The organism is Streptomyces tibetensis (genome assembly GCF_040647715.1).
GTDB lineage: Bacteria > Actinomycetota > Actinomycetes > Streptomycetales > Streptomycetaceae > Streptomyces > Streptomyces tibetensis_A.
Window position 1 is genome coordinate 1 of the sequence record NZ_JBEZCR010000022.1, and the last position, 56,476, is coordinate 56,476.

Consider the following 56,476-nt stretch of genomic DNA (forward strand, 5'->3'; position numbering starts at 1 on the left):
AACGCCCGATGAGTTCCCTCGGCCTCGCGCTGCGCGACTCCTCCACCATGCTGCGCCGCAACCTCCTGCACGCCCGGCGCTACCCCTCCCTCACCTTGAACCTCCTGCTCACCCCGATCATGCTGTTGCTGCTCTTCGTGTACATCTTCGGCGACACCATGAGCGCCGGCATCGGCGGTGGGGGCGATCGGTCCGAGTACCTCGCGTATCTCGTCCCGGGCATCCTGATGCTGACCATCGGCGGTACCACGATCGGCAGCGCGGTGTCCGTTGCCATGGACATGAACGAGGGCATCATCGCCCGCTTCCGCACCATGGCGATCCACCGCGGGTCGGTGCTCGTCGGGCACGTCCTCGGCAGCGTGCTGCAGTGTGTGGCGAGTGCTGTGCTCGTCGGGGCCGTGGCGGTGGCGATCGGGTTCCGGACCACGGACGCCACCGTCCAGGAATGGATCCTGGCGGTCGGGCTCCTGATCCTGGTCTCCCTGGCGCTCACCTGGATCGCCGTCGGTATGGGTCTGGTCAGCCCGAACGCCGAGGCGGCCGGCAACAACGCGATGCCGCTGATGATCCTTCCGCTGCTGTCCAGCGCCTTCGTACCGGTCGACGCGATGCCGGGCTGGTTCCAGCCGATCGCCCGGTACCAGCCGTTCACCCCGGCCATCGAGACCCTGCGCGGCCTGCTGCTCGGCACCGACATCGGTCACAACGGATGGCTGGCGGTGGTCTGGTGCGTGGGGCTGGCCGTACTCGGCTACCTCTGGTCCACGTCTCTCTTCCATCGCGGCCCGAAGCAGGCACGGTGAGCCCCACTGCCAGGGCGGGCAGGATCAGCTGCTGCGGGTGAACACCTTGTTGCGGGTGGAGCCACCGGCGCACAGCGTCTTCTCGTCGGCCGTCATGGAGCGGGACTTGACCACGACCGCGCTGTGCTTGCCGTCCGTGCCGTTCGGAGCCGGGCCGGTGACGGTGTCGGGCACGAACCAGTAGTAGTGGCCCCACTCACCGAGATAGGCCTTGCCGAGTTGCGGGGCATTGAAGCTGCACTTGCCTTCTCCGGAAGCGCAGTCGGCCATGATCTGCTCCGCGGTGGGTTGTTCCCCGGCCGCGGCCGGCACGGCCGTCGTGATCAAGCCCAGTGCGGTCGCCGCCAACACGAGCGTGCGGCTGCCGTACCGCAGGGTGTGCTTCATCGTCATCGTTGTTGCCTCTCGGTGGTGCGTGGGGGGAAAGCGGCCACAATGACCCTTGTTCCGGCAGGGCTTGCGGTCACCCGTGATGCCCATGAGGCTCATGTAATCGACGGTCCGGCTACACCAAGGAATGGCAAAGTTGTAATTGATTTTCACAACTGATGAACAGCCAACTTGGTTTCGACGACGCGACGTTGATCACGACGTCGAGCGCGTTCACGCGAACGGCCGCTGGTGCCACGATCGGTTCGTGGCACCAGCGGCACGGAAAGACAGATCAGTTGAGGGGGTCGAGCGTGAGATAGGCCTGGCGGGGGTTGCCATCGTGGACGAGCGATTCATGGTGACCGACGTCGTCGAAGGCGAAGGCGTAAGCCTTTCCGTCCGCCATCTGGGCGTGGATCTTGCGCGCGTAGTGGTTGGTGACGTTGTCCTTGTAGAAGTCGGAGGCGCCGGCATCGGGCTGGTTGGGATTGACCAGCAGGGTGGAGCGGTTGAATCCGGCACACAGCGTGCGGGAGATCGGGCCGCGCACCTGGTCGTTCGGGGCGTCGAGCCGTCCGTGGCAGCCGAAGACGGAGGAGGCGTCCGGCTTCTGGAAACCGGTGACGACCGCTCCGGTGCTGTCGGTGAAGTTCATGACGCCGCCCGAGACCCGGCCGTAGAACTTGGTGCCTGGCCGATCGGCGAACGGGGTGACCGTCAGGGGCGTGGTGGCGTACCTCTGCCAGACGCGGTTGATGTAGTCGTCCATCACGGTGGCCGGCAGAGCGCCGGTCTCCAGACCGTACAGCGGCGACAGGGCACGCAGCACGGTGCCGTCCGGACGGGTCTGGATCAGGCCGGCCCAGCCTCCGGGCTGCCCCCTGAGGGCGTTGAAGAAGCCGTTGTAGCCGCCGGCCTTGAGCCGTCCGGTGCTCGCGGTGCTGCCGTCGGCTCGCTGCACTCCCACCGCGTAGGGAGCGGAGAACATGTCGACCTGTGTGCTGTTGATCCACAGGCCCGAGTCGTTGAGCGTGTACTCCGACCAGTTGAACAGGATGTTCCGGTTGGGGTCGGTCGGATTCTGCACGGCCGGCTGGACCAGGCCTCCGGTGGTGAGCTTGAAGACCAGTTTCTGGCCGTAGGAGAAGTACACGCGTCCGGAGAACTTCGGCATGCGGATCGTGGCCGACTGCCCTGCCGCCGGGCCAGGGATCGAGGCGTCGGGAGCGGGAGTCGGCGGGTTGCCGCCGGCCGGCCAAGGGTGGAAGGTGCCGCCTGCGTCGGCCCACCCCTGCCGTCCGGTCGAGAGGTCCGTGCCGAGGTTGTAGACGTACACCCGGTCGCCACGGGCCGAGTTGTTGGTGATCTTCAGAGGGATCGTCGCCGGAACGGCGGCATGGGCCGGCGCACCCGTTCCGGTCGCCAGCAGTGAGCCGGCGAGGACCGTGGCCAGGGACGCCCCCGCGGCTGTGGCCCGGCGCCTGAGAGTTCGCAACACGCTCTGCCTCCGTTCGACGGTCAATTGTTCTGAGAGCGCTCTCAGAGTTGCGCCTTGGTCCGTACCTGTCAACACATCGGGAGCACTCGATCAGCCCGGGCACCCGTCGCGCAGGGACCCCCGCAGGCAGGAGACGACGACCACGAAAGGCCAGACCGACTGGAGGGTCGTCACGGCGCGCTCGGCGACCCCGGCCACGCCGTGGAGGTGCAGCTCGATCAGGAACCAGGTCGCGCCGGCCGCCATGACGGCCGTCGCCCCCAGGGAGGGAAAGGGGCGCAGGGCCCACGGCACGGCGGCACCGGCCCGGGCGGCCAGCACGGGCCATGCCGCCAGGACGGCGAAGCCGACGGCCGCGTCCGAACCGTGGCTCAGCGAACCACCGCTGCTCGGCGCCGGGACGACGGCCACCGCGAGCGCCGACACACCTCCGGCGGCCAGGGCCATCCGTCCCGCCGTCGCCGCCGGGCGCAACCCCCAGGCCGTCAGCAGGTGACAGAACCCCAGGGCGACGAACGCCGCCGTCATCACCCAGGACCCCGAGTTTCCGGGAGCCGCCAGGACGCTGATCGTCTGGGCGGCGGGGTCGTACGGGGAGCCCTGCAACGCTGCCGCCAACACCCAGCCCATGATCAGGAAAACCGGGGCGAACCCCGATGACGCCAGCGCCCATGTAGGTACAGATCGCATCAAGACACCGTAAAGCTGGGCATCCCTGTCAGTGCGTTCCGTCCCGGGGGCCGCCTCACGTGGCGTAGTCGCACAGCCCGCTCCGCCCTGGAGGCGCACGATGGAACCGTGCGGCCGGGTGTCGAAAGGTGATCGGGCATGGAGCTCACTCTCGTGGTGCTGATCATCGTCGTGGGTCTGACGTTCGACTTCACCAACGGCTTCCACGACGCCGCGAACGCGATCGCCACCTCGATCTCCACCAGGGCCCTGACGCCCCGCCTGGCGCTGGCCATGGCCGCGGTGATGAACTTCTGCGGCGCCTTCCTGGGCACCGGGGTCGCCCAGACCGTCGGCAGCGGCATCATCGGGGCGCCCGAGGCGACCTCGGGGCTGCTGCTCGTCCTGTGTGCGCTCCTGGGCGCCATCGGCTGGAACGTCTTCACCTGGTGGCGGGGGCTGCCCACCTCGTCCTCGCACGCCCTGATCGGGGGGCTGGTCGGTGCCGCGCTCGCCGCGTCCGCCACGGTGCACTGGTCGGGGATCCTGGACAAGGTCGTCCTGCCGATGCTGCTGTCCCCGCTGGTCGGCGTGGTGCTGGGGTACCTCCTGCACACGGGCATCCTGTGGGTGTTCCGGCGTTCGGCACCTCGGCGCACCATGCGGCGCTTCCGTGCGGCGCAGAGTGTCTCGGCAGCCGCCATGGGTCTGGGGCACGGGTTGCAGGACGCGCAGAAAACCATGGGGGTCATCGTGCTGGCGCTGGTCACGGCCGGCTGGCAGGAGGACTTCTCGGTGCCGGTGTGGGTCATCGCCGCCGTGGCGATCGCCATGGCGGCCGGTACGTACACCGGGGGGCGTCGCATCATCACCACCCTCGGGCGGCGCATCGTGCACCTCGATCCGCCGCGCGGGTTCGCCGCCGAGACCGCGGCCGCGGCGGTGCTCTACACGACCGCGTTCCTGGTGAAGGCGCCGATCTCCACCACCCAGACGATCACCGCGGCCATTCTCGGTGCCGGCGCCACCCGGCGCTTCTCCGCCGTACGCTGGCAGGTGGCCCGTTCGATCGGTACCGCCTGGATCCTCACGTTTCCCGGCGCGGGGATCCCGGCAGCGGCGCTCTATCTGCTGCTGCACGCCGTCACCGGTCTGTGATCACATCCGGAGGCCGTCCATGACCGCTCTTCCCGGCCGCCGGAGGTCCGCGCAGTCGCCCGCCGGGGCACCGGACGGCCTCCCGTCACCCGGGCGCTTCGCCCATCTGCACCCGGAGGACGGCGCCTGTCTGATGGAGGCCGCAGCGCTGCTGTCCTCCGGCCGGTTCACCGACAGCCCGGCCGGGGCGCATCCGGCGCTCGCGGCCCTGGCGCGCGTCGTCAACGACAGCGTCGGTGACGGTGCCCGGCACGCCTTGTGGCCACTGGCCGCGGACCTCGCGGACGCCCACCCCTCGGGCCGTGCCTTCGCACCGGTGCTGGTCGGCACGGTGGTCGACGCGGCGCGCCTGGTGCGCCCCTCGTCCCGGCCGCTGGCGCGGTACGGCCGTGCGTGCCGCCGGAGGGCGGACAGAGTCACCCGGGCGTCAGTGGGAGGTGCGGCAGCCCGGATCTGCGATCTGCTGTGGTGGCGCGGGCCGGGGCGTCGGCACCTGGAACACGCTCTCCGGGTGCTGTGCGCCGCCCCGGACGCCGAGCAGCGGCTGTCCGGGGTGTTGCGGCAGGCCGTGGCCCAGGCACGGGAGCACCCGGACGAATGGGCTCCGGGCAGGGAGGTTTCCCGCAACCGTCAGGCCCGAGGGGAGCGGTGGGGCGGTCGCAGGGATGCCGGGGCCTCACCGGAGGGGAGCTGAGAGCTCCCGGGAGCCCTGAAGTCGTCGCGGCGACGTTCGCCTGAGTATCATCCTATGGACGCAAATAGGGTGATTTGCCTTCTCGGGTCGTCCCCTACCGTGGCCACCCCCGCCGGAGTGAACCATGTCCCGCACCGGCACGACGGACGACGGCGACGAGCTGCTGACCAGGCTCGGGGCACTGACGGCTCAGGCGCGTGCGCAGGCCGAGATGCAGAGGTCCCGGGTCGAGCTGGCGATCGCACTGCAGCGCGGCATGTTGCCGCGCGACCTGCCCACGGCCCGCCGGCTGCATCTGGCCGTGCGGTACGCGCCCGCGTACCGGGGCCTCAACGTGGGCGGCGACTGGTACGACGCCTTCACCCTGGGCGACGGCCGGATCGGTCTGTCCATCGGCGACGTCCAGGGCCACAACATCGAGGCCGCCGCCTTCATGGGGCAGGTGCGGGCCGGGCTGCGGGCCCTGGCGTCGGTCACCAGCGATCCGGGCGAGGTGCTGGCGCGGACCAACGATCTGCTGGTGTCCCTGGGCTCCGACCTCTTCGCCACCTGCACGTTCATGCGGCTCGACCCGTGTGCCGGGGTGCTGGAGAGCGCCCGGGCCGGGCATCTGCCCTGCGTCTGGGCGACAGCGGACGGGAAGTCCGGGCTCACCGAGGACGAGGGCGGGCCGCCCCTCGGAGTGCAGGCCGGGACGCGCTACCCGGTCACCCGGTACGAGCTCACCACGGGCGGGGTGTTCGTCCTGCTGACGGACGGTGTCGTGGAGGGGCCGTCCATGCGGCTGGAGGAGGGCCTCGACCAGGTGACCCGCCTCGCGGGCATCGCCGCCGTGGCGGGCATGGACGTGGACGCTCTCGCGGCCGCCGTGATCAAGGGCGCCGAGCGCGTGGGGCACGACGACGACGCCGCCGTCCTGGTGGTCGGTCTCGACGGGCCGGACGCTCAGCCATAGGGCGGCACGACGGCCGCTCCCGCCTCGCCGAGGCCTCGGCTCCGGTGTCTCATGGCTGCTGTGGTGGGTAGCCAGGATCTGCGTACGCCGGTCGTCGTCGCTCTGCAGACGCTGGCCGTCGCCGCCTGCTACTACGTTTCCGCGCAACTGGGGCTGCTGCGGGAACTCGTCGTCGAGGGCGCGGTCGTCACGCCCATCTGGCCCCCCACCGGCGTCTCCGTGGCTTGCCTGCTGCTGCTCGGACTGCGCTGCTGGCCCGGGATCGCCCTGGGCGCCTTCTTCGTCATCCTGTCCCTCACCTCCCTGACACCGTCGTCCCTCTGCGTCCTGGCGGGCAACACGGCCGCCCCCGTGGCCGGGTACCTGCTGCTCCGGCGGGCCGGCTTCCGCACCGATCTCGCGCGGCTGCGGGACGGTCTCGCCCTGGTCTTCCTGGGTGCCTTCACCGCCATGCTGATCAGCTCGACCACGGGCGCCGGCATCCTGATCGCCACGGACCGGATCGAGTGGCCCGGCTTCTGGGCGGTGTGGCTCGCCTGGTGGGTCGGTGACGCGATGGGCGTGCTCATCGTCACGCCGGTGCTGCTCCTGCTGTCCCGCGTGCGCTTTCCGTTACCCCTGTCGCGCTGGAAGGAGGCCGCGGGGCTCGCGGTCATCGCCTGCTACCTCGTGCCGGTGGCCGCGCACAGCTCGATCAGTCTGCTGTTCCTCGTCTACCCCCTGCTGATCTGGGCGGCTCTGCGCTTCCAGCTGGCGGGCAGCCTGCTGTGCGCGCTGTTCGCCTCGGTCATGACCACGGTGGCGGCGACCGACCGGGTCGGACCGTTCGCGCGGCTCAGCCGGGTCGAGGTGATGATGAAGCTGCAGGCCTTCAACGGGGCGATGGCGCTCACGGCCCTGATCCTCTCGGCGGTGATCACCGAGCAGATCTACACACGACGCTCCGTGGAGCGCGCCTGCCAGGAGCTCGTCGAGGTACTGGAGCACCTCACCGCGGGCGAGACGGCGGACAGCCGGACACCCCTGGAGGACGGCGGGCTCGCGCGACAGCAGGAGGAGTGATTGCCGGCCCGCTGATCCCGGGGACCTCGGGTGTCCGCAAGGTCCCGCCCGCCCCCCGACGCCGGGCACGTCCTAGGCTGGGCGGCATGACCCAGGTCGAGGTGCTGCAGCTGCTGGTCTCGCCCGCGCACCGGCTGGCCGGTCGGCCGTCCGACGGCCCCTCACCCGGCCCGTCCGACGAGCGCGTCACGCGGGTGGAGGTACGTCGTGGGCTGGGGCTGGTCGGCGACCGCTACTACGCCCGGCCCGCCCACCGCAACGCGGCGGTGACCATCATGGCCTCCGAGGGACTCCCGGCCGACGCCGATCTACGGCACACCCGGCGGAACATCCTGCTCGGCGGCGTCGACATCGACTCCTGCGTCGGTTCCACGATCGCACTCGACTGCGGTACCGGGCCGGTGCTGTTCGCCGTGAAGCGTCCCGCGCGACCCTGCGCCTGGATGGACGTGACCATCGGCCCGGGCGCGCAGCGCGCCCTGCGCGGCCATGGCGGTGTGCGGTGCACGCCGCTGAGCGACGGGGTGCTCGTGCTCGGCCCGGCCACGTTCGGGGTCGTGGCCGGGGCCGACGCGGAGTCCTGAGGCGCCCTGGGGCGGTCAGCCGCCCGACGGTGGCGTGCGGATGGCAGCGATGTCGAGCTGCAGGCGCACCTTCTCGCTCACCATCGCGCCGCCCTCGGCCAGCCTGCTGTTGTAGGTCAGGCCCCAGTCCGAGCGGTTGATCGTGGTCGTGCCGTCGAAGCCGACCCGGTCGTAGCCGAAGGGGTCGGTGACATTTCCGATGTACGTCATGTCGAGTACCACCGGGCGCGAGACGCCTTTGATGGTCAAATCGCCGGACATGCTGAACAGGTCGGGGCCCGCCCGCTCCACTGCCGTGCTGGTGAAGCGCATCCGCGGATAGGTCGCGGCGTCGAGGAAGTCACGGCCGACCAGATGCGCATCCCGCTGTTCCACGCCGGTGTCGACGCTGGAGGTGAACAGAGTGATGTCGGCCCGTGACCGTGCGGGGTCGTGCGCGTCGAAGTAGAGGCGACTTTCGTACTCCAGGAAACAACCGCGCACGGTGGTCACCATGGCATGCCGGACGGAGAAGCCGATCCTGCTGTGCGCGGGGTCGACGACCCATTCACCGGACAGATCCGCCAGGTGAGGGTCCGGCAGCACGGCAGTGGAGGATGCCGGTGCGCCGGTGGGGCGCTGTGGGGGGAGCGGCGTCTGCCGACGGGACGGCACAACGCGGTTGAACAGGTTCATGGTTCATCTAGGTACTTGAGTTTGCTTATAGCCGCAAGTCCCCTTCCGTTTTGCGACTGTTGAGAACGAGCCCCTGCCCCCTTTTGCCGTTGCTTCGCACAAAATCCACACACGTCTGTCGCGGCGCATCACCGAAACGGCCATCCGAAACTCCAGGAATTTTCATTTCGGGCATTTCGGCGAATCGGTCTTACGTCACCTCTATCGCGAGGTCGTTGTCGACGGTGTAGTAAGGGCGGAGGCTGTGGCCGTCCGCCTCGATCGGCGGGTAGACGTACACGTGCTTGCGGTCCGCCACGTCGTCGAGCAGCCGGCCGACCCTGACGGGCCGTGCCTCGGCGGTGGGACGGACGAAGACGTCCCAGATCCCGGTCGTTCCTGCGCCCTCTCCGGTCAGGTCCCCGGGACCGGCGGTGAAGGAGAAGCCCCTGCCGTCGCCGTCGAACCGGGGGACGAGGGTGCGTACGGTGTCGGTGCCCCGCAGGCGCAGACGAACGGTGGCGTCCTCGTGCAGCTCGGCACCGTGCAGGCGGGCCGTGACCGTCATGGTCCGGTCCGTGAAGTCGATGCCGCGGGCCTCCGCGTGGGCGGTGCGCCGCCATGTCCGGAGGGCGAGGAAGCCGTCCTTCGTGGCGTACGGGATCCGGACCGCGACCGGCGAGGGGCGCTCTCGCAGGTGACCGTCGACGAGGGTGCGCAGGTCGCGCAGGCCGGGGCGCAGCCGTCGGCGCTCGGCACCGGTTTCCGGCAGCAGGTAGACGTCCCAGCGGCCCTCGTCGAGGACCGGGCGTGGTTCCAGTACGGCGTGCCGGTGGCCGTCGGCCCGGTCGGTCTCCAGATCGAGGACGTGGACGGTCGTCTCGGGCAGGCCCTTCTTGGGCCGCAGCCGCAGGAGCAGCCGGGGGTGTGCGGCGGAGGTCGGCGGCAGCCGGAAGGTGATCCGGCCGTCGGCGTCGATCGTGCAGTGAGCCCGCGGGTGGGTGTCGTGCGGCGCGCTCGGCATCGCGCTCCCCCCGGCGCCCTCGTGCGGCGCGCTCGGCATCGCGCTCCCCGGCGCGCCCGCGTGCGGCGCGGCCGGCATATCGCCCCCGTGCGGCGCGCTCGGCGGCGTGCCCTCGTGGGTGGGGGTCGGCTTGTCCTCCGGGGTGCTCATCGGCGTCCCTTCCGTATCGAGCGCAGTACGCCGGTGGCGGCGGCATGGGCGGCGTCCCGGGCCGCGTGACCCCGGCCGACCAGGGGGCTGCGGGTGCGATGGTTCTGCGGGGTGGCCGAGGCGCCGGTGCTCTTGGCCGCGGCTGCGGTCTCCAGCAGGCCTTCGGCCTGTGCGACGACGGGGCCGGGCGCGAAGCGGCGCGCGTTGTCCAGAGCGGCCCGGCTCATGCGGCGACGGCGCTCGTCGTCGCCGACGAGTTCCAGCAGGGCAGCGGCGAGCGCGTCACGGTCCCCGACCGGGACGAGCCGGCCGTCGGTCCCGTCCTCGATGATCTCGCCGGGACCGTAGGGGCAGTCCGTGCTGACGACGGGCAGCCCGCAGCGCATGGCCTCGACGATGGTCATGCCGAACGGCTCGAAGTTGGAGGCGGCCGCGCCGATCGATCCCTTGGCCCACTCGGCCTCCATGGGGGTGGCGGCCCCCATCAGGAACACGTTGTTCCACAACCCGAGCCGCTCGATGAGCCGGCGCAGGTTGGCCTGCTCCTCGCCTTTGCCGTAGATGCGCAGCTGCCAGTCCGGGTACGCCGCGGCTACCTTGGCGAACGCCTCGATGAGGAGGTCGTAGCGCTTGACCGGCACCAGGCGGCCCGCTGCGATCACCACCTTGGCCGTGCTGTCCGCGGGCGGCAGTCCGGGGTCAGGGACGCTGTTGGGGAGGGCCTCGACGTGGACGCCGGGCAGCCACATCTTGCGCCGGTAGGCGGCCGCGTCCGCTTCCGTGACCGTGGTGATCACGTCGAGCCGGCGATAGGCGCGTCGCAGGGCGGTGCGCAGCCGCGGCGAGTGGTTGTCCAGCGTGAGGTGCTCCTGGCCGACCCGCAGGACGTGCTGCGGGGCCTGGCGGGCGATGTGCACGTTCAGGCCCGGGCGGGTGCCGATGACGACATCGGCGTCGAGCCGTTCGAGGCACTCGCCGATGCGCCGGTCGGTCAGCTCGCTGTACTGGTGGTGACGGTACTCGGCGGGCGGGAACACCTTCGCCGGTCTTTGGTGCAGCGGGTCGTCCGCCTCCTTGCGCAGGTCCACCAGCGCCCGCAGCCGCACTCGCGGGTCCAGGACGAGGTGGGGGCGTTCCCGGTGGCGTAAAGCGGAGACGATCTCCACGTCGTGCCGCTCGGCCAGGGCCCCGGCCAGGTTGAACGTGGTGGTGATCGTGCCTCCGATTCCGTAGGCGTTGTGGATCAGGAAAGAGATCTTCATGGTGGCCTAGACCGTGCCGACGCCCCGTTCGTTGTTCGCCGTTATCACTCTGTGGCCGGGCCGGGCGGGAGGGCCGTATTCGCCGATTCGGAATGATCTCGGACATAAGTGGTCTGGGCCATATCGGTTTGCCCCTGATGTGTGGATAGCTTGATGTGTTTGCCCGCGCATCGTCGCGTCCTCGGGTGCACCCTCGTATCGATCTTCAGGAGACCCATGCGCCCCCGCACACCACTTGTCCCGCGCATCACCTCCCTCCCGCCCGTCGCCCTGGCCGGCGGCGCGCTGGCCGTCGGGGTCGGCGGTCTGTATCTCGCCGGGCTGGTCCTCACGGGCGGCCACATCGACTCCGGCACGACCGTGCGCGGGGTGGACATCGGCGGGCTGAGCCGCGCTGAGGCGGTGGCGAAGCTGGAACGGGAGCTGGGTCCGGCAGGTACCCGGGAGCTGTCCGTGAAGGTCGGTGAGCGCACCGGCAGGGTCGTGCCGGAGCGTGCGGGCCTGTCCTACGACGTCCAGGAGACCGTCGACCGGGCAGCGCGCACCGGCGCCGATCCGTTCAGCGTGTTCGGCGGGTTCTTCCGCTCGGGTGGGGACATCGAACCGGTCGTACACCTCGACGAGGGCAAGGCCCGGGCGGCACTCGGGCAGCTGGCGAAGGGGCTCGACCAGAAGGTCAGGGACGGTGCCGTGGACTTCGACGCGGGGCGCGTGAGGACCGTCGCACCGCGGACGGGCTACGCGCTGGACGTGAACGCCGCGGTCGAGCCGCTGCGCGAGGCCTTCCTGCGGGGCGGCACCGGTACGGCCACTCCCCTGCCCGCCCGCGAGACCCGGCCGAAGGTCACGGCCGACGAGGTACGGCGGGCGGTGCGCACCTTCGCGGAACCGGCCATGTCGGGCCCCGTCACGCTCACCGCGGCCGGCAGGCGGTTCGCCGTCGGCCCGGACACCCTGGGCGAGCATCTGACCATGCGGCCGGACGGCAGCGGCAGGCTCGGACCGCAACTCGACGCGAAGGGCCTGCGCGCCGAGCCCGCCGTGGCCGGCCCACTGGACGACATCACCACGACCGCCGAGAACGCGAAGCTACGGGCGGAGGGCGACAAGGCAGTGGTGGTCCAGGACGCCACGGTGGGTCGGTCGGTCGGCGACAAGGCGCTGGGCAAGGCCGTACTGCCCCTGCTCACCGGATCGGGCGCCGACCGCAGTGGTGAGGTGGAGGTACGCCGGACCCAGCCGGAGGTGACACGCGAGAACGCCGCGCGGCTGGGGCTGACGGAGACGATGTCCTCCTTCACCGTCCACTTCGAACCGGCCGAGTACCGCACGAAGAACATAGGCCGGGCCGTGCAGCTCATCAACGGCTCCGTGGTCCAGCCGGACGAGACCTGGAGCTTCAACCGGACCGTCGGTGAGCGCACCAAGGCCAACGGCTTCATGGACGGCATCATCATCCTCGACGACAAGTTCACCAAGGCCGCCGGCGGCGGGGTCTCGTCCGTGGCGACGACCGTGTACAACGCGCTGTTCTTCGCCGGGGTCAAGCCCGTGGAGCACGGAGCGCACTCGTTCTACATCGAGCGCTACCCGGAGGGCCGCGAGGCGACGGTCGCCTGGGGCAGCCTGGATCTGCGGTTCACCAACGACTCCGGCAAGGCCGTCTACATCCAGGCCGAGTCCACCGACACCTCCGTCACCGTCTCCTTCCTCGGCACCCGCACGTACGACGAGATCAAGTCCGTCACGGGTCCGCGCACCGAGGTGAAGCAGCCGGAGAAGAAGGTGAGTCACGACAAGGAGTGCGTGCCACAGACACCGCTCGAAGGCTTCGACGTCACCGTGGAGCGGGTCTTCTACGACGACGGCCGGGAAGTGAAGCGGGAGCCGTACCGCACCCACTACACCCCGCGTGACGAGATCGTCTGCGAGTGACCCACTCCCCCCTCGCCCTGCTGCGCAACTCTCCCCTCCGAACCAAGCGTTGACCCCGCCCCGGAGCGCCAGCACAATGAGCGGCCATTGGGTGAGAGCGCTCTCAAGGGAGATTCATGACTGGCAGACAAGGCCCGGCTCTCAGTCGGCGTTCGCTGATCGGTGCCGGACTCGGCGTCAGTGCCGCAGGGCTCACCGCCGCCTCGGATCAGGCTTTCGCGGCCGGCTCCACCGGGTCCCGCCCCGCATCGGCCCCGGCCCGGGGGCGCGCCTTTCTCGCCGCCGCCATGGACGCCTACCAAGAGCACGGCGACCTGCGCCTGACGCAGAGCTACACCGACCAAGCCGGACTGTTCAGCACCGCGTTCACCTACGACAACGCCCTCGCGCTCCTGGCCCACCTCGCGGCCCGGACCCCGGCCGGCCTGACCAGGGCCCAGGCGCTGGGCGACGCCCTGCTCCACGCCCAGCGTCACGACCCGACGTACGACGACGGCAGGCTCCGGCAGGCCTACAACGTCGGGCCGTACACCTTCTACGACGGCTCACCCCAACCCGACGGCTTCGTACGGGCCGACGGCACCGCCAATGTCGGGACGCAGTTCGGCTTCACCGGAACGGCCGTGGGCGACATGGCCTGGGCGGGCATCGCACTCGGCGCCCTGGCCCGCCGCACCGGGGCGCGGCGCTTCCTCGACGGTGCGGTGCGGATCGGCGAGTGGATCGAGCGGACCGGCCGGACCGACGAACCCCTCGGCGGCTACAAGTTCGGGGTGGACGGGGCGAATCAGAAGCTGCCGTTCACCTCGACCGAGCACAACACCGACCTGGTCTGCCTGTTCGGCCGCCTCGCCCGGCTGACCGGCGACCGGGTGTGGCTCGAGCGGCGCGGCCGGGCCGAGGCGTTCGTGCGCCGGATGTGGGAGCCCTCCGGGGGTTTCTTCTACACCGGCACGAACGACGGTGTGACGGTCAACAAGTCCCCGGTTCCGGAGGACACCCAGACCTGGACCCACCTCGCACTGGACTCCCGCCGCCACTCCCGGTCGCTGGACTGGGCCGTGGCCGAGCTGGCCGTCCTGGACCACTCCGGGCGCACGAACAGCACGGTGCCCGCCGGGCAGTCGTACGAGGGGGTCACCTTCAGTTCGGCGAGTCTCCTGGCGAACGAGGACGCCCCGATCGCCGACGGCCAGCCGCGGCCCGACCGCAACGGCGTGTGGTTCGAGGGAACGGCGCACCTCGCGCTCTCCCTGCGCGATCGTGGGGCGCGTGGCGACGAGGCGCGTGCCGGGCGTCTGCTCGCCTCGATCGAGCGGGCGCAGGATCTCCTGGGCGACGGACAGACCGTCGGGGGGAAGGCCCTGCCCGGGCGCAGCGGGGTCGTGTCCGCCAGCAGCCCGCTGGATACGGGCTTCGGTTTCGGTTACTACCCGTACCGGCACACCGGGGCGACGGCCTGGTACCTGATGGCCGCGGCCCGTTTCAATCCGCTCCGGGTGTGACGGAACAGCCCGGTCCGCCGTGGTGAGCGGCGGACCGGGCCGGCTGTGCCTCAGGCGAGGCGGTGGACGACCTGGGTCGTGAGTTCGTAGCGGGCGCCGACGATGGCCAGCTTGCCGGTGCCGATCCTGGCTGCGAGTTCGGGTTCCGCGGCCAGCCGGGAGCGCACGAGCCGGACGTTGGCACTCACCGTCGCGTCGATCCGGGCGTCCCCTTCCTGGCCATGGTCTATGGCGGGGCCTATCTGGTCGACGAGGTACTGCATGTGGGCGGGCAGTCGCTCTCCCGACTGCTCAGCCGACACCGCGGCGCGCACGGCGCCGCACGACTGGTGGCCGAGGACGACGACCAGCGGTATCCCTAGCTCCAGGACCCCGTAGGCGACGCTGCCGAGCACGGCCTCGTCGAGGACCTCGCCGGCGGTGCGCACGGTCATCAGGTCGCCCAGACCCTGGTCGAAGACCAGTTCCGGGGGCACGCGCGAGTCGATGCAGCCGAGCACGACCGCGAAGGGGTGCTGTGCGGTGGCCAACGTCCGCCGTATGGCCGGGTTCTCGTGCGGATGGCGTTCGCGGAAGGCCTGCCAGCGGCGGTTGCCCGCGGTCAGTTCCCTCAGCGCCTCGTCCGGGGTGCCGGGGCGGGGCTCAGCGGGTCGGGAGCCGGCGGGCGCGGCGGTGGCCGGGCGGGCTGCACCGACGCCCGCACCCAGGGCCGCGGCCCCGGTCAGCGCGGTGCGCAGCAGGGTCCGGCGGACGGTACCGCCGGCGGAGGGCTGTGAACCGGCGAAGGGGTGCGGTTCAGGGCCGGTGCCTCTGTGGGAGGTGGCATGTGAGTTCACGCGCCAGAACGTATGCCCGAATGCGCGGACGGCCGCCGTCCTTGCCGTTTCATGGTGAGAGTTGGGTAAGTGATGTTCTTACCTTGAACGCCTTTTGACGGTCGCTCAGGCAACCGGCGGGACGCCCGGGCCGGCAGGCCCTGGCGTCCCGTCATACGGGGATGATCAGACCAGGTCGAACCGGTCCAGGTTCATGACCTTGACCCAGGCCGCGACGAAGTCGTTGACGAACTTCTCCTTCGCGTCGTCGCTCGCGTAGACCTCGGCCAGCGCCCGCAGCTCGGAGTTCGAGCCGAAGACCAGGTCGGCGCGGGAGCCGGCCCACTTGACCTCGCCCGTGGCGGCGTCGCGGCCCTCGAACGTGGTCTGGTCCTCGGACGTGGACTTCCAGGAGATGCCCAGGTCGAGCAGGTTGACGAAGAAGTCGTTCGTCAGCGAGCCGGGCGTCTTGGTGAAGACGCCGAGCTGGGACTGCTGGTAGTTCGCGCCCAGCACCCGCAGGCCACCGACCAGGACGGTCATCTCGGGGGCGCTCAGCGTCAGCAGGTTGGCGCGGTCGAGCAGCAGGAACTCGGCCGGGAGGCGGTTGCCCTTGCCGTGGTAGTTGCGGAACCCGTCGGCGGTGGGCTCGAGCGCCTCGAAGGACTCGGCGTCGGTGTGCTCCTCCGTCGCGTCCACACGGCCCGCGGTGAAGGGCACTTGCACCTGGTAGCCGGCTTCCTTGGCGGCCTTCTCGACCGCGGCGGTGCCGCCGAGGACGATGAGGTCGGCCAGGGAGACCTTCTTGGCTCCGGCGCCGGCGTTGAAGTCCTGCTGGATGCCTTCCAGGACCCGCAGGACCTGCGCCAGCTCGTCGGGCTCGTTGACCTCCCAGCCGCGCTGCGGCTCCAGGCGGATGCGGGCGCCGTTGGCGCCGCCGCGCTTGTCGCTGCCGCGGAACGTGGACGCCGAGGCCCACGCGGTGGAGACCAGCTGCGAGACGGACAGGCCCGACTCGAGGAGCTTGGTCTTGAGGGTCTCGACGTCGGCGGCGTCGATGGTCTCGCCCTCGGCCTCGGGCAGCGGGTCCTGCCAGATGAGGGTCTCCTGCGGGACCTCCGGGCCGAGGTACAGGGACTTCGGGCCCATGTCGCGGTGGGTCAGCTTGAACCAGGCGCGGGCGAAGGCGTCCGCGAACTCCTGCGGGTTCTCGTAGAACCGGCGGGAGATGGGCTCGTAGATCGGGTCGAAGCGCAGCGACAGGTCCGTGGTGAGCATCTTCGGACGGTGCTTCTTCGAGGAGTCGTGGGCGTCCGGGACGATCTCCGGGGCGTCCTTGGCCACCCACTGGTTGGCGCCGGCCGGGCTCTGCTCGAGCTCGTACTCGAACTCGAAGAGGTTCTTGAAGAAGCCGTTGCTCCACTGGGTCGGCGTGGTGGTCCAGGTGACCTCCAGGCCGGAGGTGATGGCGTCGCCGCCCTTGCCGGTGCCGTAGGTGCTGCGCCAGCCCAGGCCCTGCTCCTCCATGGAGGCGGCCTCGGGGTCGGCGCCGACGTTGTCGGCCGGGCCGGCACCGTGGGTCTTGCCGAAGGTGTGGCCGCCGGCGATCAGGGCGACGGTCTCCTCGTCGTTCATCGCCATGCGGCGGAACGTCTCACGGATGTCGCGGGCCGCGGCGATCGGGTCCGGGTTGCCGTTCGGGCCCTCGGGGTTGACGTAGATGAGGCCCATCTGGACGGCGCCGAGCGGGTTCTCCAGCTCGCGGTCGCCGGTGTAGCGCTTGTCGTCGAGCCAGGTGGTCTCGGGGCCCCAGTAGACGTCCTCCTCGGCCTCCCAGACGTCGGCACGGCCGCCGGCGAAGCCGAAGGTCTCGAAGCCCATCTGCTCCAGGGCGACGTTGCCGGTGAGGATCAGGAGGTCGGCCCAGGAGATGGACTGGCCGTACTTCTTCTTGACCGGCCACAGCAGACGGCGGGCCTTGTCGAGGTTGCCGTTGTCCGGCCAGCTGTTGAGCGGGGCGAAGCGCTGCTGACCGGCGCCCGCACCGCCGCGGCCGTCGCTGATGCGGTAGGTGCCGGCGCTGTGCCAGGCCATCCGGATCATCAGCGGGCCGTAGTTGCCGAAGTCGGCGGGCCACCAGTCCTGCGACGTGGTCAGCACCTCGGCGATGTCCTGCTTGACGGCTTCGAGGTCGAGGTTCTTGAAGGCCTCGGCGTAGTCGAAGTCCCCGCCCAGGGGGTTGGCGACCTCGGGGTTCTTGGCGAGGATCTTCAGGTTGAGCCGCTCGGGCCACCACTGGCGGTTGCCACCGCCCTGGGTCGGGTGCAGGGCGCGGCCGTGCGCCACGGGGCAGCCGCCTCCCGTCTCCTCCGACTTCGAGTCGGTGACGATCGCGTCGTGGTTCTCAGTCATGGAAATCCTTCCGGACGGGGTGGATCACGGTGCTCGGGTGGATCACGTGCTCGGAACGCTTGGGTGGATCAGGTACTCGTGAACGCTCGGGGGATCACGTACTCAGGTAACGCGGGCGGTGGAGCAGGCGGGGCACAGGCCCCAGTAGATGACCTCGGCCTCGTCGACGGCGAAGCCACGGTCGTCGGACGCGGTCAGGCAGGGGGCGTGGCCGACCGCGCAGTCGACGTCGGCGACGGCTCCGCACGAGCGGCACACGAGGTGGTGGTGGTTGTCGCCGACCCGCCCCTCGTAGAGCGCCGGGCTGCCGGGTGGGTCGAGACGGCGTATGAGCCCTGCCGCGGTGAGGGCGTGCAGGCCCTCGTAGACGGCCTGGACGGAGATGTGGCCCACACGGCCCCGCACCTCGGAGGCGATCGCCTCGGCGCCGAGGTGGTCACCGTCCCGCACGGCCTCGAGCAGTGCGACACGGGCGGCCGTCACCCTCAGGCCTGCACCTCGCAGCTCTTCGGCGGTGGTCGGGTTCCCGGTTGCGGTCATGGGATCAACCTAGCCACACAAACACGATTGATTCAAGAAAACGAACGGTTCAATTTTGGTGTCGGGAGGGTGAGGGCTTGTGGGACGGCCTACTTGAGGCGTGTGAGCTCAGTCACAGCACATGATCGCCCTCTCGCGGGCGTCGGGTGCCACGCCCCGCCGTGCCGCCTCGCGGGGCACGCATCCGGCGAGGTCACGCGCCTGGCGAGATCGCACGTCGGGCGAGGTCGCGCGTCGGACGGTCACGCGCCTGACGAGGTCACCCGTCGGATGGCCGGACGTCCGGTGAGGCCAGGCGTTCGAGCCGGTCGGCGGCTGTCGCGGCTTTGCGGCCTGCCTCGCGGGCCCGGCGGGCGGAAGTGCGCGCCCGTTCCCGGGCGGCCCGTTCGGCGAAGCGGGCCTGCTGGTGGTCGTTCCTGGCGCGTTCCAGTTCGCCGGTGAGTTCGTCCACCCGCCGCTGCGCGCCGTCGACCTGCTGTTTCGCCTCCGCCGCCGCCCGGTCCGCCGTCTCCGCCTCGTCCTGCAGCTCCCGCAGCTCGCGCTCGGCGGCTTCGGCATCCTTGCGGGCCCGGTCCAGCCGGCGTCGCTGCTGCTCGCTCGCCTTCCCGCCCGGGCGGGAGGGCGCCGGCGCGGGTGCGGGGCGCTGCGGCCTGGCTCCCTCGGCGACGGCGGGGAAGCCGACCGTCGCGCTCAGCGGCTTGGTCAGGCGACCGCCGGCCCAGGCCCGGGCGGCCTCGGGGTCGGCCAGCACGGCGTGCAGGGTGTTCTCGACCTCACGCTGCACGCTCTCGCCGATCGGATGCCCGGCCTCCTGCGCGAGCTGCCGCGCCTGCAGGGACAGGGCCCGGATGAGCGCATGCTGCCGGCGGCTCAGCTCGCGCAGTTGTGCGCCGTCCAGGTCCTGGTGGGCCTGACGCAGCCCCTCCCCCAGGCGCAGCAGGGGCTCGACCTCTCCTGGGCTGCTGCGGACCAGGAGGTTGCTGACCCAGGCGGCGAGGCTGGGCCTGCGCAACGCGTGGATCCGCGCGGCGAGTTCCCGGTCGCCGGCGGTGCGGGCGGCGGCCACGGCTGAGGCGCGGGCGGCGGTGAACTCCTGCGGGCGCAGGGCGTACAGCTCGTCGGCCACTGAGTCGTAGTCCATGGCCAGCCCTTTCGCAGTTCAGGGCCACCCCACTCGCACCATTCGCGTGGAAGACCCACCGATGACCTGTTCTCGATCGTCTCAGGCGCTGCCCTTCGGGGCGCGCGGAGCGCCCGCTGAACGCGACCGGGGCACCCCGTTCACCCCCCGGAAGGCGGACGGTTTAACATATGAGCGCCGCCTAGCTCGAAAGATGGATTCGTGACTGTCAACGACGACTCGTTCACCAACTGGAAGATCCGCGAGGAGATCGCGGAGTCGATGATCCCGATCATCGGGAAGCTGCACCGGGAGCGGGACGTGACGGTCCTGCTGCACAGCCGCTCCCTGGTGAACAAGTCCGTGGTGAGCATCCTCAAGACCCACCGGTTCGCCCGGCAGATCGCCGGCGTGGAGCTGTCGGTCACCGACACCCTGCCGTTCCTGCAGACCCTCACCACGCTCGACCTCGGCCCCTCCCAGATCGACATCGGCCTGCTCGCCGAGGCCTACCAGGCCGACGACCGGGGCCTGTCGATCGCGGAGTTCACCGCCGAGGCCGTCGCCGGTGCCACGGGCGCCGAGAAGATCGAGCGCCGTGAGGGCCGAGACGTCGTTCTGTACGGTTTCGGCCGTATCGGCCGGCTCGTGGCCCGGCTGCTCATCGAGAAGTCCGGCTCGGGCAACGGTCTGCGGCTGCGGGCCATCGTGGTGCGCGGGGGCGGCGAGCAGGACATCGTCAAGCGCGCTTCGCTGCTGCGCCGCGACTCCATCCACGGCCAGTTCCAGGGCACGATCACCGTCGACGAGGCGAGCAGCACGATCGTCGCCAACGGCAACGCGATCAAGGTGATCTACGCGAACGACCCGTCCGAGGTCGACTACACGGCGTACGGCATCAAGGACGCCATCCTCATCGACAACACCGGCAAGTGGCGCGACCGCGCGGGTCTGTCCGAGCACCTGCGCCCCGGTATCGACAAGGTCGTGCTGACCGCTCCCGGCAAGGGCGACGTCCCCAACATCGTGCACGGCGTCAACCACGACACGATCAAGCCGGACGAGCAGATCCTGTCCTGCGCGTCCTGCACCACGAACGCGATCGTGCCGCCGCTGAAGGCGATGGACGACGAGTTCGGGGTGCTGCGCGGTCACGTCGAGACGGTCCACTCGTTCACCAACGACCAGAACCTGCTGGACAACTACCACAAGGCCGACCGTCGCGGCCGGTCCGCGCCGCTCAACATGGTCATCACCGAGACCGGTGCCGCCTCCGCCGTCGCCAAGGCGCTTCCCGACCTCAAGGCGCCGATCACCGGCAGCTCGATCCGTGTCCCGGTCCCGGACGTCTCGATCGCGATCCTCAGCCTGCGGCTCGGCCGTGAGACGACCCGCGAGGAGGTCCTCGACCACCTCCGCGACGTCTCCCTGACCTCGCCGCTCAAGCGTCAGATCGACTTCACCACGGCTCCCGACGCGGTCTCCAGCGACTTCATCGGCTCGCGCCACGCCTCGATCGTCGACGCCGGCGCCACCAAGGTCGACGGCGACAACGCGATCCTCTACCTGTGGTACGACAACGAGTTCGGCTACTCGTGCCAGGTCATCCGCGTCGTGCAGCACGTGTCCGGCGTGGAGTACCCGACGTACCCGGCCCCGGCGGTCTGAGCGGGTCTGAGCAGGTCTGATACCGGAAGACGAAAGCGCGGGGCGTGCGGGCCCCGCGCTTTCGTGCGTCACCGCCGGGTCAGCTCGATCCGGTACTCACGCTCCTGTGAGCCGTCTTCACTGGTCACGGACACGATGTGGGCCTTCTGGCCCCCGCCTGTGTCCCGCCGGACCGTCACGTTCGCGTAGGGGTCACGCGCCGTGGCGGTGATCTCGGCGCGGTCCGGACGGTCGACCGGCACCCGGTAGTGCGTCAGGTCCGGATCGAAGCCGCTCAGGGACCTGCCGTCCACCGCGATCGACGCGGCCGCGGCGTCGGCGGACGCGCCCGGCACCTTCGCGTAGACCTCGATCTCGCCGAGGGTGATGTAGCCGCCCGGCCGGGCCGTCATCACGACTCGCACGCCCGTCGACGGGCCGGTCGCCCGCACCGGAACGTCGGCCACGGGCGTTCCCTCGGCGCCGACGGCGACCTGGTCGCTCGCGTCGGACCAGGTGCCGTCGGCACCCCGCACCTGCACCTTGAGGGACTCCGCGAAGCTGACGTTGGCGCCGTCACGGTGGAAGTGGGTCACGACCCGGGTCAGATCGTGTGCCTTGGGCAGGGTGAAGGTGATGGTGTCGGACGGGTTCTTCGCGCCGGACCTCCAGTTCGACCAGGCCTTCTCGGACGTGGTGCCGTTGCGCAGGCCCTCGGTGGAGTAGCCGCTCTCGGTATAGGTGGCGCCGACCGTGACGCCCTCGTCGCGCGCCGAGTTGCTCTCCTTCGGCTGGGTGACCTGGACGCGTACGGTCGCCGCTGCCGTTTCCCCGCCGGGTACCCGGGCCGTGCCGCGCAGGGTCACCACACCGGTGTCGTCGAACGCTCCTTCCGGCGCGGGGTTCCACGTGACCGGCAGGTCGGCGGTTCCGCCGTGCCGTCCCACGCCGGTGACGGTGGCGGGCAGGTCGGGCCGGCCGGCGGTGTAGGTCTTGGCGCGGGCCGGCAGGGTGGCGGCGATGGTGTCCACGGTGACGACCGCCTCGGCCCGGACGGTCCGGCCGAGGGCATCGGTGGCCCGGCCCTTCACGCGTACCGTCCCGGGTCTGCTCCAGCGTGAGTCGGAGGGCATCGTCCACTCGACGGGGAGCGCGCCGCGGGCGCCGTCCGGGAACACGGGCTTCACGGTCCCGGGCAGTTCGGGGGCGCGCCCGGGGACGGTGAAGGCCTTGGCTGGCTCCGTGCCGAGCACCGTCTCATCGGTGACGCCCCAGCGCTGGTTGGCGTTGGAGGTCGGGAGGTGGGCCGAGACCCGGGCGCCGTCAGCCGTCGACTGGCCGACGACGTCGAGGAGACGGCCCGTCGCGGCGTTCACGAAGGTCCAACTCCCGTCCCCGGTGGTGGACATGATCCAGCGTCCGGCCGGTGTGTCCCCGTCTTCGAGTACGGCCTCGTCGTCACGCACGGCCAGGTGCCTGCCGTCTGCGGCGTTGACGAGGGCGTAGCGTTCGCGGTTGCCGTTGCCGCGCGTCAGCTTCTCGACGGACCAGAGTTGCGACGCGGCGGCCGGGTCGGCCGTGCGCACGACGACGCCGTCGCCCTCGGCGGACGGTGCCAGGGACTTGCCGCTCTGGGTGCCCTGGAGACGGTAGACGTGGCCGGCCTTGACCAGCGCGGCGTCCTTCGCGGTGCCGGACACGCCGTCGACGACGAGGGTGGTCACCGACTTGGCGGGGACCGTCACGGTGGCGGAGTCGTTCTCGACCTTCACGGGTGTCCCTCGGACGAGGGCTCCGTCGTGACTGGTCACCACGGGCGTCACGGTGGCGCCCGGGGCGACCCGCCGGAACTTCGTCAGGTCCAGGGTCACCGCTCGTGGGGCGGTGTCGTTGTTGACGTGCACCACCGTCGCTCCGCGGCCTGACCTGCGTACGGCGGCGACGCTGGAGGGATCGTCGACCTTGACGAAGTGGTCGCCGGGGCGGATGTGATGGGTGAAGTTGCGCAGGGTGTGGAACTTCGTGTTGGCCTTGATCGGGCAGCTCTCCAAGGTGTCCTCGGAGGTGCAGTTGAACGGGATGTGGATGCTGCCCCAGTTCTTGCCGGCCTGCGCCTGGGGGATGGAGTCCTCTACCGGCTGCCACAACACCCAGGCGGACGGTTCCAGTTCACGGATGTCCTCGACGATCCGGGTGGCGATGCCGAGCCCGGGTTCCATGCCGGTGAAGTCGGTGCCGGTCCCCCAGGTGCCCTCGACCTCGCTCATCCAGAACGGCTTGCCGGCGGCCTTGGCGCTGTCGCGGGCGCTGGTGCGCATGCCGGTGCCGTAGGTGTGCACGTTGAGCTGGTCGACGGCGGCCCGTGCCGTGCTGTCGTAGGCGTTCCAGTTGCGGACGAAGGTGGTGGGGTTGGTCTCGTCCATCGCGGAGATCGTGGCGTGCGTGCTCGCCTTCTCCAGGGCGCGTCGCAGAGCCAGGACGACCTTCTGCTGCAGTTCCGGACCGGCGTGCGCGCCTTCCTGGCGCCCGCCGGTGGGCTGTCCGTCGGCGCCGATCTGGGTGCCCCAGTAGTTGGTGTTGGGCTCGTTCAGCGGGGCGATGGTGTCGAACGAGATGCGGTGCTTCTTCTCCAGCTGGTCGGTCACCTTCACCAGGTAGGTGGCGAAGTCGTCGACGCGGTCCGCCCGTATCTGGTCGGTGTTCGCGTCGAAGCCGCCCGAGACGTAGCCGCTCACCGTCTGGAACCAGGGCGGCGAATTGCTGAACGCCTCCCAGCGGGTCACCTCGCTCTTGACGCGATCCACCCACCAGCGCTGGCCCGCGTCGGCGGACCAGTCCCAGTGCCCGGGGTCGTCCGGGTTCCACCAGTCGGTGTCCTCCCTGGTGGTGCCCTCGGGAGCCTTCCAGAAGCCGTCCATCGTCGCGCCGGTCTTCATGTAGTCCTTGCGGACGTCGGGGGCGTTGCCGCCGCCGATGTTGTAACGCGCGATGTTGAGGCGGAGTCCGTCCTCACCGAACAGCATGTCGGCGAGCTTCTGCCGGATGGGTTCCGGGTAGCGGCCGGTGATGTTGGCGAACCAGACGAGGCTCGTGCCCCACCCTTCGAACTCCTGCTGCTGGTAGGACGGGTCGATCCGTACCGTGACCGCGCCGGCCGGCGGATCCGCGGCGGCAGCGGCGGCAGCGGTGGCAGGAGGCACGGCGACGAGGCCCAAGCCGAGTGCCAGGGGGACGGTGATCGCGAGTGCCGTCCGGGCGAGGCGATGTCTGCTGGACATGGATTCCCTTCGGGAGCGAACAGAACCGCGCAGAGTCGATCGAGCTTCCCGAATGTTTTAGGACGGTAATCAACACGTCAAGAGGTGGGGCGAGTTGGGAACCCGCAACTGCCGTGCCCCACGCGATGAGAGACGCCGCTCGCGGCGTCGGTGCACAGGGCCGGGAGATCTTTCCGTCGACCGCTGACCAGCATGCGCGAGTGCCGCGTCCCGCTTCGGGACGCGGCACTGCGAAGTGACCTCAGTGCTTGTGACCTCAGTGCTTGAAGACGTCCTTGGTCTTCTCCTTGGCCTGGCGGGCGTCACCCTTCGACTGCTCGGCCTTGCCCTCAGCCGTCAGGCGCTCGTTGCCCACCGCACGGCCGACCGTCTCCTTGGCCTTGCCCTTGGCCTGCTCGGCCTTGGCCTTGCCCTTCTGTTCTCCAGCCACGGTTGTTCACTCCAGTCGTGTCCGGCTACGGGGTCACCGCACCGAGTGACCCGGAAAGCGGCAGCTCAAACGTGCCACGCGGTCGTTCGGGCCCGCGAGGCCCTGGCCCTGGCCCTGGCCCTGGCCACGATCAAGAGAGGCACATGGTGGAGCCTCGCGCCGCGGGCCACGTCAGTGACAGCACCCTTCGGCCGGCCGGGGACCCTGGGTGGTGCCGAGGCGGCAGAAGCAGGACGCCTGGATGGGAACGTCCGCCAGCGCGGTCGCGAGCTTCAGCTGGTGGGCCACGAGGGCCGCCTCACCGGTCTTGCCGCCGCGCAGCAGGCACTCGTGGAAGCCGTGCAGGGCCCAGACGTTGCCGGGGTGCTGGAGGGGGCGGGGCAGGGTGTCGTCGAGGCCGAGGTCGGCACGGTAGACGGCCTCCGCCTCCGCCACGCGGCCCTGCTCCAGCAGGAGCGCACCATAGGCGTGGCGGGTGGGCTGCATCCACCCCCAGGGTTCGTCGTAGGGCAGGTCGTCGTCCAGCCGGATGGAGCGCTCCAGGGCTGCGAAGGCGAGGTCGTACTCGCCCTGGCGATATGCGAGTTCACCGTCCAGCATCGCGGAGGCGATGGCGAGGATGTCGTGGCAGGTGTTGTTGAACAGCATCCGGGTCCCGGGCACCCGGCCGACCGCCTCGCGGAAGAGCTCGCGTTCGGTCACCGCCCGGTCTACCTCACCGGTGGCGGAGAGGGCGACGCCCCGGGCGTAGTGCCGCATGGCGACGGTCGTCGCGTAGAGATCGGGGTCGGCGGGGGCGGGCAGTTCCATGATCTCGCTCCAGCGGCCGAAGCGGATCAGCACGTGGACGCGCATGGCCAGGAACGCCTCCAGCCAGTCGGCCATCGGCGGGCTCTGGACACGGAGCAGGTCTTCGGGGATGGCGGCTTCCAGCTGGGCGGCGGTGTCGAGGGCGACCTGCGCCTGGCCGAGGAACATCGCGCCGTAGATCTTGAAGTGGTGGTTGTGCGCCCGGTAGAGGGTGTAGAAGTTCATCGCGCCGGCCTGCCGGTGGTACTTCTCGTCGGCGGCGATCGCGTCACTGTTGGCGGAGACGACCTGGCGGTAGTCGCCGCACAGGACGTCCAGGTGTGAGGGCATGTGGAGCAGGTGCCCGGCGTCGGGCACGAGGCCGCGCAGGCGGTCGGCGACGGTGAGGGCCTGCTCCGGTGTCGGGGACATCTCCATCAGGTGGATGTACAGGTGGAGGATGCCGGGATGCCGGAAGCCGGCCTCGGTGGCGAGGGCGTCTTCCAGCACGGCCCTGGCCTCGGTGGTCCGTGCGCCCTCGGCCGGCCGGCCGGTCCTGAGGTCCCACAGCTGCCAGGGGGTGAGGTTCATCGCCGCGTCGGCGTGCAGGGTGGCGATGTCCGGGTCGGAAGGCGCCAGTTCGTACACGACGCGCATGGCGTCCGCGTAGGGCTCGTTCCACACCGAGCAGTCCTCGACGGCCTGGGACTGCGGGTAGCGCGCCCGCAGCGCCCCGATGAGGGCCTGCTCGACCCGGGTGGCGCCGGCGGCCTTCTCATGGGCCCTTTCCACGGCGGTGTGCGTGCGCTCGACGGTCCGCGTGAGTTCTTCGCCGTCGAAGAATTCCCAGGGCTTGTTGTAGTTCGGTCCGAGCGCGTAGGCGATACCCCAATAGGCCATGGCGCAGTCCGGGTCGGCTTCGGCCGCCTTTTCGAAGCAGGCGACGGCTTCCTCGTGGTTGAACGCGTACGTCCACATGAGACCGCGGTCGAACCACAGTTGGGCATCGGGAGAGGACGTGGTGACGGGACGGCGGTGCGCGCCGAGGTCGTAGTAGTCGCCCATGGGCTTCTCCTGGGAAGGCGGCCGGGGCCGTGAGAATAGCGGTCGCAGCACGCCTTCAGACTTTCGATAAATTATCGTATGTCCAGATTAGCGGTTCTCATTACGGCTGCCCGCGGCTCCGGGCATGGTGGAACCCATGACTGACTTTCCGAGTTTTCCGCCCGGCTTCGTGTTCGGTGCCGCGACCGCCTCGTACCAGATCGAGGGGGCGGTGCGGGAGGACGGGCGCGGACCGTCCATCTGGGACACCTACAGCCACACCCCGGGGCTGGTGGCGAACGGGGACACCGGTGATGTCGCCTGTGATCATTACCACCGGTATCCGGAGGACGTGGCCCTGCTGCGTGAGCTGGGCGTGGATTCGTACCGTTTCTCGATCGCCTGGCCGCGGATCGTGCCGGACGGTTCCGGCCCGGTGAACGTCAAGGGGCTGGACTTCTACTCGCGGCTGGTCGACGAGCTCCTGGACGCGGGGATCGAGCCCGCCGTCACCCTGTACCACTGGGACCTTCCGCAGGCGCTGGAGGACAGCGGTGGCTGGCGGGTGCGGGAGACCGCCCAGAGGTTCGGTGAGTACGCCGCCGTCGTCGCGGAGCACCTGGGCGACCGGGTACCGCGCTGGATCACCCTGAACGAGCCGTGGTGCAGTGCCTTCCTCGGGTACTCCGTCGGGCGGCACGCCCCGGGCGCCCGCGAGGGCCGTGGCGCGCTGGCCGCCGCCCACCACCTGCTGGTAGGGCACGGCCTGGCCGTGCAGGCGCTCCGGGCGGCCGGGGTCCACGAGGTGGGCATCACCCTCAACCTCGACCACCACCTGCCCGCGACCGGCTCCCCCGCCGACCGGGCCGCCGTCACCCGTGCGGACACCCTGCACAACCTGGTGTGGACCGAGCCGCTTCTCGCGGGCCGTTACCCGGCGACCGAGGAGGAGACGTGGGGTGAGCTCATCAGCGGTCAGGACTTCCGGCGGGACGGCGACCTCGAGCTGGTCTCCCGTCCACTGGACTTCCTCGGCATCAACTACTACCGGCCGATCGTCGTGGCCGACGCCCCCTACCGGGAGAGCGACCCGTCGCGGCGCGTCGCGACCGACAACCGGTACGCGGAGGTGCCCATGCCCGGCGTGCGGCGCACCGCCATGGGCTGGGCGGTCGCGCCCCACACGTTGACCGATCTGCTCGTGGGGCTCGGGGAGCGGTACGGCCAGGCGCTGCCGCCCGTCCTCATCACCGAGAACGGCTCCGCCGAGGACGACGAGGCCGGCCCGGACGGTGCCGTCCACGACCGGGACCGTGTCGCCTACCTGCGCGACCATCTCACCGCGCTGCGGGCCGCGATGGACGCCGGGGTGGAGGTGCGCGGCTACTACGTGTGGTCGCTTCTGGACAACTTCGAATGGGCCTTCGGTTACGGCAAACGCTTCGGGATCGTTCGCGTCGACTACGCCACCCAGCGGCGGACACCGAAGGACAGCTACCACTGGTACCGGTCCCTGATCGCCGCGCAGGGGCGGTGACGGGCCCGGTCAGACGCCGGACAGGAGCTGCGGCGCCAGGATCTTGACCATGGTGTGGGTCCAGCGCAGCTGCCGGAGCGTCTGCGGGTGGCAGTCGCCGACCAGCGTCAGGAGCTGCTCGTCCCGGGTGGCCCGTGCCACCTGGGCGAGCATCTCCCAGTGGAGCGAGTTGCGCGCTGCGGGCGGGTGCAGGTCGTAGAGGTCTTTGGGCCCCAGTCGCCCGCGGTTCACCCGGTCCGCGGCCCGGCCCCGGACGCCCACGATGCGGCCCTCGCGCACCGCGATGTCCATGGCGTCGCCGTTGGAGTGCAGCAGCGAGGCGGCCTGCACCCACCGCTCCACGTCCTGCTCGCCCCGCCTCCTGCGGATGACAGCACTGTGGTCCGACGGGTACCCGTCCGAGCACCTGTGACACAAAACGCACAGAAGGACACATAGAGCACATGCCACAGGGAGGCGCCGATCATCTTGTCGTTCGATCGGGGGCACCTCGGCCAGTGGGGTGGCCCGCCCAACTCCCGCTCCCTAGGATGTACTTCCTGTCCAGCCAGTCCGTTGGCGCGGCACCTTGCAGGGGGAACGATGCACTCCGAGAAGCTCTCCACCGAGATCGACGCGAACGTGCCTACGGCAGCGCGCATGTACGACCACTACCTGGGGGGCAAGGACAACTACGCGGCAGACCGCGCGGCATGCGAGGAACTCGACAAGGTCGTGCCCAGCACGCGCCGCCTGGCCCTGAACAACCGGCGCTTCCTCCAGCGGGCCGTGAAGACCCTTTCCGAGGAGTACGGCATCCGCCAGTACCTGGACCACGGGTCAGGCCTGCCGACGCAGGACAACGTCCACCAGGTCGCCCAGCGCATCGACCCCACGACCCACGTGGTCTACGTCGACAACGACCCGATGGTGCTGGTCCACGGCCGTGCGCTGCTGGAGCAGGACGAGCGCACGACCGTCATCCACGCGGACATGCGCGACACCGACCTGATCTTCGGCCACGCCGACACCAAGCGGCTCATCGATTTCGACGAGCCGGTGTGCGTGCTGTTCAACTCGGTGTTCCACTGCATCCCGGACAGCGACACCGACGGACCGCTCGCCGTTGCCCGGCGCGTCCGGGAGCGGCTCGCGCCCGGGAGCTTCGTGCTGATGTGCCAGCTGGTCAGCGAGGACCCGGAGGTCCGCGCCTTCGTCACCGACTTCATGGACCAGGCGACCCAGGGCAACTGGGGCCGCGTGCGGGAACCGAAGGACGTGGAGACGTACTTCGAGGGCCTGGAGATTCTCGAGCCCGGGCTCGTGGAGGTGTCGACCTGGCGCCCCGACACCGAGGTGGCGCCCCGTCAGCTCACGCACGAGTGGATCGAGTTCGGCGGAGTCGGGCGGATTCCCCTGGACAAGTGACCGTAGGCCCAGTGCGCGACGGCCGTCGTCACGCACCGGGCATTCGCGCGTCAGGGGTAGCGCTGCTCCATCGTCTGCCGCAGCAGCTCCAGCGAGTCACGGGGCTTGAGTGCCTCGTCCGCGAGGCGGTCCAGGGCGATCCGGTACTCCTCGGTCTCGTCGCGGTCCTCGAGGAAGTTCGCGCTCTTGATGTGCTCCAGGTAGACCACGTCGGGCAGATCGAGGCCACCGAAGCGCAGATAGGTGATCGGAATGGCCGGGGCCGAGGCGTTGGTGACGGTCAACGGCACGATCTGCAGCGTCACATTGGGGCGTTGGGCCATCTCCACGAGGTGCGCCAGCTGCTCCCGCATCACCTCCGCACTGCCCAGGACGCGCAGCAGCACGGACTCGTCGATGATCGCCCACAGCTGCGGGGCGTCGGCCCGTGACACCAACCGGGCGCGGTGCCTGCGCAGTTCGACGCGGCGCTCCACCTCACCGGCCGGCGCGTTCGGCAGGCCGCGCTCCACCACGGCCCTGGTGTAGGCGGGAGTCTGCAACAGGCCGGGCACGTACTGGATCTCGAAGGTACGGATGGTGGCGGCGGCCTCCTGCAGTCCGACCAGCCGGTCGAACCACTCGGGCATCAGCCGCTTGTCGTACCGCTGCCACCAGCCCGGCTCACCCGCCCGCTGCAGCAGCTTGAGCAGCACCGAGACCTCGTAGTCGTCGGTGCCGTACAGCTCGAGCAGGGTGCGGACGTCGTTCTCCGTCGGTGGGCGGCGGCCCTTGCCCGACTCGATTCGGGACAGCTTCGCGGCGCTGAACCCGGCAGCGCGCGCCGCCTGGTCCTGGGCGAGCCCGGCGTCCTCCCGGAAGCCGGCGAGTTGCACACCGACCAGCATCTTCAGCAGAGTCGGCGCCGGCTCGGGCCTGTCCAGGTAGGGTTCCAGACGGGAGATGCGATGCGACGCGGCGGACATCCTGACTCCCAGCAGACCGGCACAAGGGCGATTTACACTATCGCACTTCACCAGGTCTTCACGCATCCACCAAGCAGCCCGTTAGAAGTAGGGAGTTGGGCTCCGCTTCTCCCCCAAGGGCGTGACACCGCACGCGAGACGGCACCGTCTCGCGGAGCAGGTCTTCGAACTAGAGCAGGTGGTCGAACTCGCCGTCCTTCGCACCGGCCAGGAACGCCGCCACCTCCGCCGACGTGTAGACCAGGGCGGGGCCATCGGGGTCACGGGAGTTGCGCACGGCGATCCCGCCGTCCACGAGGGGGGCGACTTCGACGCAGTTGCCCTCGGCGTTGCTGTGCCGGCTCTTGATCCAGCAGGCGTCCAACGAGCTGGCCTGCACTCCGTTCTGCACTGGTGGCACCGCAGTCTCCTTGCTGTTCTCGTTCCCCGCCGCGCACGGTGTGCCCGGCCGTTCGCCCGAGGGCGGCCGCGTCCTTCGACCGCACTCGTTCCGGCTTGCGTACCCACGACGGCTGGATTTTCACGCAATTTCTCGTGCAATTGCACACGAGCACCTTCAGCGTGGATAATAGCTGCGGCGTCAACCCCCGGGCAGGCGCCATGTCCTGACGTCGCATCGGGGAGATGCCGTGTCATCACCTGCGCAGCACGTGCTCCGGCCGCCGAGTGGGGCTGCGGCACACGCAGGCGCACCCGGGGCGAGTCATCCCGCGCCGGCCGGCCCGCACTCGGCCATGCCGTACGGGATCCCGCCCTCGGTGCCGAAGACACTGCCGCAGTTCTCAGGCGCCCTGTCCGCCTCGGCCACTCTGCGGATCGAGTGCAGCCGGGGGGGTTTCGCCCGAGTCCGGTCCTTCACTCGCGACACGCTACGCGGCTGGTCACTCGACCACCGCTGTGACGACGCGACCCTCGTCATCACCGAGCTCGCCGCCAACGCCGCGACACACGCGGCGCCGAGAACCCCCGATGTGCCGGAGATCCGGCTCGGGTTCCTCCTGGATCCCGGCCACCTGCTGGTCACCGTCTCCGACCTCGACGACCACCCGCCCGTGTTCGCGCCCACCGGCGTCGCCCTGGAGGAGCACGGCCGGGGGTTGTGCATCGTCGACGCCCTGTCCGAGGAGTGGGGCTGGTCCCCCGGCACCCCGGCGGGCAAGACGGTCTGGGCCCGGTTGTCGACCCGGCCGGCCGCACCCTGTCCACCCATCTGACACGACTGCCGCGGAAAGGCCCCTCGCCATGCGCAGCGCTTCGACGGAACACCCGAGCAGCGAGCGCCCCAAGCGCCCCGACGCCCCCACCGGGACGGCCCGGAAGCCGCCGCTCACGGCACTGGACCGCGTGCCGTGGGGCGACATCCAGGACTCCACCGGCTCGGCGGCGGCCATTCCCCTCCTGCTCCACGGCATCGCCGCGGGTGATGCCGACACCGCCCGCTCCGCCCTCGACGACCTGCGGAAACGGATCTGCCAGTTCGGTTTCGTCGTGGAGCAGGCGACGGCGGCCACTGTTCCGTTCCTGTGGGAGCTGGCCAAGCTTCCGCAGGTGACCTGCCGGGCCCAGATCATCCGGCTGCTCAAGAGCATCGCCGAGGCCCGGCAGTGGGAGAGCACCGCCGCCGTCTATCCGAAGCTGCTGAACCATCGGGAGAACCCGGTGGTGTGGGAGCGTGCGGCCCGCCAGGCCGTACGGGCCCGGCGCGGCGAGCTCGGCCGGCTGCTGGCGGACGAGGACCGTGAGATCGCCCGTGCCACGAACGAGCTGGCCCGCTCGCTGGGCGCCTGAAACCGTCGTACGTTGTGCGGTGGGCAGGGAGCCCGTGCAGGTCCTGGACGTGATGAAACGGTGAGAACCCCCTGTCACCATGGGTGATGCCCCTCGCCTCCCGGAGCCCGGCAGTGTAGACATGGCACATGGTCCGACTCTTGGGTCGATCCGGGACTCGATCGCCCCTGCGGCCCGGCGCTGCGCCGTCGGCACGGCAGCGGTGGGAGGCGGGTCGGTCGCGGTGGCAACCGGTGGCGGGGCTGCGGTCGGTACTGGGCGGACGCAGCGTCGCCGGACAGGTGTTCCTGCTCGTCGTGGTGATCGTGCTGCTGCTGGTCGTGGCGGCCGTCGTGGCGCTGGTGCTGCAGGTGCGGCACGACACGACGCAGGAGGCCCGCAACCGTTCGCTCGCCGTCGCGGAGACCTTCGCCAACGCACCGGGCACCGTCGAGGCGCTGCAGAGCCCTGATCCCACCGCCGTGCTCCAGCCCCGTGCCGAAGCCGCCCGCGAGGGGTCGAAGGTCGACTTCATCGTCGTCATGAACACCGACGGGGTCCGCTACACCCACCCCAAGCCGGACCGGATCGGCAAGAAGTTCGTCGGGACGATCGCGCCGGCCCTGGCCGGGAAGTCGTTCACCGAGGAGATCGACGGCACCATCGGCCAGCTCGTCCAGGCGGTCGTACCGGTGAAGGACCAGGGCGGCCGGGTGGTGGGCCTGGTCTCGGCGGGGATCACGACCAAGAACGTGGGCGGGACCGCCGACCGCCAGCTGCCGCTCGTGCTCGCGGCCGCCGCCGCGGCGCTCGCCCTGGCGACGGCGGGTGCCGCGCTGGTGAGCCGGCGGCTGCTGCGCCAGACCCACGGGCTCGGGCCGCACGAGATGACCCGGATGTACGAACACCACGACGCCGTGCTGCACGCCGTGCGCGAGGGCGTGCTCATCGTCGACGACGGGGGCACCCTGCTGCTCGCCAACGACGAAGCGCACCGTCTGCTCGGGCTGCCCGCCGACGCCGAGGGCCGGCACGTCCTCGGTCTGGGTCTGGACCCGGGCATCGCCGACCTGTTGGCCTCGGGCCGGGTCGCCACGGACGAGGTGCACCTGGTCGGGGACCGGCTCCTCGCCGTCAACCAGCGGACCACGGACCGTGCGGGGGTCCCACCCGGCAGCGTCGCCACCCTGCGCGACTCCACGGAGCTGCGGGCCCTGTCCGGGAGGGCCGAGACCGCGCGCGAGCGGCTCAACATGCTGTACGACGCCGGGGTGGGCATCGGGACCAGCCTGGACGTGACCCGCACCGCGGAGGAACTCACCGAGCTGGCCGTGCCCCGGTTCGCCGACTTCGTCACCGTGGACCTGTTCGACGCGGTGCTGGGCGGCGGGCAGCCGACCGCGGCGGCCGCGCTCAGCCGGACCGCGGTGAGCGGAATCCGCAAGGACGCGCCGCTCTACCCCGCCGGGGAGCGGATCAGGTTCGTCGAGACCTCCCCGCAGGGCCGCAGCCTCGCCACGGGCAGCCCCGTCCTGGAGCCCCGGCTGGGCGAGGCCCCGGGCTGGCAGGCGCAGGACCTGGAGCGCTCCGCGCAGATCGTCGCGTACGGCATCCACTCGCTGATCACCGTGCCGCTGCGGGCCGGCGCCCTGATACTCGGCGTGGTGAGTTTCTGGCGCTCCGAGAAACAGGAGCCCTTCGACACGGACGAGCTGGCGCTGGCGGAGGAGCTCGTCGCGCGGGCCGCCGTCTCCATCGACAACGCCCGCCGCTACACCCGCGAGCACAGCATGGCGGTGACGCTCCAGCGCAGCCTGCTCCCCCGCAACCTGCCCGAGCAGGACGCCCTGGAGATCGCCTACCGCTATCTGCCGGCGCAGGCCGGTGTGGGCGGCGACTGGTTCGACGTGCTTCCCCTGTCGGGGGCCAGGGTCGCGCTCGTGGTCGGGGACGTCGTCGGCCACGGGCTGCACGCCGCGGCCACGATGGGGCGGCTGCGCACGGCGGTGCACAACTTCTCCGCGCTCGATCTGCCGCCCGAGGAACTCGTCGCCCTGCTGGACGAGTTGGTCGGCCGGATCGACCAGGACGAGACGGAGGAGGACGGCAGCGCCCCGGTCACCGGCGCGACCTGTCTGTACGCCGTCTACGACCCGGTCTCGCGGCGCTGCACCATCGCCCGGGCCGGCCACCCGCCGCCGGCGCTGATCCACCCCGACGGCAGTGTGGAGTTCGCCGCCGTGCCCGCCGGGCCCCCGTTGGGACTCGGTGGCCTGCCGTTCGAGACGGCGGAGCTGGAACTGGCGGAGGGCAGCCGGCTCGTCCTCTACACCGACGGCCTGGTCGAGGACCGGGAGCGGGACATCGACGTCGGGCTGGAGATGCTGCGGGAGGCGCTGGGCCGGGCCGGGCAGTCGCCGGAGGACACCTGCCGGGTCGTGCTCGACTCGCAGCTCACGACCCGCTCCAGCGACGACGTCGCGCTGATCGTGGCCCGTACCCGGGCGCTGACCGCCGAGCAGGTCGCGGAGTGGCCGGTGCGGGCCGATCCGGCGGCCGTGGGCGAGGTGCGGGCGGCGGTCAGCCGGCAGCTGGCCGAGTGGGGCCTTGAGGAGCTGACGTTCAGCACGGAGCTGATCCTGAGCGAGCTGGTCACCAACGCGTTGCGGTACGGCGGCGGCCCCATGCGTGTGCGGGTGCTGCGGGACCGCAACCTGATCTGCGAGGTGTTCGACAGCAGCAGCACCTCACCGCACCTGCGGTACGCGACCATGACGGACGAGGGCGGGCGGGGCCTGTTCCTCGTGGCGCAGCTCGCGGAGCGCTGGGGCACGCGCTATCTGCCCGCGGGAAAGGTGATCTGGGCGGAGCAGTCCCTGCCCTGAGCACGGGGGCAGGGACCACGGTGGGGAGCACCGCGGGAGCACGACCATAAGCGCCACCAGGGAGTTCCCATAAAGTGGGCTTATGAGCTCATAGACCGGACCCTCGTACCGGGTTAGGTATGCCTTAGTTTAAGCTTCCCGTTGAGATCGCTTGTCGCCGCTCGAAGGGAACCTGACCATGCCCCGCCCCCTGCGGGTCGCCATCGTCGGATCCGGCCCCGCCGGGATCTACGCCGCCGACGCCCTGCTCAAGTCCGAGGTGGCCGCCGAGCCCGGTGTGTCCATAGACATCTTCGAGCGCATGCCGGCCCCGTTCGGCCTGATCCGCTACGGCGTCGCCCCCGACCACCCGCGGATCAAGGGCATCATCACCGCCCTGCACCAGGTGCTCGACAAACCGCAGATCCGGCTCTTCGGCAACGTCGACTACGGCACGGACATCGGCCTGGACGATCTGCGCGCGTTCTACGACGGCGTGATCTTCGCCACCGGCGCCACGGCCGACCGGGCGCTCTCGCTGCCGGGTATCGACCTCGACGGCTCCTACGGCGCCGCGGACTTCGTGTCCTGGTACGACGGCCACCCGGATGTCCCGCGCACCTGGCCGCTGGAGGCGGAGAAGGTCGCCGTGCTCGGCGTCGGCAACGTCGCGCTGGACGTGGCGCGCATCCTCGCCAAGACGGCGGACGAGCTGCTTCCGACCGAGATCCCGGCCAACGTCCACGAGGGTCTGAAGGCCAACCGGGCCAAGGAGATCCACGTGTTCGGCCGACGTGGCCCGGCGCAGGCCAAGTTCAGCCCGATGGAGCTGCGGGAGCTGGACCACTCCCCCAACATCGAGGTCATCGTCGACCCCGAGGACATCGACTACGACGAGGGCTCGATCGCCACGCGACGTGGCAACAAGCAGGCCGACATGGTGGCCAAGACCCTGGAGAACTGGGCGATCCGCGACGTCGGCGACCGGCCGCACAAGCTCTTCCTGCACTTCTTCGAGTCGCCGGTCGAGGTCCTCGGCGAGGACGGCAAGGTCGTCGGTCTGCGCACCGAGCGCACCGAACTCGACGGCACCGGCAACGTCAAGGGCACCGGCACCTTCAACACCTGGGACGTCGGCGCGGTCTACCGCGCGGTCGGCTACCTGTCCGACAAGCTCCCCAAGCTGCCCTGGGACATCGACTCGGGCACCGTTCCGGACGAGGGCGGCCGGGTCGTCCAGGAGACGGGCGAGCACCTGCAGTCGACGTACGTCACCGGCTGGATCCGGCGTGGCCCCATCGGCCTCATCGGGCACACCAAGGGCGACGCCAACGAGACGGTGGCGAACCTGCTGGCCGACTACGCCGCCGGCCGGCTGCTCACCCCCGCCACCCCCGAGCCCGAGGCCGTGGACGCGTTCCTCGCCGAGCGCGACATCCGCTTCACCACCTGGGACGGCTGGTACAAGCTGGACGCGGCGGAGAAGGCTCTGGGCGAGCCCGAGGGCCGCGAGCGGGTGAAGATCGTCGAGCGCGAGGACATGCTGCGGGCGAGCGGCGCCTGACGCTGCGCACCTGACGTCTCACATCCCGCGGGGCGGGTTCGGTGGCAATGTCACCGGACCCGCCCTGCTGCGTACTTGAAGCGTGTACGATCCGGATGCTTCACCGAACCATCACATTGCCTTCACCCGAAGGCCATGCAGGGGGGACGAACGTCCATGCGCATACGCCTTGCCGCCACCACGGCCGTCGCCGCCGGGGCCCTCACCGCCCTTACGGCGGTTCCGGCCCAGGCCGCCGAGTACGACTCCGCGCTGAAGATCCGGGGCATCCAGTACGACGCTCCCGGCAGCGACTCGAACCGGTGCTCGGGCGGGAACACCGCCGCGGAGTACCTGACCATCAAGAACTACTCGCGCTCCACGACCGTGAACCTCAAGGGGTACGTCGTGCGGGACGACGCGGGCAACAGGTTCACCTTCACCGCGAGCCACACCCTTCAGCCGGGTGACTACGTGAAGCTGCGCGGCGGCAACGGGGCCGACTCCGACGCCAAGAACGTCGTCTACCGCGACAACTGCAACTTCATGTGGAACAACGACGAGGACACCATCTACGTGTACAAGCCGTCCGGCAGCCGTGCCGACGTGCACTCGTACACCCAGCGCGGCTCCGACGCGGACGGCAACGGGTACATCACCTACCACGGCTGAGCCTTTTGCCGATCCGGCAAAAGGCTTGGTGTGCGGCGCGGCGGGCGCTGGATGATCGATGGACCGAACGCCCTCGGATCGTGGGAGGATCCATGCCGCAGACGTCCGCCGCCGACCGCACACATCGCCTGGTGCCCACCCCGGCCGGCCGCACCCACCTCGTGGAGCAGGGCGCCGGCCCCCTCGTCCTCCTGCTGCACGGGTTCCCCGAGTCCTGGTACGCCTGGCGCCACCAGCTGCCGGCTCTGGCAGCGGCCGGCTACCGCGCAGTCGCCGTGGACGTACGCGGCTACGGACGCTCGTCCCGGCCCCCGGAGACGGACGCGTACCGGATGCTCGAGCTCGTGGAGGACAACGTCGCCGTGGTGGAGGCGCTGGGCGAGCCGTCCGCCGTGCTCGTCGGGCACGACTGGGGCGCGACCATCGCGGCGACCTCCGCTCTGGTCCGGCCGGATATCTTCCGCGCGGTGGGGCTGCTGAGCGTGCCCTACACCCCGCCCGGCGGGCCGCGACCGAGTGAGGTTTTCGCGCGGATGGGCGGTGACGAGGAGTTCTACGTCTCCTACTTCCAGGAGCCGGGCCGGGCCGAGGCGGAGATCGAGCCCGACGTGCGCGGCTGGCTCGCGGGCTTCTACGCGGCCCTGTCGGCGGACACGCTGCCCGAGGCGGACCCCCATTTCGTGGCCCGCGGTGGTCGGTTGCGCGACCGGTTCCCCACCGGCCGGCTGCCGCAGTGGCTGGGTGAGGCCGACCTCGACGTCTACGCCGCGGAGTTCGAGCGCACCGGTCTGACGGGGGCGCTGAACCGGTACCGGAACATGGACCGTGACTGGCGGGACCTGGCGGACTTCGCCGGTGCGCCCGTCACCCAGCCGTCGCTGTTCATCGGAGGCGCCCTGGACGCGTCCACGACCTGGCTCGCCGACGCCATCGAGGCGTACCCGACCACGCTGCCCGGGCTGAGGGGCTCACACCTCCTGGACGGCTGCGGTCACTTCGTCCAGCAGGAGCGTCCCACCGACACCAACCGGCTCCTGGTCGACTGGCTCGCCGGCCTCCCGGCCTAGAGCGTGTCTCTTTGATCGGCTGGTCAGTTGATCGGATGTGTCCGTCCGGTTAGTGATCACTGATGCGATGTGGGGCCGGATCGAGCCGCTGATGCCGGCCGATCCGGTCCGCGGACGGCGGTGGGCCGATCACCGCCGCACCTTGGAGGCCATCGCGTGGAAGTACCGCACCTGCTCGCCCTGGCGGGACCTGCCGAAAGGACTCGGCTCATTCCAGACCGCTCACAAACGTCTGATCAGGTGGGCCGTGGACGGCACCTGGGAACGCATCCTTGCCGCGCTCCTGGCAGCGGCCGACGCTGATGCCGACATCGGCTGGACCGTCTCGGTGGACTCCACTGTCTGCCGGGCCCACCAGCACGCCGCCGGAGCCAAGAAAAAGGGGCTCCAGGCCAGGCCGAACCCGGTGACCACGCGCTGGGACGCTCGCGCGGCGGCCTGAGCACGAAGGTCCATCTCGCCAGCGACGGCCATGCGCGGCCCTTGGCCCTTCGCGTCACCGCAGGCCAGGCGGGCGACGCTCCGGCCTTCGAGATGGTCATGGCCGCCATCCGTGTTCCGCGAAGCGGACCCGGACGGCCGAGAACTCGCCCGGACATCGTCCTAGCGGACCGCGCGTACTCATCCCGAGCGATCCGGAGTCACCTCCGCCGACGCGGAATCCGCGCGGTCATCCCCCAGCCGTCCGACCAGGTCGGCCACCGGCTGCGGCGAGGCAGCGCGGGCGGTCGCCCGCCGACTTTCGACGCGGCGTCGTACAAGCAGCGCAACGCGGTCGAGCGATGCATCAACCGCCTCAAGCAGTGGCGCGGCCTGGCCATGCGAACCGACAAACTGGCCGTCGCCTACCAGGCCGCCCTCCACGTCGCCGCCATCCTCATATGGGCACGACGGTGACCAAGGACGGAGGCGGTCTAGGAATTGGGGGGCTTGGGAATGACTTCGCGTAGGCGGTCGAGGAGAACGCGGGCCGCGGGGCTCGAAGGGCCGCCGACCTGCCAGGCGAGTGCGATGCGGGCACGCATCTCGGGCCGGACGATCCGCAGGGTGCGAAGGTGTCCGTCGAGGGGGGACTCGTTCTCACCGGCAGGTAGCACGGCGATGCCGAGGCCCCGCGCGGCAAGCTGCGAGAGCACGTGTGGGGCTGCCGCCTCGAAGGCGACCCGGGGCCGGAATCCTGCCTGGGCACAGCCGCGTTCGAGCGCCGTGCGCACCCCGGTGCCGCGCGGCAGGCAGATCAGCGGCCGATCCCGCAGCTCGGCGAGCGGGACGCTCGTACCGTCGACGAGGTCGAGAACGGGATCGCTTGGCGCGACAGCGGCGACCAGCGGGACATCGATCACCGTCTGGAAGGCCGCTCCGGGCGGGGGCGCCTCCTCTGCCGTTCCGAGGACGGCGATGTCGAGCTCGCCGGCCAGGAGCGCGGCCTGCATCCGCTCCGTGGTGTCCTCGGTGAGAGTCACCTCCACCGAGGGGTGGGCGTCGTGGAATTCCGCGAGTAGAGCGGCGATGTCGAAGGCGTGGCCAGTGGCGCCGGAGACCAGTCCGAGCGTGACCCGGCCGCGCAGCAGCCCCGTGTACGCGTCGACCGTCTGCCGCACCGACTCCGCCGCGGCCAGTGCGGCCCGGGCGTACGGCAGGACCGCCCGGCCCACCTCGGTCGGTGTCACCGACCGGGCGGAGCGGTCGAGCAGGGGCTGCCCCAGCTCCTTCTCTAGCTGGCGGATCTGGGCGCTGAGGCCGGGCTGGGCCAGATGCAGCCGGGCGGCGGCTCTTGTGAAACCGCCTTCCTCGACGACACAGACGAAGTAGCGCAGCTGGCGGAGTTCCATAAGCAGCGATTCTAGATTGCAGCAGAACTGTTTACTGGCGTTATCTATCTGTCGGCCTCAGGCTTGATCACATGGGGAATCCAACAGCCCGCAAGGGGAAGAGTGTCGAGGTCAGGGCGGCGATCGCGGCGGAACGCCGAGAACTGGCCGACCTGTTCGACACATTGAAAACCGATCAGTGGAACGAGCAGAGTCTCTGCGCGGGATGGCGCGTTCGCGAAGTGGCGGCGCACATGTCGATGGGGTTCCGCCTCTCCTTGCCAACGATGCTCGGGGAACTGGTCAAGGCACGCGGGAACCTTCACCGCATGACCGATCAGGTCGCGCGCAGGGATTCGGCCGCCCACTCCACCACCGCGCTCGCCGCCTTCCTGCGGGACAACGCCCACCATCCCTGGACACCACCGGTCGGCGGGCTCACGGCGGCGCTCGGCCACGACGTGGTGCACGGGCTGGACATCACCGTCGCCCTCGGCCTCCACCGGCGCGTCCCCGAGAACCGGCTGCGCATCCTCCTCGATGACATCCGGCCCAGCGGCCTAAAGTTCTTCGGTGCCGACCTTGACGGAGTGCAACTGTGCGCCGACGACCTCGACTGGTCGTACGGCTCTGGCTCACCCGTCTTCGGCGCCGCCCAGGATCTCCTGCTGTTGGCCTACGGTCGCAGGCTTCCGGACGGCCGGCTACGAGGAGAACCGAGCAATCGTTTCACGCGATCCGCCGAGGAGGCATGAACCAGATGCGCACCCGCCTCCCCCTGGGTCTGTCCCTGTTCTCCACCGGTCTGCTTGCCGGAGCCTTCGGCTACGGCGCCGCCAACCTGGTCCCCACCTTCAACTCCGTGCCGATCGCCATGAGACTCGACTTCCACACCGAGCTGATGAAGATGAACGGGATCACCGTGCAGGGGGCGATGGCGGTCTCGGCCCTCAGCGCCCTCACCCTGGCCGCCCTGACACGCGGACGAGCCCGAGTCCTCGCAGCCACCGCAGGGCTCCTAACTGTCGCGTCCTTCCTGATCACTCGGTTCGGGAATGTCCCGATCAACGGCCGCATCAAGCAGTGGGCCGCCACCGCGCCGCCAGCCGACCATGCGGAGATCCTGAGCCGCTGGGAACTGTTCAACGATGCCCGTACCTGCACTGCCGCAGCTGCGTTCGCCATCCTGATCTCTGTTGCCCTGCGCCAGGCAGGCGAGCGACCGAGCACCATTGAACCCACCGCCGTCATCTCGACAGGCCGATGCGTCGGCCCCGGCGAACCCGTATGAGGGCCCGATCCGTGCCACACCACATTGGTCACCGATCACCGGGTGCGGCTGATCCACTGGCAATCCGTCAAGGAGACACGGCCTAGGTGTGCAGCTGACGGACGCCTATGACAGTGGGTCTTGGGCTTTCTGTCGTAGGCGTTCGTAGGGGGTCGGCAGCCAGCGGTCCAGGTAGGCGCGCAGACCCGCGAGGTCGGTGCCGCGGGCCAGGTACCCCACGTATCCGTCGGGCCGTACGAGGGCGTGGCTGGGGCCCGGCCAGGGGCTGCGCGGGCCCAGGTGGTGCACGGTCAGCAGATCGCGCCGTCCGCCCGGGGGCAGGTCCTCGGGCCAGACGTGGGCGGGGCCGGTGAGCAGCAGGTGGTAGCCCGGTCCGGCGAGGCGTCGCTGGAGTCCGGCCGGGGTGTCGGGCAGGCGGTCTCCGGCGCGGGGCCCCTGCCGGGGGCGGTGCCGCCCGGTGACGGACGCGGGGCCACGGCGGTACTGGATGCCGAGTTCGGACACGGTGCGGAACAGGCGTGCCCGGGCACCGGTCGCGCGCAGCAGCAGCGGGGCGATGTGCGGGGCGAGCCGCGTCCGTGCCAGCCGCAGGGCCGGATGGCTGCCCGTTCCGACGGTGAAGGCGCGGTCGGTGAGGCGGCGTACGCGGTGGCCGACCGGGGCGCGCTCCGCCTCGTACGTCTCCAGCAACTCCTCGGGTGCCGCGCCACGGCAGACATGGGCGAGCTTCCAGCCCAGGTTGAGCGCGTCCTGGATGCCGGTGTTCATGCCCTGTCCCCCGGCCGGGCTGTGGATGTGTGCCGCGTCGCCGGCGAGGAAGAAGGGGCCCCTGCGGTAGTGGGTGGCGCCGCGGTTGTGGATGCGGAAGCTCGTCATCCAGACCGGATCGCGCAGAGACAGGCTGTCGGGTGTCCAGTCGTCCGCGATCCGCTGGAGGAGGTCCAGGCTCACCTTGCCGCCGACGGTGCCCGGCGGATGCATCGCGATCATCCGCCAGGTGGCCGGAGTCCCGAGCGGGAAGAAGAACAACAGTCCGGCGGCGGTCATGTACGTGTGCGCGGCGCCCGGTTCGAGTCCGTCGGCCTCCAGGTCCGCGAGCAGGAACGTCTGCGGATAGGCGTGCCCCTCGAAGCCGATGCCCGCCTGGGAGCGCACGGTGCTGTGTGCGCCGTCGCAGCCGGCCACGTAACGGGCCCGTACGCTCTCCTCGGTCCCGTCCCCGTGTCGCAGGCGGCAGGTGACGTACTCACCCTCCGGTTCGGCGCCCAGCAGCTCGGTGCCGCGCTCGACCGTCACGTCCCGCGCGGCCAGATGGGCCGTCAGGGTCGCTTCCGTCTGCGACTGCGGGAGGAAGAGCAGGAACGGGTACGGCGTGTCGTCGCAGCCGACGTCGAACACCGGGACGCGCAGCACCCGCCGGGGCAGGTGCAGGTGCAGCCCGACCGTCGCGTTGCCCCGGTCGACGAGGTCGTCCGCCACGCCGAACGCGGACAGCATCTCCAGGGTCCGGGGCTGGATCGCCGGGGCCCGCGACTCCCGGGCGCGGTCCGAAGAGCGGTCCACGATCCGGAACGGGGTTGCGTAGGCGCGCAGTTGGGCCGCGAGTGCGAGTCCGGTGGGGCCCGCGCCCACCACGAGCACGTCCAGGGGTGCCGTCATGACACACACCGTAGAGGGGGCCGGGCGGGAGCATGCCGTCGCCGTGCGGCGTGCCGGGGCCCTCCGCTACACGTGCTGCGGCGGAGGGCTCCTGTCCGGTGGTGCGGGTTCAGACCTCCAGGTCGGCTTCGATACGGCGGAGCTGGTGGCGGGCCATCGCGAGGTTGGCCCTGCTCGCGTCGAGCACGAGATAGAGGAAGAGTCCGCTGCCTCCGCGCCCCTTCAGGAGGCGGATGAGGTGGTACTGGGTGTTCAGCGTGATCAGGATGTCCTCGATCTCCTCCTTCAGGCCAAGGTGCTCCATGGTGCGCAGCTTGGACCGCACGACGTCGGTGTTGCCCGCGGCGGCGACTTCCAGGTTGAATTCCTTGCCGCCGCCGAGGGTGCCGAGGGCCATGCCGCTGGTGTAGTCGACGAGGGCCACGGCCGTGGCTCCGTCGATGGAGCTCAGGCATTCCTTCAGCGCGGTCTCCGTGTTGGCCATGCGCTCGGTTCCTTTCCTTCGGTCTTCTGCTTGGGTGGGTCGTGTGGTCCGGGTGGGCTCAGATGCCGGTCTGCGGGCGCGGCAGGTGCGTGGGCCGCTGCGGGGTGCGTACCGGGAGGGTGCCGATGGGGCGGTCGGTGGCCGGGGGCACGGTCGCGAGGTGCTCTTCGGGCGCCGGCCGGTCGGCGTGGCGGCCGGTGCCGGGCCCCACGCGTGTGGCCAGCAGGTCGGCGATCCGTGCGCCGCTGCGCCGGCCCTCGAGGTGGAGACGGCCGACGTTGACACGGTCCTCGGCGAGGAGCGTGAGAACGGCGGTGGTTCCGGCGGCGTAGGTGGCGACGTAGCCACCGGAGCCCCGCACCAGCAGTTCGCGGAAGTCGCCGCGGGCGGCGGCGTCGGTCATGCGGTGGGCGACACCGAGGGCGGCGGCGGTGAGCGCCGCGAGTCCCTCCGGTTCGGTGTCCGGCACGTCGTGGGCGAGGACGAGTCCGTCGACGGTGGCCGCGAGGGAGCCCGCCAGCCGGGGTATGCGGGTGCGGAGCCGACGCAGTTCGTCCAGGACGTCGGTCTCGACGGCCATGAGCAGTCTCCTTTCGGCACGCTGTCTTCGCGCGCGGATCACAGTGCCTCCAAGGCGTGCAGGAGCCGTCGCAGGAGTGCGGTGTCGGGCTCGTCCGGTGCGGTGGGACGAGGAAGGGGGCCCGGCTCGGCGGCCACGGGAGCGGGGGCTGGGGTGGGGACGGGGGCCAGGGGGGCTACGGGAGCCACCAGCCCGGCGGCCGCGAGGCGGCGGAGTTCGACGAGGGTGTGGAAGGTGCGGCAGGCCAGGGCCGTGGCGATCTGGGCGGCGGTGCGGACACCGTCGACCTGGGCGAGGGTCCGGCCGCGGCGGGCCGGCAGGTCGGCGGTGTCCGGGCCGGGCACGCGGGCCAGCGGAGCGCGGTCGACGGCGGGTTCGGGCCATATGCGGTGCAGCAGTTCGCGGCGGCGTCTGGACTCACGCAGGACGGTGTCCACCGGTACGGCCCGGACCGCGCCGAGCCAGTGTGCGGCTCCAGGGCGGAACCGCAGAGCCGGTGCGTCGTGGGCGAGGACGAAGTACGCCGCGTCGAAGAGGGCGCCCAGGTGGCACAGTTCCAGGGCGCCGACAGGGAGCTGACCGCTGTCCACCAGCTGCTGTCCGACGCGGCAGCGGCGCCCGGCCTGGTCGATCGCCTCCCACCAGCCGTCCGGGGCGAGCGCACCGCTGTGGGTGAGCAGGTCGCCGAGGTCGGGGGTGACGGCGGATTCGACGTGGACGACGCGTCCCGCAGCGAGGTAGACGATCCCCGACTCGGTGGACAGGGCGCCGGTCGCCCCCTGCGCGGCGAGGGTGCTCAGCAGGGCCGAGGCTGGTCGGTCCGTGTGCGGGGCCCGGGTCGGTGTGGTCATCCGAGCACCAGCCGGTCCGTCAGCTCGGCCAGCCGGATGCGGGCCAGGGCCAGGTTCCCTTCGCCGCGGTCGAGCCATAAGTGCACGAACACGGTGCTGTCGAAGGTCGTCGTGACGAACCTGAGCAGGTGGTACGAGTCGGCGTTCGTGATGATCAGGTCCTGTACGGGGGGCTCCTTGCCGGACGGCTCGTCGGGTCTGCCCGGAGCGCCGCCGCCGGGCGATGCACCCGTGCCGTCAGCCGACGGTCCGGTGAGGGCGAGGGCGCCGCTCTCGGTGGCGAGGCGGGCGAGTTCGGCGGTTTCCGCTGCCGTCGCCTCCGCGTCTCCACCGGGTGCGTCACCCACCGCCCCCAGGGCGAGACCGCTGATCCAGTCGACCACCGACGCCCCTCGAGCACCTGGCAAGCGCATGGCTTCCAGCAGACTCTCGTCGATTCCGGGCACGCCGAATCCCCTCCCCCTGCACGGCCGTTCCCGCGAACGTGAGCACGACACTACGGAATGTGGTGGTCGCAGGTGAACGCTTTGGCATTTTCCAAAGGAATGTGCAGGGAAGCGGGCGGGGGGTGAACGGGGTTGGTCGGAAGTGGGCAGGATGCATCGCGGGGGCTCACGGGGCAGTCCGGCCGTCCGCCCCGACCTGCGCCTTCACGACTTCGGCACACCAGGGCACCCCTGCGGCGGTTCGCATGCTCGACGAGCTTTCGCAGGTTTCAGCAGGACTCATGCCGACCACTTACTGACTTCACTGACGGGCAATCAAGCGATGTGTGCGGCTTCGCCCCGCGCCGTCAGGCATCCACCCACGACGATCTCGACGCCGAGCGGGAGTGGTCGTGGCCGGCTACCCGTGCGGATCGTCAGCCGCCTGATGAGCCTGGCAGATCGACGCGTGCTGCCGCTCGCGCTCGCCCGCAAAACCACCCCGCGGCACTCTTACGTGGTGCCGCTCACCCGCCGCCGTCATGGTGACGGCGGCGAAGACGTGGCGGCCAAGGCCCGTAGCGCGGCGACCGGTTTGCGCAGTCCGTAGGCGACCACCGTCGACGTTCCGTCGGCATGGCTCCAGGTCAGCAGCGCGCGGCCGTCGGTCACGCTGCCCTGCACCGAGGTGGGTTCGCCGATGAGCGGCAGAGGGCCGACGACCTTGACTGCGAGACCGGCGATCTCGGTCCAGAAGTAGTCGTCGTTCGGCGGTCCCGGCGCAGGGAGACCGAGGGCGGAGGCCGCCGCCGTCCTGCCCTGGGCGACGGCGTTGGACCAGAAGGGCGCACGCCGGTCGGGCCGTGTGCCGTCCCCGCGGAGGTAGGTGACGTCACCGGCGGCGAACACACCGGGCGCGGTGGTGGCGCAGGCATGGTCGATGCCCACTCCGAGGCGGTCGGCGAGGCCCGTCCCCGCCAGCCAGCTGACGCAGGGTAGTTCTCCGGCGCAGGTGACCACCAGATCCGCGGTGAGTTCGGTGCCGTCGGGGAGCGCCACTCCGCCCACGGGGTCGCCGGTCAGGGTGGCGAAGCCGGTGGCCTGCACGAAGCGGATTCCGTACGCCGCAGCGCGTGCGGTGATCGCGTCCGCCAGACAGCCGCCGAGGATGCGTTCCAGCGGTTGGTCGGCGTCCACGACGGTGACCGGGATGCCGCGGGCGGCGCAGGCGCTGGCCACCTCCATGCCGAGGAATCCGGCGCCGATCACGATCGCCGAGCTGGCGTTCGCCAGGCGAGCGCGGAGCAGGCGGGCGTCGTCCAGTGTGCGCAGGACGAGTTCGCCCCGCTGCCGGGGGGCGGCGAGCCGGCGGGCGTCCGCGCCGGTGGCGACGATCAGCGCGTCGTAGCCGGTCTGACGGCCGTCGGCGGTTGTGACGGTGCGGCGCCGGGTGTCGGCGGTGACGGCGGGCGAGCGGACAACCTCGGCGTCGATGCCGTCCAGGGCCAGACCGAGGGTGTCGTCAGCGGCCGGGTCTTTCAGGACGGCTTTGGACAGAGGCGGGCGGGAGTAGGCGCCGTGTTCTTCCGCGCCGATGATCGTGAGGGGCCCGGTGTGTCCGAGGGTGCGCAGGTGGCGGGCTGCGGTGATACCGGCGAGTGATTCGCCGACAATGAGCACCGAGCGCCGTGCGGTCACGACAGGACTCGCAGCGCGGCGACCGGGCAGGCGTTGACGGCCGCGCGGGCGGCGAGTTGATGCTCGTCGGGGACTTCGGCGCCCTCGAAGTGGTAGGTGAGTTCGGCGTCGTCGTCCAGGCTGAAGATGTCGGGAGCCTGGTCGGCGCACAGGCCGTGGCCTTCGCAGCGTGGATGGTCGACGGAGATCTTCATGGTGCTGTCCTCAACAGTCCTCGAGAGGGCGAGCGGCGGGGCTCAGGCCGGGATGAGTTCGAGCGGCAGGCGCTCGAGGCGGTGGATGATGTTGTTCAGGGCCCACTCGGGTGGGCCGGTGGCCTCGATGCGGTCGACGCGTTCGACCAGGGCGTGGAGGATCGCGGAGGTCTCCATGCGGGCCAGCCCCTGGCCCGCGCAGCCGTGGGTGCCCTGCCCGAAACCGAGTTGGCGGGCGGCGTCACGGCGGATGTCGAACGTGTCCGGGTCGTCCCACTCCAGCGGGTCGCGGTTTGCGGAGCCGTAGAGGACCAGCACCCGGGAGCCCTTGGGAAGGGGGACGCCCTCCAGTTCCGTGTCGCGGGCGGCGGTGCGGGAGAAGGCGCGGATCGGGGATTCATAGCGGACGACCTCGTTGACCGCCTTCGGGACGAGGCCGGGGTCCGCCTTCAGCAGACGCCACTGTTCGGGATGGGTGGCGAACAGGTGCAGAGCGCTGGCTATGGCGCTGATCGTTGTGTCCAGGGACGGCGCCAGGTAATCGATCATCATGGTGGCGCACTCGGCCGGCATGATCCGGCCCTCCTCGGACGCGCGCAGCAGGTCGTGCCCCATGCTGCCGTCCAGCACGGACCGGTCACGCACGACACCGCGCGCGTAGCGCAGCATGCCGAGGGACGCAGGAAGTGTGCGGACCGCCTGGCGATTGAGCGGGCCCAGCGCGTCGAAGGTGGCGCCGGCCCAGCGCAGCAGGTGCTCACGGCCCTGCTGGGGCCAGCCGACCAAGTCGGGGACGACCGACATCGGCAGCGCCGTGGCGACCTCCACCGCGTCGACCGTCCGCCGGGCGACGGCTGCCGCGACCACGGCGGCCGCCTGCTGCTCGACCGTGTCCTTCATCCTGCGCAGTGCCCTGGGGGTCAGGCGGTGCGCGAGGAGGGAGCGGCGGCGGGCGTGCTCCTCGCCGTCACTGCACAGCGTGGTGCCCTGGCCCACGCGGTTGGCGACAGGGTTGAGGGCGACGCCGCCCGAGGAGACGAAGGTCTCGTCGTCCAGCAGCACCTGCTTGCATTCGGCGTAGCGCGGCAGGGCGTGAACCTTGTGCTTGCTGAGCCGGACCACAGGGCCGAGGTCACGCAGCGCGGTGTAGTGCGGATACGTGTCGCGGATGGCCGACGCCGCGTACAGGTCGGGGTGGTAGACGGGAATCTCCGTACGCATGGGCATGAGGAAGCCCTCCTGAAGAAGCCGTGAAAGAGCGGGGCAAGGCGGTGGGCGTGGGGCGGGCCGGTCCGTGGACGGCTGACGGGAGCGCGGCCTCGGTAAGTTCCCGCTCCTCATCGCGTTGCGCAAACGGGCCCCCGTCAGCGCAGCAACGTCGTAGTGACGAAATACTCAAGCTTGATGGAACGTGCCGTCAAGAGGTACGGCAAAGAAGACGATGAACTCATCAGAATTGCGGGTTCTTTCCTGCATGCCGCGGCCGGTTCCTGGTCTCGCAGCTCGCCCCGCTCGGCGCCGGCTACAGGACGGAGGCCGGCTCCGAGGGCCCGGCGTGATTCCCCTCGCCCAGCTCGGCCCAGACCGTCTTGCCCTGCCGAGCATGACGCGTCCCCCAACGTTCGGTGAGCTGGGCGACGAGCAGCAGGCCGCGTCCGCCTTCGTCGAAGGCGCGGGCCCGGCGCAGGTGGGGGGTGGTGCTGCCGGCGTCGGACACCTCGCACAGGAGGGAGCAGTCACGGATGAGACGCAGGCGGATGGGGGGCCGGCCATAGCGAATGGCGTTGGTGACCAGTTCGCTGACCACCAGTTCGGCGATGAAGCCGAGGTCCCCCAGTCCCCACGTGGCCAGCTGCCGGGCAGCGCTCGAACGGGCCCGGGCGACGGCTGCCGGGTCGGCGTCCACATCCCAGACTGCGACCTGGCCGTCCCCGAGGGCACGGGTGCGGGCCAGCAGCAGGGCGACGTCGTCGTGGGGTCGGCCTGTTGCGGGCAGCAAGACCTGGAGCACGTTGTCACAGGCGGCCTCCAGGGATGCGGAGGGCTGTGCGAGGGCGTGGCAGAGGAGGGTCAGGCCTGAGTCGATGTCCCGGTCGCGGGCTTCGACCAGGCCGTCGGTGTACAGGGCCAGGAGGCTGCCCTGGGGCATCTCGATCTCCGCCGCCTCGAACGGCAGGCCACCCAGGCCCAGCGGCGGGCCGGGCGGCATGTTCAGGAGATCGACGGTACCGTCGCCGCTCACCATGGCGGGCAGCACGTGGCCCGCGCGGGCCAAGGAGCAGCGGCCGTCGACTGGGTCGTAGACGGCGTACAGGCATGTGGCGCCGATGTCCCCGGCCGTTTCGGTGTCCGGGTCGGCCGAGGCTTCGGCGGACAGACGGATGACGACGTCGTCCAGGTGTGTCAGCAGTTCCTCGGGAGGCAGGTCGATGTCGGCGAGAGTGCGGACCGCGGTCCGCAGGCGTCCCATCGTGGCCGCGGCATGGATGCCATGGCCGACCACGTCGCCCACCACCAGGGCGACCCGGGCACCGGACAGCGGGATCACGTCGTACCAGTCGCCGCCCACACCGGCCTCGGCACCGGCCGGCAGGTAGCGGCAGGCGACCTCGACGGCGGCCTGCTCCGCCGTACGCCGTGGGAGCAGACTGCGCTGGAGAGTGAGCGCTGTGGCACGGGCGTGTGTGTAGCGCCGGGCGTTGTCGATGGCCACGGCCGCCCGGGCCGCGATCTCCTGGGCGAGGAACAGATCCTCGTCGTCGAAGGGAACGGGGTTGCGGTGACGGCAGAACCGCGCGACGCCGAGAGTGGCGCCGCGCGCGCTCAGCGGCACCACCAGCGTCGAGTGGGCAGGGCGGGTGCCGAAGGCGTCGGCCGGATCCGTCGGCGTCGCCGTGTGCCGGGAGGGCCGGCCGATGGTCAGCGCGCGAGCCGTGACCGATCCGTCCGGGCAGGTGTGGCGCTCCCCCACCCGAATCGTCGGCTCCTGACCTCCTTGCGCCGTCGACGCCTGGGCGACGCGGTTCAGTACGAGGGAGCCCGGCGCCGACGTGCCGTGCCCGTGCACCACGGAGTCGAGCAGGTCGACGGTGACCAGGTCGGCGAAGTGGTCGAGGGCGAGGTCTGCCAGTTCCCGGGTGGTGCGAGCGATGTCCAGAGTGGTCCCGATGCGCAGACCGGCCTCGTTGACCAAGGACAGACGCCACTGCAGTCGCCGGTCCCGCTCCTCCTGGAACGCCGTGACGCCCTGCTCGGACGCGTCGTCCACGTATCCGTTCGCCATCACGAACAGGAGGCGCGACGCCGCGCTGACCAACTCCGCGTCCTTCGTCAGCCGCGGCATCTCGGCAAGCATTCTGTCCAGGACTACGCCCTGACCGAGCCGGAAGGCACGCAACAGTGCTGTGACCGGCGTGCCGTAACGGGCCAGTCGACGTGCGCGTTCCAGTTCGGCGGCCGGCGCATCCATCTCGCCCGGGTCGATGCCCTGTTCCAGGCCGGCCAGCACGCCGACGACATGCTCGGTGACGTTCTCGGACGTCATGCGGACGAGATCCTGATTGCTCCACAGTTCGGGAACCTCACGCCGCAGGCACCGCACCACATCGGCGATCACCTCGTCCGCCTTCGACCCGATGTCGCCGGCGACACGGGACAGAAGGGATGCGGCCGTGTACTCCACACTGTCGACGGTACGCCCCACATGAGGCCCGTGGGGCGTCGGGAACCGGCGGCTGCCCGCCTCCGGCCGGTCCCCCGGTCCGTCAGCCGGCGGCGATCGCCACCCCGGCGTACGCCACCGCCATCAGTGCCAGTGCGACGGCGGGCAGGGCCTGCGCGAGCGGGTCGCCGTGGCGCAGGTGGACCACCGCGGCGGCCACCATGAGCGCGGTCAGCCCGGCAGCGGCGGCCACCCCGAGTGGGACCGATGCCAGGCCGAGCAGGAGCCCTGCGGCTCCGGCCGCCTCCAGGACGCCGATGACGCGGTAGAGGTTCGGCGACATGCCGAGGTGGGCTGCCGCCTGGCGCATGAACGGAACCGCGGCGACCTTCGCCAGCGCCAGGGGGATGAAGATCAGCGACAGTGCGACGGCGAGGATGGTCTGCGCGGTGGTCATGCCGGTCGGTCCTTGCGTGCGGCGCCCAGGCGGGCGTAGTAGTCGATGAGGGTGGGGGCATCCACGGTGGCCGGGTTGACGACCTGTTCGACCGGGGTGCCCTGGAGGAGGCGTTTGACGGGGACTTCGAGCTTCTTGCCGGTGCGGGTGTGCGGGATGCCCGGGACTTCGAGGATCTCGTCGGGGACGTGGCGGGGTGAGGCCCCGGTCCGGATCGCCTCCTTGATCTGCTCCCGGAGCGAGTCGTCCAGGGTCACCCCGGCGGCGAGGACCACGAACAGCGGCATCCAGTAGCCGCCGTCGGGTTCCTCCGCGCCGATGACGAGGGCTTCGGTGATCTCGGGGAGGCGCTCGACGATGTCGTGGATGCCGGCGCTGCCCAGGCGTACGCCGTTGCGGTTCAGTGTGGAGTCGGAGCGGCCGTGGACGATCACCGAGCCGTGCGAGGTGAAGGTGATCCAGTCGCCGTGCCGCCAGACGCCGGAGTACGAGGAGAAGTAGGCGTCGCGGTAGCGGGTGCCGTCCGGGTCGTTCCAGAAGTACAGCGGCATGGACGGCATCGGGCGGGTGACGACCAGCTCGCCGACCCGGTCCACCACCGGGAACCCCTCGGCGTCGAATGCGGCCAGCGCCACGCCCAGGTGGGGTGCCGACAACTCTCCCGCCCACACCGGGGTGTTGGGTGCGCTGCCGGCGAAGCCCGAGACGACGTCCGTGCCGCCGCTGATGGATGCGAGGAGGACATGGTCGCCGACGTGCTCGCGGACCCAGGGGTAGGCGGAGGCGGGCAGGGCGGAGCCGGTGCAGCCGACCACGCGGATCGACGACAGGTCGTGCACCGAGGGGTCGATGCCGAACTTGGCCATGCCCAGCAGGTACTGAGGGCTGGTGCCGAAGACGGTCACCCGGTGGCGGGCGGCCAGCTTCCACAGGATGCCGGGCTGGGCGAGGGGTGCCGGGCTGCCGTCGTAGGTGCAGGTGGTGGCGCCGGTCAGGAGGGTGGAGGCGACGAGGTTCCACATCATCCAGTGGGTGGTGGTGTACCACAGGAGGCGGTCGCCGGGGCCGAGGTCTGAGTGCAGGCCGAGGGTCTTGAGGTGCTCCAGCAGGACGCCGCCATGGCCGTGGACGATGCCCTTGGGCAGGCCGGTGGTGCCGGAGGAGAACACGACCCACAGAGGGTGGTCGAATGGCACGGGGGTCGAGGCGAGTTTTTCGGTACGGGTGGCCGCGTCCTCCCACGGGACGACCAGCGAGGGATACGCCTGCGAGGGCCACGCGAGGCCCAAGTGGTCCACCAGCACCGTCGCCTTCAACGTCGGCAGTGCGGCGGCGAGTTCGAGGGTGGCCTCTCGGCGGTCGTGAGCGGTGTTGTTGAAGAGGTAGCCGTCCGTGGCGATCAGGACGGTGGGTTCGAGCTGGGCGAAGCGGTCGGCGGCGGCCTTGGGGGCGTAGTCCTGTCCGCACACCGACCACACGGCGCCCAGGCTCGCGGTGGCGAGGAACGCGACGATGGCATGCGGGGTGTTGGGCAGGTAGCCCACGACCCGGTCGCCCTTGCCGACGCCCAGGTCGCGCAGGGTGGCGGCGACGGAGGCGACTTCGGCGCGCAGACGTCTCGCGGTCACCTCATAGCAGGAGCCGGTCTCGTCGAGGGCGATGATCGCCACGGCGTCGTCGGCGAGATTGCGCAGCGCGTGGTGGGCGTAGTTGAGGGTGGCGCCGGTGAACCAGCGGGCACCGGGCATCCGCTCCTCCGCGAGGACGCGCTCGTAGGGGGTGTCCGCGTCGATGTCGAAGTACTCCCACACCGCGGCCCAGAAGCCCTCCAGGTCGGTGACCGACCAGCGGTGCAGGGCGGCGTAGTCGGCTCCTTCCCTCCCGACGTGGCGGGCGAAGTCCATGATGTGGCTGTCCGCGACGGCCTGCGGATCAGGAGTCGAGAAGGGTTCGGGCACGGTCATCGAGTGGCGCTCCTCAGCAGGCTTTTCCGGCGGTCCGTCGGGGTGGCAGGGGGCTGTGCGTCGTGTGCAGAAGTGCTGACCAGGTGGCGACGTCGGTGAAGGTGCGGGCTCCTGCCGGGACGATGTCCATGACGACGTGGTCGGGGCGCAGCAGGACGGCCTCGGCCCGGCCGGCGCGCAGCCAGGCGGTGAGCGTTCCGTCGTCGCCGAGACCGGTCACGGGGATCGCCCGGGTGCCGAGCGCCTGGGCGAGGGCGTTCAGCGAAGGCCAGGGGTCGGCGGCGGTCAGGATGGTGAAGGAGTCGCCGAGCAGTTCGTCGAGGCGGATCGGCCGTGCGTCGGCGGTGATCCACGGCTGCGGGCAGAGGGTTCCCGCGAGGCCCCTGCGGATACGGCGTCGTACGAGGGGCCCGGCGGTCAGGGGCGGGCTGAGGTCGCGGCGGACCGCCGTGGTCAGGCCGGGGATGCGGCAGGCGACGGCCAGGAGTCTGCGGCGCAGTGCGGCGGCACCGTCCTGGCCGCCGGTCATGGCCCAGCCCATGGCGACCGCGAGCCGGATCACGTGCCGGGCGTGCGGTTTGCGCTCGCTCTCGTAGGTGTCCAGCAGCCGTTCATCGCCGCCCTGGCCCAGGACGCGGGCGAGCTTCCAGGTGAGGTTGTAGGCGTCCCGCAGCCCCGAACACAGTCCCTGTCCGATGAACGGCGGGGTCAGGTGGGCGGCGTCACCAAGGAGGAAGACCCGGCCGCTGCGCCACCGGTCCGCGACGCGCGCCCGGAAGGTGTACTGCGTCTCGCGGATGATCTCGAAGTCGCCGTCGTACGAGGGCGGCAGCCACGGGGCGAGCAGCCCGCGCAGCGTCTCCTGGCCGTCCCGCATCCGGAACTCCCAACGGTAGCGGTCCTCGCCGACGCGCATGAAGGTGGCCGGGCGGTCCGGGTCGCACACCTGGTCGACGCCCTCCCAGCAGCGGACGTCTGCTGTCGTGCGGACGTCGATGACGTTCCAGCACTCCTCGAAGCGCAGGTCCTCCCAGACGGCGCCGACGGCCTCACGGGTGAGGCTGTTCGCGCCGTCGCAGCCGAGGACCGCCTCGGCCCACAGCTGGTGCTCGCCGCCGGACTCGTCGCGATAGGTCACACGCACGGGGCCGCCGGTGTCCGGGCCGACACCGGTGACCTCGACGCCGCCCCGCAGCTCGCACTCCGGGCGCCGGGCCAGGGCGTCGCGCAGCAGTCGTTCGAGCTCGGGCTGGTCGAACATGCTGGTCTGCGGGTAGCCGTGCAGGCCGTGCTCGCTGCGGCGGAACTCGGCCATCACCCGGTGCCGGGCGTCCAGCAGCCGCAGCCCGTTCGCCGGGCGGGTGATCGCGGTGAATTCCCCCTCCACGCCCGCGGCCTGGAGGATCCTGCGGACCTCGTCGTCGGCGGCGACGGCGCGCGGGAGCGGGTAGACGTCCTGGTGGCGTTCCAGGACGACGGTGCGGACTCCGCGCCGGGCGAGGAGGAGGGCGGCGGTCACGCCCACCGGTCCGGCGCCGATGATCACCACGGACACGTCCGCCCTGGTGCGTCCAAGAGTCATGTGCGGCTCACTTCGGGTGTCATGTCGCGTCCGTGACGGGGTTTCGCTGCTCGCCGAGGTCGATCCGGCCGTCGGGGGTCGCGATCGTCGCGGTCATCACGTCGCCCGCGTGCAGGTAGTGCGGGTTCTTCGCCTGGGACCTGAAGAACGCCTTCCACTTCATGGCGGGAGGCAGCAGCGCCCCGATCTTCTCGACCGGCTTGGGCGGGGCCTTGAGGGCCGTGCCGCCGGGGGTGCCGGTCAGCAGCAGGTCACCGGGGGCGAGGGTCTGGAAGCGGGCCAGCAGGGTCAGGGCCTGGGCCGGGCGAACGATCATGTCGGCGAGGGTGCGGTCCTGGCGCAGTTCGCCGTTGACGGACAGCTTCAGCCGCAGATCGAGGAGATGGGCGAAGTCCTCCGGCTCCAGCAGTGCCAGGTACGGGCCGGTCGGGGTGAAGGTGGGATACGACTTGCTCTCGTAGAACTGCGTCTTGGTCAGCTGCACGTCACGGGCGCTGATGTCGTTGGTGATCACGAGCCCGGCGACGTACGTCGGCAGGTCCCGCTCCTCGACCATGGTGCCGACGGGCAGCGGCGCGCCCATGACCAGGCCGAGTTCGATCTCGTAGTCGAGGAACTTGACGTGGGAGGGGCTGACGACGGCCTCACCGGGGCCACTGACCGAGCCGGAAGCCTTGCGGAAGAAGGCGGGCGGGATGTCGCCGGTGAAGCCCGAATCGCGGGCGTGGCTGCGGTAGTTGACCATCTGGGCGACCACCCGGCAGGGGGTGGTGACCGGCGAGAGGGCGGCCAAGTCGGCGATGGGCGTGCCCGCGTCGTCCGACCGTGCCGCCTCGCGTACGGCGTCACGGTCGGCCAGCAGCTCGGCGGTGGTGGCGGCCTTGGTGCCGACGGGGGCGGCCCGCTCGCCGCGGACCACCCACCAGCCGTCGGCGGTGCGCAGGACGTTCGTGCTCATGTCAGTGCCTTCTGTGAGAGGGTTGGGGGTTCAGGACCTGGCGGCCTTGAGCAGGCCGAACAGGCGCGCCGGGTCCATGTCGTTGTCACCGCGCAGGGCCTCGATGACGTCGCGGACCCGCTGCGGGGACGGGCTCGCCCCGAGGAAGTCGCGTGTGGCCGGCGGCCCCCACTGGGCCAGCCCGCTGGTCGACAGGGGCGCCCAGCCGGGCTCGACGTCACACGAGAACAGGTCGCCGTCGGCGAAGTGCTCCAGCATGAACCGGTCGGGGTCGCGCCAGTAGTCGAACAGCTGACTGCCCTGGATGTGCCGCCCGATGCCCCAACTGCGTTGGTAGCCGCGCTCTTTGAGGTACTCGCCGCCAGCGGCGATCGAGTCCAGGTCGGTCACCTGGTAGGCGGAGTGGACATAGCCCGTCCCCGGCCCCAGATGCATCGCCAGCGTGTGGTGGTCGGCCGGCACGCTGCCCAGGTCGCAGCGCATGAACGCCATGACCGGGCCGCGCTCGCGCTGCCCGTCCAGGAACTGGAAGTCGGACACGATCATCCCGAGGGTGTCCAGATACCAGTCCAGCGCTTGCGCGAACACCCGTGTCTCCAGCACCAGATGTCCCAGCCGCTGGATCCGCGAGGGCTC

50 protein-coding genes and 1 pseudogene (1 of these 51 cut by a window edge) are annotated in these 56,476 nt (G+C 70.7%); 20 read left to right on the forward strand and 31 right to left on the reverse strand.

Features of this window, described 5'->3' with window-relative positions; all coding sequences use genetic code 11:
* Window positions 1–8 precede the first annotated feature (8 nt).
* Window positions 9–806 carry an ABC transporter permease gene (locus AB0B29_RS36510; RefSeq protein WP_362246954.1) on the forward strand — a complete coding sequence of 266 codons (798 nt, stop codon included), beginning with the start codon at window positions 9–11 and terminating at the stop codon, window positions 804–806.
* 24 nt (window positions 807–830) lie between these two features.
* Here the strand turns inward: AB0B29_RS36510 and AB0B29_RS36515 are convergent, their stop codons facing one another.
* The 3 genes from AB0B29_RS36515 to AB0B29_RS36525 form a co-directional block, all read right to left on the reverse strand.
* Entirely contained in the window at window positions 831–1,199 is a 369-nt protein-coding gene (locus AB0B29_RS36515; protein ID WP_362246846.1) for a hypothetical protein, read from the reverse strand.
* A 271-nt stretch (window positions 1,200–1,470) separates the two neighbouring features.
* Complete coding sequence (locus AB0B29_RS36520; RefSeq protein WP_362246848.1) at window positions 1,471–2,676, reverse strand: glycoside hydrolase family 64 protein; 1,206 nt, start codon at window positions 2,674–2,676, stop codon at window positions 1,471–1,473.
* 90 nt (window positions 2,677–2,766) lie between these two features.
* Window positions 2,767–3,366 carry a DUF998 domain-containing protein gene (locus AB0B29_RS36525; protein ID WP_362246850.1) on the reverse strand — a complete coding sequence of 200 codons (600 nt, stop codon included), beginning with the start codon at window positions 3,364–3,366 and terminating at the stop codon, window positions 2,767–2,769.
* A gap of 138 nt (window positions 3,367–3,504) precedes the next feature.
* On the opposite strand from AB0B29_RS36525, the gene AB0B29_RS36530 reads away from it, so the two are divergent.
* The 5 genes from AB0B29_RS36530 (at window position 3,505) to AB0B29_RS36550 (ending at window position 7,798) form a co-directional block, all read left to right on the forward strand.
* Window positions 3,505–4,503 (forward strand): inorganic phosphate transporter, encoded by a 999-nt coding sequence (locus AB0B29_RS36530; protein WP_362246852.1) that lies wholly within the window; start codon window positions 3,505–3,507, stop codon window positions 4,501–4,503.
* Between the two features lie 19 nt (window positions 4,504–4,522).
* On the forward strand, window positions 4,523–5,197 hold the full coding sequence (locus AB0B29_RS36535; RefSeq protein ID WP_362246854.1) for a hypothetical protein: 675 nt from the start codon (window positions 4,523–4,525) through the stop codon (window positions 5,195–5,197).
* Between the two features lie 124 nt (window positions 5,198–5,321).
* A complete protein-coding gene (locus AB0B29_RS36540; protein WP_362246856.1) occupies window positions 5,322–6,152 on the forward strand; it encodes a PP2C family protein-serine/threonine phosphatase in 831 nt (276 codons plus the stop codon).
* Between the two features lie 60 nt (window positions 6,153–6,212).
* Window positions 6,213–7,214: an MASE1 domain-containing protein gene (locus AB0B29_RS36545; protein ID WP_436845971.1), complete on the forward strand. Its 1,002-nt coding sequence runs from the start codon at window positions 6,213–6,215 to the stop codon at window positions 7,212–7,214.
* An 86-nt stretch (window positions 7,215–7,300) separates the two neighbouring features.
* Window positions 7,301–7,798 carry a molybdenum cofactor biosysynthesis protein gene (locus AB0B29_RS36550; protein ID WP_362246860.1) on the forward strand — a complete coding sequence of 166 codons (498 nt, stop codon included), beginning with the start codon at window positions 7,301–7,303 and terminating at the stop codon, window positions 7,796–7,798.
* A 15-nt stretch (window positions 7,799–7,813) separates the two neighbouring features.
* Here AB0B29_RS36550 and AB0B29_RS36555 read toward each other — a convergent pair whose 3' ends face one another.
* From AB0B29_RS36555 to AB0B29_RS36565, 3 genes are all read right to left on the reverse strand, one after another.
* Entirely contained in the window at window positions 7,814–8,473 is a 660-nt protein-coding gene (locus AB0B29_RS36555; protein ID WP_362246862.1) for a YceI family protein, read from the reverse strand.
* A gap of 190 nt (window positions 8,474–8,663) precedes the next feature.
* Window positions 8,664–9,476: a transferase gene (locus AB0B29_RS36560; RefSeq protein ID WP_362246956.1), complete on the reverse strand. Its 813-nt coding sequence runs from the start codon at window positions 9,474–9,476 to the stop codon at window positions 8,664–8,666.
* Between the two features lie 146 nt (window positions 9,477–9,622).
* Window positions 9,623–10,888 carry a glycosyltransferase family 4 protein gene (locus tag AB0B29_RS36565; RefSeq protein ID WP_362246864.1) on the reverse strand — a complete coding sequence of 422 codons (1,266 nt, stop codon included), beginning with the start codon at window positions 10,886–10,888 and terminating at the stop codon, window positions 9,623–9,625.
* Between the two features lie 216 nt (window positions 10,889–11,104).
* On the opposite strand from AB0B29_RS36565, the gene AB0B29_RS36570 reads away from it, so the two are divergent.
* Both AB0B29_RS36570 and AB0B29_RS36575 read left to right on the forward strand, forming a co-directional pair.
* Window positions 11,105–12,823, forward strand: a complete 1,719-nt coding sequence (locus AB0B29_RS36570; protein WP_362246866.1) for a VanW family protein — start codon at window positions 11,105–11,107, stop codon at window positions 12,821–12,823.
* A 116-nt stretch (window positions 12,824–12,939) separates the two neighbouring features.
* Window positions 12,940–14,328, forward strand: coding sequence for a Tat pathway signal sequence domain protein (locus AB0B29_RS36575; protein ID WP_362246868.1), 1,389 nt, complete (start codon window positions 12,940–12,942; stop codon window positions 14,326–14,328).
* Window positions 14,329–14,378: 50 nt separating this feature from the next.
* Here AB0B29_RS36575 and AB0B29_RS36580 read toward each other — a convergent pair whose 3' ends face one another.
* The 4 genes from AB0B29_RS36580 to AB0B29_RS36595 form a co-directional block, all read right to left on the reverse strand.
* On the reverse strand, window positions 14,379–15,164 hold the full coding sequence (locus AB0B29_RS36580; protein WP_362246870.1) for a carbonic anhydrase: 786 nt from the start codon (window positions 15,162–15,164) through the stop codon (window positions 14,379–14,381).
* Window positions 15,165–15,329: 165 nt separating this feature from the next.
* Complete coding sequence (gene katG, locus AB0B29_RS36585) at window positions 15,330–17,555, reverse strand: catalase/peroxidase HPI (RefSeq protein ID WP_362246872.1); 2,226 nt, start codon at window positions 17,553–17,555, stop codon at window positions 15,330–15,332.
* Between the two features lie 102 nt (window positions 17,556–17,657).
* Complete coding sequence (locus AB0B29_RS36590; protein WP_362246874.1) at window positions 17,658–18,095, reverse strand: Fur family transcriptional regulator; 438 nt, start codon at window positions 18,093–18,095, stop codon at window positions 17,658–17,660.
* 259 nt (window positions 18,096–18,354) lie between these two features.
* Window positions 18,355–19,236, reverse strand: coding sequence for a hypothetical protein (locus tag AB0B29_RS36595; RefSeq protein ID WP_362246876.1), 882 nt, complete (start codon window positions 19,234–19,236; stop codon window positions 18,355–18,357).
* A gap of 201 nt (window positions 19,237–19,437) precedes the next feature.
* Here AB0B29_RS36595 and AB0B29_RS36600 point away from each other — a divergent pair, with 201 nt between their 5' ends.
* Window positions 19,438–20,883, forward strand: a complete 1,446-nt coding sequence (locus tag AB0B29_RS36600; protein WP_362246878.1) for a glyceraldehyde-3-phosphate dehydrogenase — start codon at window positions 19,438–19,440, stop codon at window positions 20,881–20,883.
* A 68-nt stretch (window positions 20,884–20,951) separates the two neighbouring features.
* Here AB0B29_RS36600 and AB0B29_RS36605 read toward each other — a convergent pair whose 3' ends face one another.
* From AB0B29_RS36605 to AB0B29_RS36615, 3 genes are all read right to left on the reverse strand, one after another.
* A complete protein-coding gene (locus AB0B29_RS36605; protein WP_362246880.1) occupies window positions 20,952–24,140 on the reverse strand; it encodes a glycoside hydrolase in 3,189 nt (1,062 codons plus the stop codon).
* A 256-nt stretch (window positions 24,141–24,396) separates the two neighbouring features.
* Entirely contained in the window at window positions 24,397–24,570 is a 174-nt protein-coding gene (locus tag AB0B29_RS36610; RefSeq protein WP_362246882.1) for a CsbD family protein, read from the reverse strand.
* A 171-nt stretch (window positions 24,571–24,741) separates the two neighbouring features.
* Window positions 24,742–26,424: a tetratricopeptide repeat protein gene (locus AB0B29_RS36615; protein WP_362246884.1), complete on the reverse strand. Its 1,683-nt coding sequence runs from the start codon at window positions 26,422–26,424 to the stop codon at window positions 24,742–24,744.
* Window positions 26,425–26,560: 136 nt separating this feature from the next.
* On the opposite strand from AB0B29_RS36615, the gene AB0B29_RS36620 reads away from it, so the two are divergent.
* Entirely contained in the window at window positions 26,561–27,940 is a 1,380-nt protein-coding gene (locus AB0B29_RS36620; protein WP_362246886.1) for a GH1 family beta-glucosidase, read from the forward strand.
* Between the two features lie 9 nt (window positions 27,941–27,949).
* Here the strand turns inward: AB0B29_RS36620 and AB0B29_RS37840 are convergent, their stop codons facing one another.
* Window positions 27,950–28,270, reverse strand: a complete 321-nt coding sequence (locus tag AB0B29_RS37840; RefSeq protein ID WP_436845972.1) for a hypothetical protein — start codon at window positions 28,268–28,270, stop codon at window positions 27,950–27,952.
* 252 nt (window positions 28,271–28,522) lie between these two features.
* On the opposite strand from AB0B29_RS37840, the gene AB0B29_RS36630 reads away from it, so the two are divergent.
* Entirely contained in the window at window positions 28,523–29,347 is an 825-nt protein-coding gene (locus AB0B29_RS36630) for an SAM-dependent methyltransferase (protein WP_362246887.1), read from the forward strand.
* Window positions 29,348–29,397: 50 nt separating this feature from the next.
* Here the strand turns inward: AB0B29_RS36630 and AB0B29_RS36635 are convergent, their stop codons facing one another.
* Entirely contained in the window at window positions 29,398–30,312 is a 915-nt protein-coding gene (locus AB0B29_RS36635) for a helix-turn-helix domain-containing protein (RefSeq protein ID WP_362246889.1), read from the reverse strand.
* Between the two features lie 169 nt (window positions 30,313–30,481).
* Window positions 30,482–30,712 (reverse strand): DUF397 domain-containing protein, encoded by a 231-nt coding sequence (locus AB0B29_RS36640; RefSeq protein WP_053668903.1) that lies wholly within the window; start codon window positions 30,710–30,712, stop codon window positions 30,482–30,484.
* 205 nt (window positions 30,713–30,917) lie between these two features.
* Between AB0B29_RS36640 and AB0B29_RS36645 the strand changes: the two genes are divergently transcribed.
* The 7 genes from AB0B29_RS36645 to AB0B29_RS36675 all read left to right on the forward strand — a co-directional run bounded on the left by AB0B29_RS36645 (window position 30,918) and on the right by AB0B29_RS36675 (window position 39,122).
* Window positions 30,918–31,526, forward strand: a complete 609-nt coding sequence (locus AB0B29_RS36645; RefSeq protein ID WP_362246958.1) for an ATP-binding protein — start codon at window positions 30,918–30,920, stop codon at window positions 31,524–31,526.
* 28 nt (window positions 31,527–31,554) lie between these two features.
* The gene (locus tag AB0B29_RS36650) at window positions 31,555–32,100 is read left to right on the forward strand and encodes a hypothetical protein (RefSeq protein ID WP_362246891.1); all 546 of its coding nucleotides are present in this window, start codon (window positions 31,555–31,557) and stop codon (window positions 32,098–32,100) included.
* Window positions 32,101–32,228: 128 nt separating this feature from the next.
* Entirely contained in the window at window positions 32,229–34,964 is a 2,736-nt protein-coding gene (locus tag AB0B29_RS36655) for a SpoIIE family protein phosphatase (protein ID WP_362246893.1), read from the forward strand.
* Window positions 34,965–35,142: 178 nt separating this feature from the next.
* Complete coding sequence (locus AB0B29_RS36660; protein ID WP_362246895.1) at window positions 35,143–36,507, forward strand: FAD-dependent oxidoreductase; 1,365 nt, start codon at window positions 35,143–35,145, stop codon at window positions 36,505–36,507.
* 156 nt (window positions 36,508–36,663) lie between these two features.
* Window positions 36,664–37,158, forward strand: coding sequence for a lamin tail domain-containing protein (locus AB0B29_RS36665; RefSeq protein WP_362246897.1), 495 nt, complete (start codon window positions 36,664–36,666; stop codon window positions 37,156–37,158).
* Between the two features lie 92 nt (window positions 37,159–37,250).
* The gene (locus AB0B29_RS36670; RefSeq protein WP_362246899.1) at window positions 37,251–38,225 is read left to right on the forward strand and encodes an alpha/beta hydrolase; all 975 of its coding nucleotides are present in this window, start codon (window positions 37,251–37,253) and stop codon (window positions 38,223–38,225) included.
* Window positions 38,226–38,292: 67 nt separating this feature from the next.
* A protein-coding gene (locus AB0B29_RS36675; protein WP_436845973.1) for an IS5 family transposase occupies window positions 38,293–39,122 on the forward strand; the annotation gives its coding sequence in 2 pieces (ribosomal slippage) (window positions 38,293–38,631 and window positions 38,634–39,122; 828 coding nt in all).
* Window positions 39,123–39,139: 17 nt separating this feature from the next.
* On the opposite strand, the gene AB0B29_RS36680 is transcribed toward AB0B29_RS36675, so the two are convergent.
* Entirely contained in the window at window positions 39,140–40,057 is a 918-nt protein-coding gene (locus AB0B29_RS36680) for a LysR family transcriptional regulator (RefSeq protein ID WP_362246903.1), read from the reverse strand.
* Window positions 40,058–40,128: 71 nt separating this feature from the next.
* On the opposite strand from AB0B29_RS36680, the gene AB0B29_RS36685 reads away from it, so the two are divergent.
* Both AB0B29_RS36685 and AB0B29_RS36690 read left to right on the forward strand, forming a co-directional pair.
* Window positions 40,129–40,791, forward strand: a complete 663-nt coding sequence (locus tag AB0B29_RS36685) for a maleylpyruvate isomerase family mycothiol-dependent enzyme (protein ID WP_362246905.1) — start codon at window positions 40,129–40,131, stop codon at window positions 40,789–40,791.
* On the forward strand, window positions 40,788–41,327 hold the full coding sequence (locus AB0B29_RS36690; protein WP_362246907.1) for a DUF1772 domain-containing protein: 540 nt from the start codon (window positions 40,788–40,790) through the stop codon (window positions 41,325–41,327). Before AB0B29_RS36685 ends, AB0B29_RS36690 begins: the two co-directional genes overlap by 4 nt.
* 105 nt (window positions 41,328–41,432) lie before the next feature.
* Here AB0B29_RS36690 and AB0B29_RS36695 read toward each other — a convergent pair whose 3' ends face one another.
* The 14 genes and pseudogenes from AB0B29_RS36695 to AB0B29_RS36760 form a co-directional block, all read right to left on the reverse strand.
* Window positions 41,433–42,986 (reverse strand): FAD-dependent monooxygenase, encoded by a 1,554-nt coding sequence (locus AB0B29_RS36695; protein WP_362246908.1) that lies wholly within the window; start codon window positions 42,984–42,986, stop codon window positions 41,433–41,435.
* Between the two features lie 109 nt (window positions 42,987–43,095).
* Window positions 43,096–43,470, reverse strand: a complete 375-nt coding sequence (locus AB0B29_RS36700) for a hypothetical protein (protein WP_362246910.1) — start codon at window positions 43,468–43,470, stop codon at window positions 43,096–43,098.
* Window positions 43,471–43,528: 58 nt separating this feature from the next.
* A complete protein-coding gene (locus tag AB0B29_RS36705) occupies window positions 43,529–44,050 on the reverse strand; it encodes a roadblock/LC7 domain-containing protein (RefSeq protein WP_362246912.1) in 522 nt (173 codons plus the stop codon).
* Window positions 44,051–44,088: 38 nt separating this feature from the next.
* Window positions 44,089–44,901: a hypothetical protein gene (locus AB0B29_RS36710; protein WP_362246914.1), complete on the reverse strand. Its 813-nt coding sequence runs from the start codon at window positions 44,899–44,901 to the stop codon at window positions 44,089–44,091.
* Window positions 44,898–45,347 carry a hypothetical protein gene (locus AB0B29_RS36715; protein WP_362246916.1) on the reverse strand — a complete coding sequence of 150 codons (450 nt, stop codon included), beginning with the start codon at window positions 45,345–45,347 and terminating at the stop codon, window positions 44,898–44,900. Before AB0B29_RS36715 ends, AB0B29_RS36710 begins: the two co-directional genes overlap by 4 nt.
* A 519-nt stretch (window positions 45,348–45,866) precedes the next feature.
* Window positions 45,867–47,024, reverse strand: coding sequence for an NAD(P)/FAD-dependent oxidoreductase (locus AB0B29_RS36720; RefSeq protein WP_362246918.1), 1,158 nt, complete (start codon window positions 47,022–47,024; stop codon window positions 45,867–45,869).
* On the reverse strand, window positions 47,021–47,218 hold the full coding sequence (locus AB0B29_RS36725; protein ID WP_362246920.1) for a ferredoxin: 198 nt from the start codon (window positions 47,216–47,218) through the stop codon (window positions 47,021–47,023). Before AB0B29_RS36725 ends, AB0B29_RS36720 begins: the two co-directional genes overlap by 4 nt.
* 42 nt (window positions 47,219–47,260) lie before the next feature.
* Window positions 47,261–48,445: a cytochrome P450 gene (locus tag AB0B29_RS36730; RefSeq protein WP_362246922.1), complete on the reverse strand. Its 1,185-nt coding sequence runs from the start codon at window positions 48,443–48,445 to the stop codon at window positions 47,261–47,263.
* A 295-nt stretch (window positions 48,446–48,740) separates the two neighbouring features.
* Window positions 48,741–50,900 carry a SpoIIE family protein phosphatase gene (locus AB0B29_RS36735; RefSeq protein ID WP_362246924.1) on the reverse strand — a complete coding sequence of 720 codons (2,160 nt, stop codon included), beginning with the start codon at window positions 50,898–50,900 and terminating at the stop codon, window positions 48,741–48,743.
* 82 nt (window positions 50,901–50,982) lie between these two features.
* On the reverse strand, window positions 50,983–51,336 hold the full coding sequence (locus AB0B29_RS36740; RefSeq protein ID WP_362246926.1) for a DoxX family protein: 354 nt from the start codon (window positions 51,334–51,336) through the stop codon (window positions 50,983–50,985).
* On the reverse strand, window positions 51,333–53,300 hold the full coding sequence (locus tag AB0B29_RS36745; protein WP_362246928.1) for an acetoacetate--CoA ligase: 1,968 nt from the start codon (window positions 53,298–53,300) through the stop codon (window positions 51,333–51,335). Before AB0B29_RS36745 ends, AB0B29_RS36740 begins: the two co-directional genes overlap by 4 nt.
* A pseudogene (locus tag AB0B29_RS36750) lies at window positions 53,297–54,882 on the reverse strand (bifunctional 3-(3-hydroxy-phenyl)propionate/3-hydroxycinnamic acid hydroxylase). Before AB0B29_RS36750 ends, AB0B29_RS36745 begins: the two are co-directional and overlap by 4 nt.
* Window positions 54,883–54,901: 19 nt before the next feature.
* The gene (locus AB0B29_RS36755) at window positions 54,902–55,840 is read right to left on the reverse strand and encodes a fumarylacetoacetate hydrolase family protein (protein ID WP_362246932.1); all 939 of its coding nucleotides are present in this window, start codon (window positions 55,838–55,840) and stop codon (window positions 54,902–54,904) included.
* 30 nt (window positions 55,841–55,870) lie between these two features.
* On the reverse strand, window positions 55,871–56,476 hold the 3' portion of the coding sequence (locus AB0B29_RS36760; protein WP_362246934.1) for a VOC family protein. It continues 540 nt past the right edge of the window; the window shows 606 of its 1,146 coding nt (coding positions 541–1,146); the start codon falls outside the window, past its right edge; its stop codon occupies window positions 55,871–55,873.

Excerpts from the sequence above, each read along its gene's own strand:
- AB0B29_RS36510 (WP_362246954.1), top strand. The coding sequence starts at position 9 with ATGAGTTCCCTCGGCCTCGCGCTGCGCGACTCCTCCACCATGCTGCGC.
- AB0B29_RS36515 (WP_362246846.1), bottom strand. The coding sequence starts at position 1,199 with ATGACGATGAAGCACACCCTGCGGTACGGCAGCCGCACGCTCGTGTTG.
- AB0B29_RS36525 (WP_362246850.1), bottom strand. The coding sequence starts at position 3,366 with ATGCGATCTGTACCTACATGGGCGCTGGCGTCATCGGGGTTCGCCCCG.
- AB0B29_RS36530 (WP_362246852.1), top strand. The coding sequence starts at position 3,505 with ATGGAGCTCACTCTCGTGGTGCTGATCATCGTCGTGGGTCTGACGTTC.
- AB0B29_RS36535 (WP_362246854.1), top strand. The coding sequence starts at position 4,523 with ATGACCGCTCTTCCCGGCCGCCGGAGGTCCGCGCAGTCGCCCGCCGGG.
- AB0B29_RS36540 (WP_362246856.1), top strand. The coding sequence starts at position 5,322 with ATGTCCCGCACCGGCACGACGGACGACGGCGACGAGCTGCTGACCAGG.
- AB0B29_RS36550 (WP_362246860.1), top strand. The coding sequence starts at position 7,301 with ATGACCCAGGTCGAGGTGCTGCAGCTGCTGGTCTCGCCCGCGCACCGG.
- AB0B29_RS36555 (WP_362246862.1), bottom strand. The coding sequence starts at position 8,473 with ATGAACCTGTTCAACCGCGTTGTGCCGTCCCGTCGGCAGACGCCGCTC.
- AB0B29_RS36560 (WP_362246956.1), bottom strand. The coding sequence starts at position 9,476 with ATGCCGAGCGCGCCGCACGACACCCACCCGCGGGCTCACTGCACGATC.
- AB0B29_RS36565 (WP_362246864.1), bottom strand. The coding sequence starts at position 10,888 with ATGAAGATCTCTTTCCTGATCCACAACGCCTACGGAATCGGAGGCACG.
- AB0B29_RS36570 (WP_362246866.1), top strand. The coding sequence starts at position 11,105 with ATGCGCCCCCGCACACCACTTGTCCCGCGCATCACCTCCCTCCCGCCC.
- AB0B29_RS36575 (WP_362246868.1), top strand. The coding sequence starts at position 12,940 with ATGACTGGCAGACAAGGCCCGGCTCTCAGTCGGCGTTCGCTGATCGGT.
- katG (WP_362246872.1), bottom strand. The coding sequence starts at position 17,555 with ATGACTGAGAACCACGACGCGATCGTCACCGACTCGAAGTCGGAGGAG.
- AB0B29_RS36590 (WP_362246874.1), bottom strand. The coding sequence starts at position 18,095 with ATGACCGCAACCGGGAACCCGACCACCGCCGAAGAGCTGCGAGGTGCA.
- AB0B29_RS36595 (WP_362246876.1), bottom strand. The coding sequence starts at position 19,236 with ATGGACTACGACTCAGTGGCCGACGAGCTGTACGCCCTGCGCCCGCAG.
- AB0B29_RS36605 (WP_362246880.1), bottom strand. The coding sequence starts at position 24,140 with ATGTCCAGCAGACATCGCCTCGCCCGGACGGCACTCGCGATCACCGTC.
- AB0B29_RS36615 (WP_362246884.1), bottom strand. The coding sequence starts at position 26,424 with ATGGGCGACTACTACGACCTCGGCGCGCACCGCCGTCCCGTCACCACG.
- AB0B29_RS36620 (WP_362246886.1), top strand. The coding sequence starts at position 26,561 with ATGACTGACTTTCCGAGTTTTCCGCCCGGCTTCGTGTTCGGTGCCGCG.
- AB0B29_RS36630 (WP_362246887.1), top strand. The coding sequence starts at position 28,523 with ATGCACTCCGAGAAGCTCTCCACCGAGATCGACGCGAACGTGCCTACG.
- AB0B29_RS36635 (WP_362246889.1), bottom strand. The coding sequence starts at position 30,312 with ATGTCCGCCGCGTCGCATCGCATCTCCCGTCTGGAACCCTACCTGGAC.
- AB0B29_RS36650 (WP_362246891.1), top strand. The coding sequence starts at position 31,555 with ATGCGCAGCGCTTCGACGGAACACCCGAGCAGCGAGCGCCCCAAGCGC.
- AB0B29_RS36655 (WP_362246893.1), top strand. The coding sequence starts at position 32,229 with ATGGTCCGACTCTTGGGTCGATCCGGGACTCGATCGCCCCTGCGGCCC.
- AB0B29_RS36660 (WP_362246895.1), top strand. The coding sequence starts at position 35,143 with ATGCCCCGCCCCCTGCGGGTCGCCATCGTCGGATCCGGCCCCGCCGGG.
- AB0B29_RS36665 (WP_362246897.1), top strand. The coding sequence starts at position 36,664 with ATGCGCATACGCCTTGCCGCCACCACGGCCGTCGCCGCCGGGGCCCTC.
- AB0B29_RS36670 (WP_362246899.1), top strand. The coding sequence starts at position 37,251 with ATGCCGCAGACGTCCGCCGCCGACCGCACACATCGCCTGGTGCCCACC.
- AB0B29_RS36680 (WP_362246903.1), bottom strand. The coding sequence starts at position 40,057 with ATGGAACTCCGCCAGCTGCGCTACTTCGTCTGTGTCGTCGAGGAAGGC.
- AB0B29_RS36685 (WP_362246905.1), top strand. The coding sequence starts at position 40,129 with ATGGGGAATCCAACAGCCCGCAAGGGGAAGAGTGTCGAGGTCAGGGCG.
- AB0B29_RS36690 (WP_362246907.1), top strand. The coding sequence starts at position 40,788 with ATGAACCAGATGCGCACCCGCCTCCCCCTGGGTCTGTCCCTGTTCTCC.
- AB0B29_RS36695 (WP_362246908.1), bottom strand. The coding sequence starts at position 42,986 with ATGACGGCACCCCTGGACGTGCTCGTGGTGGGCGCGGGCCCCACCGGA.
- AB0B29_RS36700 (WP_362246910.1), bottom strand. The coding sequence starts at position 43,470 with ATGGCCAACACGGAGACCGCGCTGAAGGAATGCCTGAGCTCCATCGAC.
- AB0B29_RS36705 (WP_362246912.1), bottom strand. The coding sequence starts at position 44,050 with ATGGCCGTCGAGACCGACGTCCTGGACGAACTGCGTCGGCTCCGCACC.
- AB0B29_RS36710 (WP_362246914.1), bottom strand. The coding sequence starts at position 44,901 with ATGACCACACCGACCCGGGCCCCGCACACGGACCGACCAGCCTCGGCC.
- AB0B29_RS36725 (WP_362246920.1), bottom strand. The coding sequence starts at position 47,218 with ATGAAGATCTCCGTCGACCATCCACGCTGCGAAGGCCACGGCCTGTGC.
- AB0B29_RS36730 (WP_362246922.1), bottom strand. The coding sequence starts at position 48,445 with ATGCCCATGCGTACGGAGATTCCCGTCTACCACCCCGACCTGTACGCG.
- AB0B29_RS36740 (WP_362246926.1), bottom strand. The coding sequence starts at position 51,336 with ATGACCACCGCGCAGACCATCCTCGCCGTCGCACTGTCGCTGATCTTC.
- AB0B29_RS36745 (WP_362246928.1), bottom strand. The coding sequence starts at position 53,300 with ATGACCGTGCCCGAACCCTTCTCGACTCCTGATCCGCAGGCCGTCGCG.
- AB0B29_RS36755 (WP_362246932.1), bottom strand. The coding sequence starts at position 55,840 with ATGAGCACGAACGTCCTGCGCACCGCCGACGGCTGGTGGGTGGTCCGC.